Origin of the sequence: Stenotrophomonas sp. B2, assembly GCF_014947095.1 — a bacterium.
Classification (GTDB): domain Bacteria; phylum Pseudomonadota; class Gammaproteobacteria; order Xanthomonadales; family Xanthomonadaceae; genus Stenotrophomonas; species Stenotrophomonas maltophilia_P.
The window spans coordinates 1-57,089 of sequence record NZ_JADCQA010000004.1; the positions used below are offsets into that span (position 1 = coordinate 1).

Here is a 57,089-nt window from a genome sequence, read left to right on the forward strand (position 1 = left end):
AGGTGGCCAACCTCGCCTTCGCCAACGGTGGCGGCGCGTTCACCGTCAGCGCCGCGCCGATCGCCGACAGCGCTGTCGTGGCCGAGCTGGGGCTGTCCGCGTGGCTGACCCCGCGGCAGTCGCTGGAACTGGGCTACAGCGGCCAGTTCGGCAGCGAGAGCCGTGACCACGGCGCTACGGCGCGCTGGTCCGTGCGCTTCTGATCCACGTTCAACTTACCTGCTGAAGAGCATTGGGGCGGCCTGGGGCCGCCCCTTTTTTCTCCGGAGAATGCAGCCCGCGCGATCAGGCTGCCTTCATCGCGTGCTTCCGCGCACGCATCACGTTGTGGCACTCCTGCACTTCCGGCAGCAGCTGGGTCACTTCCTGGCGTACCGCCGGCGGCAGGCCCTCATCCTTCAGCGCATCCTTGAAAGCAGCCAGCAGGCGGTCTTCCGATTCTTCCAGCTCGGCCACGTAGCCATAGTTGGTGTCGCCGAACGCTGCGCGCACCTTGCCGTAGAACTGCTGCATCGAGCCGACCAGGGTGCCGTGTTCGGCGGGCTTGCCACCGGTGGCCGCAACCGCGCCACTGAGCGCGGACACGATGCGGCCCTTGACGCCGGCAATGCGGGTGAACAGTGCCGCCAGCTCGGCGTCCTTCACCTTCGTGGCCGCCTCTTCGTAGAACGACTTGCCGTCGCGTGCGATCTCGATCAGGTCGTTGAGACGATGTTCGATGGTGGACTGGGTGCTCATGTTCTGCTCCTGAAGTTCAGATTCGTTGGGAACGGACAACGGTGTGCGTTGCCTGCATCACTACCTTGGACAAAGGGCTGTGGCCCCGGGGTGAGCGTCGTTTGATGCATGCATCACGTCGCTCAACGCGGCCTGACCGCCGCTACCAGGGCACGAAAAGGATGATCCCGGTAATCACCAGCACGGCGGCCAGCACTCCCAGCAGCACCTTCCCTTGTCGCCAGCTCGGCGTCGGTTTTCCTGGCGTGTTCATCGTGTTTTCTCCTGTCGATGCGGACGCTGGCAGCCTGATGCATACGCCAGCGTCGGCACGTGCACGCCATGTGCATCGCGCGTGCACATGTGAGGGCCCTGCATGGACCATGCCGGTGGACAGCGATATCGCGCTCACCGCATGTACGCCGGGCATCAACGCCGGGCCCACTACGGTCATCCTTCCTTCCCGACTGGAGCCGCACATGGCCATCAAGACTGCCGAAGACCTGTTCATCCACGAACTTTCGGACATCTACAGCGCCGAGAAGCAGCTGACCAAAGCCCTGCCCCGCCTTGCCCGTGCGGCCGAGAATCCGGATCTCGCCGCCGCCTTCGAAACCCATCTGGAGGAAACCCAGGGCCAGATCGAGCGGATCGACCAGGTGGTCGAGACGCTGGGCATCCGTCTCAAGCGCATCAAGTGTGCAGCGATGGAAGGGCTGGTGGAGGAAGGCAAGGACGTCATCGACAGCATCGACAAGGGACCGGTGCGTGATGCCGCACTGATCGGTGGCGCCCAGAAAGTCGAGCACTACGAGATTGCGTCGTACGGCACCATCGCCGCACTGGCCAAGCAGCTGGGCTACAAGGACGCGCTCCCCCTGCTGCTGGAAACACTGGCCGAAGAAAAGTCGACCGACGAGAAGTTGACCCTGCTGGCCAAGGGGGGTGGCAACGCCAAGGCAGCACAGCCCGCCTGAGTTCCACTGCCATACGCCGCCAGGAACGGCGGCGGCAACAGGAGATCCCGATGCATCCGGATATCATCGGCTGGATGGCGACCCTTGTGCTGGTCGCCACCTTGCTCAGGCAGATGGTCAAGCAGTGGCGTTCACCACATCCCGAGACACTGTCACGATGGTTGTTCGCAGGCCAGATGGTGGCCTCGGCGCTGTTCACCCTCTACAGCCTGATGCTGGGCAGCAGCGTCTTCGTGGTGACCAATCTGCTTCTGTTGGCGACGGCTCTGCTTGGGCAGGTCTTGGCGCGGCATCGCCAGAGGCAGGCCCCCCTCCCTCCCCCCTGTTGATCACCGCTGGCGGATACCGGCCGGCCCGGGATGGCCGAACAGGACCTGATCGCGGGGACAGAAAAAGCTGCGTCGCCGGGTTCTGCCCAGATACTGCTTGCTGACGGGGCCGCCACATCGCGGACAGCTGCGTTTGGCATGCACCTGCCAGTGCCTCTTGAGCTCGTGGCGACGCTTCCATTCCAGGAACTCGTAGCTGTAGGTCCTGGCTTCGCGGATCAGTGATCCCAGCCTGCGCGGCGGCAGGTCACCCACACGCGTGGCCGGGTGTACGCCGACCCGGAACAGCACTTCGTTCTTGATGATGTTGCCAACGCCGGCAAAAACGTTCTGGTCCAGCAGTGCGTCGCACACCAGGACGTCAGGCATCGCTTTCAGGCGGCGGCGCGCGAGCCGGGGGTCCCACGCATCACTCATCACATCGGTGCGCCAGTCGTAGGCTTCTTCCAACGGGCCGTCGATGAGTTTGACCGAGCAGGCATAGAGGTTCAGTTCGCCGGCATCGAACCTCAGCGATACGCGCGGAGGCGAAGGCTTGCGCTCATCGATACGCCAGCTGCCGAACAGCATCAGATGGATCCGCAAGGTATGCGTGCCGAACTCCAGCAGGAAGTGCTTCCCCCAACTGCGCACGGATCGCACGCGCTGCCCTGCAAGCATGGACAGGTCAATCCGGCTGTTGCCCCCGACATGTCGCAGTATCTGGCCGGTGAACATCGCGGCGGCCTCGCGCAGCAGCACGATGGAAGGGCCTTCAGGCATGGCCGTGTTCTCCGAGCAGTGCCTGCAATCGCAGTGCATTGCTGACCGCATGGCCCTGCGCCGTGTTGTCCAGGATCATCCAGGCGCAATGGCCGGCACGCGCGCGGTCCCTGAGCAGCCCGGCCAGCCGTGCCAGTGTGGTCTCGTCATAAGCGCTGCGATAGATATCCGGCTGGCCGTGCCATCGCCAATAGCTCCAGCCGCGGGCCCCGCCCGGCTCGCCCGCCTGCGCGACCCGCGCCGGGTCCGCCGCCACGCGCGCGATGTCATGGAGCGCCAGCAGCGCATCCACCTCGGCACTGAACCAGGAGGGATGTCGAGGCTCGCACGCCACCTGCCTGCGCGTGCGCCGACGCAGATCGTGCAGAAACGGTTCGACGTGCTGCGGCTCGTACGCCAGGCTGGGAGGCAACTGCAACAGCAGCGCACCCAACCGGCTGCCGAGTTCTTCCACCGCAGCCAGGAACGGGTCGAGCAGCGGGCCGGCACCGCGCAGCCGCTGCTCGTGCGAGATGGAACGCGGCATCTTCACCGTGAAGCGGAAATCGTCCGGAACGGAAGCGGCCCAGCGCAGATAGGTCTGCGGCAGGTGCGGGCGATAGAACGAGGAGTTGATCTCGACCAGGGAAAGGCGCGTGGCGTAGCGCTGCAGCAGACTGTCACCTCCACCGAAGCTGGAGCGATCCGCCGCCGACAGGGACCATCCTGCGCAACCGATGCGTATCCGCGTTCCGGCAGCGTGCTGCCCCACCCCAACGCTCATGACCCGTCCCCGCCAGAAGGCGCGGCCTGCATCATCGGTCCGCCCTGACCGGTTCGCAGCAGAGGCGCCGTCAACAGCTGCAGCCTGTCCAGCGCGCTGGTCGGGATTCCGCTGATGGCCGTGCTGCGCACGAACCCGGTCCAGTCGGACAGCGCCACCCTCCCGAGTTCCGTGTGCTCCACCTGCAGCAAGCCCATCCGCCAGTGCGAGAACTGGCGGCGACCGATGCGACCGCGGTTGAGCTCGACCACACTGTGATGGCTGCCGCTGTCGAGGATGCGCCGCCACGCGGCGTCCACGCCCTGCTGTGGCCCCTCCAGATACTGCAGGAAGCGATGGCCATCGAACAGAAGCACGCCGGTGATGTCCGCTGCTTCATTGAATGCCACCGCGTCGTTGACGAGACCGCGCAGGCGCTCCGCGCTCAATGAGGCAACGGCTTCGCTCGCATAGGCAATCGCACGCAGAGGCATGGGGGCACCGACGGTTGCAATAGGCTCTACCTTAGTCTTCGCCGCCGAAGGTCCAGTGACTTCGGCGTGGAGGCTGCGTTCAAGTGTAGGGTCGACTCTGCACTCGAGGAGATGGCACGAGGTATACGGCAGCCCAACACGGGAGACATTCCAGGGCCGACCAGAACCGGAACCCGGGCAACAGCAATCGCGGTTTCGCTTCGTTGCAGTGGTGCTCCAGCCCCTCGCCCTGCCCGTTGCCGCCGATGCGCGCTCAGGCCTGCAGCACGGATGAGGGAGCCGCAGGCGGCATCGTGTACGTGCGCGCGGCAGCGGCCGGCCGACCCTCCGCAGCGGACAGCACCTGCATGACCCGATGCTCGGCTCGACGCTGCGTGACCTCCACGCCCACCACGTAGACGAAGCGGCCATCGAACTTGGCCTGTGCGCCGTCGAGGCCGTCTGCCAACAGCAGTGCCCGCTTCAGCGACTTCATCCAGGCGCGGGAGGGCACCCTGTCAAGTTCGACGACGACTGCCATGCCACCGCAGGCGAGCGGCATGCTTTCCACGCGCAGCACCTGGGGCGCAGACAGGGATCCGGAAGCGTTCATTGGGCGACTCCTCGTGCGGGGACGGCGGCAGTATCCACAGTGATCGCCAAGGCATCGTCAACGTTGCCGGCCCATCCGTGCACGCTGCCTGCACGGCACGCGCGGCTTCGCGTCGACACCACATCATCTCCGCATCGCCTTGATGGCCTGCGGCGGACACTGTCGTTCCCACGGCTCTATAGACCTACCTCATGCCTCGCACGACCGGCCAGCCTCCCTGCAATCTGCTTCTGGTGGAGGACCAGTTCGATCTGGCGGCACTCATGGAACAGGCACTTGAGGACAGTGGCGACCACGTCACCCATGCCTACAGCGTGTTTGATGCCCTCGGCCTGCTGGACCGTCAACGGTTCGATGGCGCGGTACTGGATGTGGAACTGCGCGATGGCGTGGTGTTTCCGGTAGCCGACCGCCTGGCCGAACTGAAGATTCCCTACCTGTTCGTCTCCGCGGTGTACGACCAGCTGGTACCTGCACGCCACCGGCTTGCCCCCTTCGTCGCCAAGCCGTTCCACATCGAGGGCCTGCAACGCGCTGTCCGTCAGACGCTCTGCAGCGATACGGCGGCGGGAGGCCAGCGCCGTGGATGTTCGCTGCGCTGAACACCGTCGAGCCGCCCATCGTCGAGCGATCCATGGCATGGCTGCTGGAACGCGAGCAGCCCTGGTATGGGCGATGGCACCTACGACACGCTCTTCGCACTGATGAATCCAGCCTAGCGCAGGCACGGAATGCAATGGAGGCCGCCGCCGGCAGACGCCGGCGGTGGCTTCAGCGCGCGCTGCGCCGGCAGGCCGCCTGCACCAGCATCAACTGCGCGACCAGGATCAGCATCGCGCATCCCGACAGCAACCACGGGTCGATGTACCACTGCGCGTTGAAGCTGAAGCTGCCTGAGGAAATGCGCTTCCAGCCGTTGAAGTGCTGCATCGCCGCCACCACGAACGCGAAGCCTCCCGCGGAGAAGGAGAGCCAGGGCACGACGATGCCGCCGGGCCGCGCGAACAGGGTCAGCACCCCCAGCACGCCGATGACCGTGCGCTGCACACGGCAATAGGGACAGACGTAGGCCAGCCCGCTCCACTCCACCGACCACGCCAGCAGGCTCACCAGCACAGCCACGGCGCCTGCGATGTACAGGGTCTTCGCTGGAATCGTCATGCCGCCATCGTCTGCCATCCTGTGCCTCCTTCGTCGCCGGACCCGCGCAGGGTAGCGTGAAACGCGCCGTAGGACCCCACCCCGCAGCCCTGTGCGCGGAATGCTCTCAACGCGGGCTTCACCTGCTCTGGAGTCCGATCGGCCCATCTCCTGTGCCCTCGCGCACGGCCACCCTGCCTGTCTCCGCCTGAGGATATCGACGTGAACCACTCATCGCCTCCCCTTGCCATCCTCGTTGCACGCGTACTGCTGATGCTGCTGTTCCTGGTCTCCGGCCTTGGCAAACTCGGCAACCTGGCCGGCACACAGAGCTACATGGAGACGATGGGCGTGCCCGGCATCCTGCTGTGGCCGACCATCGCTTTCGAGATCGTTACCGGCCTGTGCATCCTGCTGGGCTTCCAGACCCGTCTGGTCGCCGCGGTCCTGGCCGGTTTCAGCCTGGTGACCGCCTTCATCTTCCATCACCAGTTCAACGATCCCACCCAGCAGATCATGTTCCTGAAGAACATGGGCATCGCCGGTGGCTTCATTCTGCTGGCCTGCACCGGCGCCGGCCGCTACAGCATCGATGGTCGCCGGCGTCGCGGATGAGGGCACGCTCGTCCATCTGAGGCTGACGGGGGTGGCAGCGTGTCGTTTTTCACCGCTCCCCCGCCTTCGCGATCTGCGCCGGCGCCCGACACCGCGCCGGTTGCGGCCCCCTGCCTTGCCTGCATCGGCGGGCCTGTGATTACGTGGTGCTCCAGATCGGCAACGCGCAAGGTCCTGCATGAGCGACACGGTGGATACCTTCTGCCCCTGGATCATCGGCCGTCCCTGCCTGCCGGTCGGCGAATGGGCGGACTGGTCACAGGTGCTGGTGGCAGTGGTGATCGGCTTCGCTGCCATCTATGTGCCCTGGCAGATGTCCCGCGCGCAGACCCAGCGCCGCATCACCACCTCGCTGACACTGTGCGGCATCACCCTCTTCCAGTTCCTGCAGGCGGCGAAGCTGGCCACGGATCGATCCGGCGACACACAGCTGTATCGCTACCACCGCACCTGCGGCATGGACATGCTCAACTCGCTGCGTCAGATTCCAACGCACGAGCTGATCGACTGGGATGTGATCCACGCACGTATCCATCTGGAGATGCGCTGCGTGCAGCTGATCGAGTACGCCGACAACTGGCATATCGAGCAGGAGGGCTTCGCGCGCCTGCCCGACAGTACGCTGGAGGAACTGGCGCACCGCATCGGCCTGCTCCATGCAAGCCTGGATGAGGTGCGCGGCCTGCTGTTGCGCAGGCGGATGTTCTGGCCATGGCTCTCGCGCCGGGTCGTTGCCTTCGAGCGGCTGCCGACAGCGCCCGGGCCGGTCAGCCGGAGCGCATCAGCGATCCGATAAGGGTGGCCGATGCAAGGCCTCCCCAGGACAACAGCGCCACCGCGATCAACAGCACCTTTCGATACATCGCCTGCGCCTCGTTCCGGTAGGGGGCATCGCGGCTGTACGGCCTGGCCAGACCGAACAGCTCGCCGGTGACCGTCAGCGCCCCCAACAGCAACAGGGCCAGCATGCAGAAGCCGAATACCGTGCCCACGTCGCCCACACGTGCGCCGTCGGTTGCGGCACCGGAATGACCGGCCAGGGCTTCGAAGAACGTCCCGACCCAGCCGGCCAGCAGCCCAGCCAGGATCGCGACGAGCGCCAGGTGGCTGAGAAGATGCACCCAGAAGCGGACCGGCAGTTTCATCGCGTGTTGTCCTTCATCCAGTCACCGGCTGCCTTGGTCATTGCCTCCACTCTCCGGGTTGCGCTGCCATCGGCCGCGAAGATGCCTATGGCGGCGCCGATCACCGTACACGGCTTGATGCCGATCGCGCCTGATACCACCGACATGGCCATGGTTGCCTTGAACGACGCCCCCTGGTCGGAGAAGGCGCTGGCCGCGTCCGCCACAACCCCCGCCGCCTTGGCCAGCGCAGGATTGCTCGCACCGGCACGCGTGGTATCGCTCTTGGCATCCTCGCACGCCTGCTTCTCCGCAGCCTCGGCTCTGGCCTTCTGCATCGCATCGAAATCCTGCTTGGCGGCCTTGATTCCGTCCACCGTCATGTAGCCTCCGGCGGCGCCTGAAATGCACAGCACAACAGATGCCACTGTAGGCTCAAGCCCCAGCGGATCGGTGCGTTGGATTGGGTTTGCGGCAGCATAGGCGTAGGTGTTGAGGCCGCCTGCCAGGCCGATCGGATCGCTCTGGACATAGCGTGCAATGGACGCATCGTAATCGCGGAACCCGTTGTACCAGAGTCCACTTTCGGCATCGTAGTACTGCCCCGGGAAGCCGATGTTGAGGCCTCCAATATCATCCTGCTGCACACTTCGACCGTAGGCATAGTTGTAGGCCTTCCAGACGGTCGCCTGCTGCGGGCTGCTGACGAAATCGGGACGGCCCAGGTGGTCGGTATGGACGAAGTTGAGCTGGCCATTGCGCGAAAGACCCACCAGCTCACCGTTGAACCACAGGTAGTTGGTCCAGGTGTTGTTGCTGAGCTCGGCCAGCATCTGGTTCTGGTCGCTGTAGAAGTATCGGCTGGTAGCGGTGGCATTGGCCTTGGCCACACGCTGCCCCTGCGCATTGATCAGGTAATCGGTGACCTGTCCCGCGATGTTGGCACGGCTCATCCGGTTGAACGCGTTGTATTCATACGTGCTGACCCGGCTGCCTGCCGTCTCGCTGATGCGATTGCCCAGCGCGTCATACTGGTACTGCCGTGTCCCATCCTGGTTGGCGTAGCCCAGCACCCGGTTGCTTGCCGGGTCGATGGTGTACTGCGTCAACTGGTTCCCGGCCTGGTAGCGGTCATGGTTGCCACCGGCATCATAGGAAAGCTGGTTGTCGATTCCGAACCGCCTCAACTGGGTCAGCCTGCTGAGCGCGTCGTAACCGATCGTCTGGGTCAGGTCGGGCACTGCGGCATCGATGATTGCAGTCATCTCGCCGTCCGCGCTGTACTGATAATCCCAGTAGCTCAACCGGGCGCTGTTGGGGCCCCACACCGACATCGCGGTCAGTCGGCCATCGGCATCATGATTGTAACCGCGGGCCAGTCCATTGCCGTACGCCAGCCAGCCCGACGCGCCGGTCGCTTTCCAGCTGGCCTGGGCGATGACCGCACGCGAAACGCCGTCGATCGTTGCGGTCATCGACGCCAGTCGTCCGCCGGCGCCGTACGCGTAGTTGACGCGGTCAGCGTTGGGATAGGTGATCTGGTTCGGGCGCCCAATGCCGTCGTAGAGAAATTCCGTGCTGTGATCGGTCTGCTGGCCGGCAACAGTGATGAAGTCCCGCCGGATCCACAACTGCCCGCTTGGAACGTAGGCGAAGTGGGTCGCGGTGTCGGGGCCGGAGAGGCCGCACAGCATGCCCTTGCCCCAGGCACACCAGTCGTAGCTGAAGTCCTGCCGCTGGCCATCACTCTGCATCGATGCCAGTCGACCCAGTCCGTCGTAACCCATCGCCACGGTGCTGCCGTCGCTGCGGGTGGTCGACACCCGCAGCCCGACCGCATCGTACTGATGTAACGTAATGCCCGTATCCGGGCTGGCCTGCTTCCACAAGTTACCCAGTCCGTCGTACTCGTAGGTCGTCACCAGCCCCCGCGGGTCGCTGACCCGCGCAACGCGGCCACCCGGATCGTAGGAGACGTGGGTGGTGCCATTGGCCGGGTCCACTGCCTGCACCATCTGCCCAAGCGCGTCGTAGCTGAGTTGCCTCACGCGGTTCTGCGAATCCGTGATCTGGACAAGGCGGCCTTCGGCGTCGTAGGCATACCGGATGTTCTGTCCATTATTGCCGCGCTCGCCAATGAGCCGTCCCAGTTCGTCGTAGTCGTAGTTGACGCTGAACGTCACAGCGTTCAATCCCATCAGGGTCAGAGTGATCACAGACATCAGCGGACTCCTTCCTTAGCGTCCAACCAAATGGGCGGCGTGACCCGCATCGGCTCTTGGCAGTTGGGACCATTTGGACCATTGGGGCAATGCCAGTCCCCGTTTTCCACCACGATGGTGACGTAGGGACGGGGGCCCCACGCTGTTCCGCTCGTAGCCATCTGCGCGACATAGGAATAGCCGCCGATGCCTACGCCGTCGTGATAGGGCGCGATATCGAAGCTGAAAGTGGCGATCCCCCCTGGCGGAACAGGTGCCGACAATCCATGTGATTGCGTCGGGAAATCATGGCCCCAGGCGAGATAGGTGTTGCCATCCCAGGTGACATTGCCGGTGTTGCGCACCTGCGCTGTGAGGGTCACCCGGTCGCCGTTGTAGATGTGATACGAACTGGAGTTGAAGGTGATGAATTCGGCACTGCGCACAATCGATGGAACCGTGAATGCGCCCGAGCGGTTGATGGTCAGGTTGGCCTGGCCGACCGGCGAGATGCCGTGGATGTAGATCGGCTTGCCGCCATGGTTCTGGCGCAGCGCAGCGTCCAGCGGCAGCTTGAACCAATAAGCCGTACCTCTCGCTTGGCAAGCGTTGGCAACGTTGCCATCAGTGGGAAGGTTGGCAGTGCCGGCGATCGCGAATGCGCCGCCGCCGGCGGAACCGCCGACGTAGGCATGCACATCGATGGAACTATCCACACCCACCGAGCAGGCCCAGCCTTCTACCGCGTAGTTGCCGTTGCCGTCATGAGTGACGCCACCGATGTCTCCCACCACAGTCGCCTGCGGTACCGCGAACACGCCCGAATTGGCGAGCGCACGATTGTGGGCGCCGCCCTGTGGCGACAGGCCGTACAGGGTGATCGTGCGTCCGCCCAGCTGCTGTCGCTGGGCCAGTGACACCGGCAGCTGGAAGCGGTAAGCGCTGCCGCCCGCCTGGCAGGCAGAGGCGACACCCGGTTCACTGGCCAGGTTGGCCTGCGCAGCGGCCAGGAACTGACCTTCCGCGTAGCCATGGACCTCGATGGAGGCGTTGGATCCAGTACTGCAGGCCCAGCCACGCAGGAACCAGTTCCAGTTGCCGTCGTGGGTCAGTTCGTCAATCACGCCGGTAACCGTGCTGCCCAGTGGGAAGTCGGTGTGTGCCACCTCCTTGCGTGTGATGTTCGAGGCGGCGTCATAGCTGTAGCGCGTCCATGCGTAGGTGCCGTCGCCCAAGGGAACCACCTCCGCCAGGCGGCGCCGTGCTGCGTCGTACTCGTAGCGCTCGATCACTCCATCGGGCCGGGTGGCGCTGGCCAGATTGCCCGTCGCGTCATAGCCGAAGGTCGTCGTGGCCCAGCTGTCGCCGAAGCTGTCGCGCTGGCTGACCACGCGGCCACGCGCGTCGTAGCTGTACTCGCGAACCTGACCATTGACCTGGATGATGCGGGCCGGTTGGCCAAGCCCGTTGTAACCACTGAACGCGATGCTGTGTCCCAGCGCGTTGGTCACGCTGACCAGGTCGCCATTGGCGTCATAGACCGAGGTGACGTCATCCTGCGCCAACGGGCCATCCACCTTCATGGAGGCCTTCAGCCCATTCGGGTGATACGTGTAGGTCAGCGTGGTCGTACGGCTCTGCCCCGGGGCACCATGACTGGAGAGGTTCTTCTCTGTCACCGATGCAACATTGCCGCGCGCGTCGTAGGTGTAGCTGGTCTCCTTGTCGTTGGCGACCGACACCTTGGTCCGGCGATTGCGTGCCGTGTCCCATTCAAAGGTCGTAGTCCGCTGCACGGCTGTACCTACCGCATCAACACGCTTCAGCAGATAGCCCTGGGGGCTGTAGTCGAAGTCGGTCAGGTTGTCGGCGAAATCGTGGACCAGATCAGGATAACCATTGGCGTCGTAGCTGCTCTCCTTGTAGCTGGCTGCGCAGCGCGGTGAGGCGGCGCCGGTCACCGACACCGGGCGACCATCTTCGTAGGCGTGGGTTGTCCTGCGACCCAGTGGATTGGTTTCGATCGCCTTGATCTTGACAGGGCGCGCCTTGCCTTCAGGTGTCGAGGACAGCTGGATGCTGCCGATTCCCGTGCCGGCGCCCGTGCCTGCCATGGGAACACTGCCACCCGGCAAAGAGCGCGGCTGATAGCACATCATCCCGTTGCGCGTGTCCTCGCACCAGCCCCGCTCTGCCTCCACGAAGATGCCACCCGGCCGTGCCGGCGCGGGTGGCGGCAGCACCTGTTCCGTGCTTTCCACCACGTAGCTGATGGTGTGGCGTTCGACGCCACCGGCATGCTCGGAGAGAACCGCACGGCGATTCTCGTCGTAGGCAAAGGTGGAATAGCGCACACCATTGAAGGACTTTCCGGTGAAGCCGCCGGGATACCGCGCGTCCTCATAGTGATAGGTTATGGTGGTGGCTGGCGCGCCTGGCAGCGTGGTCGATGCCAGACGCCCCCGCCCAGTCCCGAACACGTTGGGTGTATAGGCGTACTGGAAGATGTTTCCGGCCGGATCGGTCACCTGCGTGACTTGGCTGCCGCTCCAGGTGAACTTCACCTGGCGGCCGGAAGAGTGCGTGACCGTCTGCAGGTACTTGTTGCTGTAGACGAAGTTCCAGGCGATCCCCTGCTCGTTGCGAAGCTGGGTGATGTAGCCCTCTGCGTTGTAGTTCTCCGCACCATTCTCATCGTTGTGAAGCGTGAAACTGCCGTCCGCATTCTTGACGATGTAGGCAATGGGCTGTGCCTTGTCCTCGTTCCAGTGGCCGCTGGCGGGATCGCGCTGGAACTTGATCCGGCGACCGTCCGGCCGTTGGTTCCAGAGAGTGTTCTGGCCATCAGAGAACGCCAGCGAGTAATCGAAGTTGCTCAGCCAGTGATTGCCGAAAAGGCCGGTCGCACTCCAGTGATGGTTGTAGCTGCGTCGCAGGAACAAGCCCATCTCACTGGCACTTGCGAAGTCCAGCTCGTGCTCGACCTTGTTGCCGGTGTACAGGACGATCGGATTGCCGGTCGTTCCATCGCACTGCTTCTCGCGGTCGTCGGTCTCCTGCTCCTTGGCGGTCTGGTTGGGGGCTGCACCGCCACCACCACCGCCGAGGAAGTCCCAGCGTCCGCCTCCTCCCCCCATGTCGAACAGATGCCACGGGATGATCTCGTTCTGTATGCGCTTGGCGCGCACTTGAACTGTGTCGATATCGGTGGGCTTTTCCGCCGCTTTCACCGAAGGCGCGACAGCCACGCCGGCGCAGAGGGAAACAAGGGGAAGAAACAACAGTACGTTGGAACGGGACCTGCCTGTCACGCGGAGCTTCATGCTCTCTCCAATTCCTGTATGCGGGCTGTTCAGCTGGGACTTTGGTACCTGAATGAGACGACCTTCCGCCCGGAGCCTAACAGCTGATTCAGGTAGATGGAAGTTTTGTGAAACGGCGGCCCATAGACGCGTGCAGCCTGGCGCCCGATACGACCGCCAAGCCCGTTGATCACACGGTGGGGACCGTACCCCCATCGATCCGATACTCCGTCCCTGCGATCGACGCAGAGCGCGGGGAGGCCAGGAAAGCGATCAGGTCGGCCACCTCCTGTGGCTTGGCAGGTCGACCCACCGGAATCCCGCCCAGCCAATCCATCACGATCTTCCTGCCACCTTCGTAATCCGTTCCGGCCTCTGCGGCCATCCTCGCCGCGAACGCCACGGACGCCTCGGTCTCGATCCAGCCCGGCGCAACGCTCAGTACGCGCACTCCCTTGGGTGTCACCTCTCTGGCAAGCGACTTGCTGTACGTGGTGAGAGCGCCCTTTGCCGCAGCGTACGCAGTGGTGGACTCCGGCAGCGGCAGCACGCGCTGGATGGAGCTGACATGGATCACCACGCCCGACCCCTGGTGCAGCATCGCAGGCAGCAGTGCACGGTCCAGGCGCACCGCGGACATGAGATTCAGGTTCAGCTCGGCGAACCAGTGCGCATCGCTAATGGCAGCGAAGCCACCACCGGGCGTGTTCGAGCCTCCGAGCACATTGATCACGATGTCCACACCTCCCCACTGCCGGAGGACGGCCTGCGCAAGGTGATCCGTGCCTTCCGCGGTCGACAGGTCGGCAGCGACGTAGGTGACGCCCTCGCGCGTCTGGGTGGGAACAGTACGCGCGGACGTCGTCACGCGCGCTCCGGCCTCCGTCAGGGTTTTCACAACGGCAGCCCCCAGTCCCAGCGTTCCTCCTGTGACCACTGCCCTCAGGTCCTTCAGTTGAAGGTCGAAGTTCATGCCGTGATCTCCAGCGATGCGATCCGGCCACGCTCCAGTCCAAAGCGGTACGTCAGAACCGTCGGGCTGCCGGGAAAGTCACCGGTGACGTCGGCCTGCACCCTGTGGATGTCGTCCTGCCGCTCGATGACAAACGGCACACTCGTCGCGTGGTACCGGGCCGTTGCCTCGGCCATGAACGCCTTGATGGCATCGATGCCCACGTAGGTATGTCCGTCGTCCTTCATCACCGCGTGTGCCGTGAAGCACTGCGTCAAGGCGTCCGGGTTCTGCTCTGCCGCGAAGTACGCCGCAATGGGCTCGGGAAGGGTCAAGGCGCTCACGTTTCTGTCTCCTCGGGTGGATGGCCCGTAGGATGCTCACCCAGGCTAATTTATTGAATATCCTAGAATCCGGATGGGCTCTTTAGAAACGAGTACATAATGCGCGGATCCGACTTTGCTGAACTCAGGGCCTTTGTTGCCGTCGTGGAGCGTCAGAGTTTTGCGCGAGCCGCAGAGCATCTTGGCCTGTCGCCTTCGGCGCTGAGCCAGACGATCCGCCAGCTCGAAGGTCGCATCGGCGCCCGCCTTCTGAATCGAACCACGCGCAGCGTCGCACCCTCGGCAACGGGCGAACTGCTCTACAGGCGCATCGCCCCGCTGTTCCGGGAGATGGCTGCTGCAGTGGCAGATGCCGGTGAGGCGACGGGGCGGATGAGCGGCACGCTTCGCATCAACACGCTGGGCATCGCGGCAAGGACGGTCATCGCCCCACGGCTTGCGCGCTTCCATCGCGCGCATCCTGATGTCGTGCTCGACATCGTGGTCGACGATGCGCTGGCCGATATCGTCCGGGGCCGCTTTGATGCAGGCATCCGCGTCGGCGGCCAGCTCGAAAAGGACATGGTGGCCGTCCGTCTTACTCCCGACATGAAGATGATGGCGGTGGCATCCCCCGACTACCTCTCACGTCGAGGCACCCCCACCTCGCCGGCCGAGCTGCACGAGCACGCGTGCATCAACTGGCGACTCGAGATGGATGGCAGGCACTATCGCTGGGAGTTCGAGAAGCAGGGGCATCGGCTCGATCTAGCCGTCGATGGCCCTGTCATCACCAATCACGCTGACGTCGGCATTGCTGCTGCGCTGGGTGGGCTCGGCATTGCCTATCACTTCGAGCAGGACGGCGTAGGCGAACTGCTGGCCCAGGGGCGGCTGGTCCGGGTCCTGTCGGACTGGTCGATCTCGCGCCCCGGGCTGTTCCTCTACTACCCGAGCCGGCAGCATCGACCCGCCCTGCTGGGCGCCTTCATCGACTGCCTTCTGGATCAAGGGCCATTCGAAGAAGGGAAGCAGACGGAGGTGCGGTTGCGCTGAGGATGGGGTGGGTCCACCCGCAAACGAACTGAAACAGTTCTGGATATCCGATCCACGTCGAGGCGACGGTCCGCTTCGCGCTGCAGGATCGGCCATGACGGGATCCGGCCGCCGCGCACGATGACGCACGCCCGGCGGCCTTCGCTTCAGGCCTTCGATGACGCCGGGGATTTCCGGCGACGCGCCTTGGGCACCATCTTCGTCGGTGGCGGGAGGCGTTCCACCTTGCCGGGGCGCACCGCATTTTCGTCGCCATGCAGCGTCAGCAGCGACTCCATGAGATGCTCGTCGCTGCTGGAGCAGACCCCAAGCAGCACCACCTCGTCACAGCCCTCGGCCGCGATGTAGGCGTGGCCCATGTTGGAATCGATGTAGACCGACTGCCCGGCCTCGAGCACGACCGGATCGTAGAATTCGGTATGCACTTCCATGCGGCCTTCGAGTACGTGGATGTACTCCTCGCCGGAGTGGTGTACCAGGGCACCGAATTCCTCGATGGTTTTCGCCCGCACACGGGTCAGTACCGGGATCATGCGCTTGCGGCGCAGCTCCGGGCAGAGATAGAAATAGTCATAGTTTGGCGTGGTGACCCGGATCGCGTCCTCAATGCGGCCGATGCTGCGGCGCGCGGTCACCGACGGCTCTACGGCATCGGCATCCTCGGCGAACAGCTCGGACATCCGCAATTGCAGCCGCTGCGCGAGCTGCAGGAGCTTGTCATAGCTGAGGGTCAGGCGATCGTGCTCGACCTTGGACAAGGTGGACAGCGGAATGCCGGAGTGTTCGCTCATCTGCTTGAGCGTCCAACCCTTGCGAGCGCGCAGCGACCGCAGCAGTCCGCCAATGGTGGGGTGTTGTGACGTCATTCTTGCGGTATCTCCTGGAACACCAGTACTTCTGCTGGAACCTCCCAGCCCGGGTCATGATCACCCTCGGGGATGTCCTTTGGAAAGAGCAGTTCCCTGCCCAGGCACCCTGGCCCGGGACTTTCGGCACGGGTTGACAATTCTCTGATTAGGATCATTATCGCCAAATCAGGATATATCCGCCACCGTGCGACGTGCCAGACGCACAGGAGGCCGTCCAGTCGCTTCAGTTCGGAGACCGTTCGATGCGTAAGATCCCTGTCCTCCTGTGCAGCGCGGTGCTGACCATGGTCGCTGCGCTGCCGCTGCAGGCCCAGCAGGCCATCGCTCCGCCCGTATCGGTGCCGCCGACAACGGCGCCCGTACCCACCGCGCCCTCCTTGCTGCCGGCCGCAGAGAACACGCCTTCCGCGCCGTCAGCAGGCGCGCCGGTCCTGACCCGCGAAGACGCCGAGGCCTGGCTGGACGGCATCATGCCCTATGCACTGGCCAACGGCGACATCGCCGGCGCCGTCGTGGTGGTGGTGAAGGATGGGCGGATCCTGGTGCAGAAAGGCTACGGATACGCCGACCTGGAGAAGCGCGCACCGGTTGATCCGGAAAACACGCTGTTCCGCCCCGGCTCTGTCTCCAAGCTGTTCACCTGGACGGCGGTGATGCAACTGGTCAGCCAGGGCAAGCTGGACCTGGACGCCGACATCAACACCTATCTTGATTTCAAGATACCGCAGCGTGACGGCAAGCCCATCACGCTGCGGCACGTGATGACCCATACCACCGGAATGGAAGAGCAGATCCGCGGGCTGATCACCTCCCGCCTGGACGAGGTGGTACCGCTCGGTGATGCACTCAAGAACTGGACACCCGAGCGCATCTACGCACCGGGCACCACACCGGCCTATTCGAACTACGCCACGGCACTGGCCGGCTACATCGTCGAGCGCGCCTCGGGCCAGCCGTTCTACGACTACATCGACGCGCAGATCTTCAAACCACTGGGCATGAAACACTCCAGCTTCCGCCAGCCATTGCCGGCAACGCTGCTGTCCGGCATGTCCAAGGGATATGAGCGCGCATCGTCCGGCGAGGCCAAGGAGTATGAATTCATCAGCCTGGCGCCCGCCGGCAGCCTGGCCGCCACGGGATCGGACATGGGCCGTTTCATGATCGCCCACCTGCAGGACGGTGCCTTTGGTGATGCGCGCATCCTCGATGCCGCCACTGCACAGCAGATGCACTCCACCGGTCAGGCGTCGATCGGACCGCTGAACCGGATGATGCTGGGTTTCTACGAGACCTCGGTCAATGGCCACCGTGCCATTTCGCATGGTGGCGATACCCAGTGGTTCCATAGCGACCTGCAGCTGTTCCTGGACGATGGCATCGGCCTGTTCGTATCGATGAACAGCGCCGGGCGCGACGGGGCAACCGGGCACATCCGCACTGCGCTGTCGCGCGGTTTCGCCGACCGTTACCTGCCCGGCAAGCCGGCCGCACCACAGGGCGTGTCGAAGGAGGAGGCCCTCCTGCACGCTTCACAGATGGCAGGCACGTACGTAAGCAGCCGCCGTGCGGACAGCAGCTTCGTGTCGCTTTCCAATCTTCTGGGACCAGTCAAGGTCATCGCCAACGACGATGGATCCCTTACCGTGAGCGCGGCGATCGGCTACGGTGGCGCGCCGAAGAAGTGGCGCGAGATCGCACCATACGTCTGGCAGGACACCACCAGCACCGATCGCCTGGCGGCAGACGTGGTGGAAGGAAAGGTCACGCGCTTCACCCTGGAACCGTACGCACCGATCATGGTTTTCCAGCGCCTGTCGAGCTGGCACGCCGCCTACCTGCCGCTGCTGATCGCCAGCCTGATCGTCGTGCTGCTGACCGTGGTCGCCTGGCCGGTGTCGGCACTGGTCCGTCGTTACTATGGCGTGCCCTACCGGCTGAGCGGCGTGGACGCACGCGCCCATCGCCTGGTGCGGATCGGTGCGCTGCTCTCGCTGCTGGCCACCAGCGCCGCGCTGGCGCTCGTGGCGAGCATGCTGAGCGCCCTGGAAATGACCTCGCCAAGAAGCGACGTCATGATCAATGCGATGCGCCTGTTCGCCACCGTTGCCCTGCCCGTCGGCGCAGCGTTCGCGGTCTGGAATGCCTGGCATGTCCTGCGCAGTCAGCGCAGATGGTTGGCCAAGCTGTGGGCCGTGCTGCTGGCACTGGCCTGCCTGTTCCTGCTCTGGCTCGGCTTCGCGCCGCAGGTCCTCGGTTGCGGCGCGAACGCCTGAGCCCCCCGGCCGGCGGGGCCGCCGCCGCCCGCCCCCCCCCCTCCTTCCTTCTGCACGAGGCAGTGGTGGCCCTTCGACTTGAGCTGCACAACGAACCGTTGCCGATGTCGGCACCGTTCCGCATCGCCGGACATGTCTTCGAGGCAATGCCGGCCACCGTGGCGACCCTGTACGACGCGGACTTCATCGGCCGCGGCGAGGCTGCCGGCGTCTACTACAACGACGACCAGCCGGACACGATGAAAGCCACGCTGGAAGCACTGCGTCCACGCATCGAAGCCGGCATCGACCGCGATGCGCTGCGCCAGCTGCTGCCCGCAGGTGGCGCGCGCAATGCATTGGATGCCGCGCTGTGGGAACTGGAGGCACAGCGCAGCGGGCTGCCGGTATGGCAGCTGGCCGGCCTGGATGGTGTGCGCCCGCTGTTGACGACCTTCACGGTGGGCGCTGATACACCGGAGGTCATGGCCGAGCGCGCAGCCGCCTATGCGCAGGCACGCGCGCTGAAACTCAAACTGACAGGCGACCCCGAACTGGACACAGCTCGCGTGCGCGCCGTACGCGCACGCTGTCCGACGCCGTGGATCGGGGTCGACGCCAACCAGGGCTACACCGCGGCCACGCTGCCGTTGCTGCTGCCGGCACTGGTCCAGGCGCACATCTCGCTGCTGGAACAGCCCTGTCGGCGCGGGCACGAATCCGACCTGGACGGCATCGAACGCCCACTGCCCTTCGCCGCCGATGAAAGCATCCTTGACCTGGCCGAACTGGAAGCGTTGCACCATCGTTTCAACGTCATCAACATCAAACTCGACAAATGTGGCGGGCTGACCGAAGGCCTGATGATGGCCCGTCGCGCGCGTGAGCTGGGCAAGCAGGTGATGGTCGGGAACATGTGCGGGACCAGCCTCGCGGCGGCACCGGCCTTCGTGCTCGGGCAGTTCTGCGACATCGTCGATCTGGACGGCCCCACCTTCCTGGTGAAGGATCGCACGCCTTCGGTACGTTACGTGGATGGTTTCATCGATTGCGGCGACGAGGTATGGGGGCCGCGGACCCACCCATGAGCATGCCGGCCGATCTCCATGGCAAGACCTGGTTCGGCCAGCCGCGCGGACTGACGATCCTGTTCCTGACCAACATGTGGGAGCTGTTCTCCTACTATGGCATGCGCACGATGCTGGTCTATTACATGACCAAGCAGCTGCTCTTCGCACAGGAAAAAGCATCTTTCGTCTACGGCCTGTACACGGCGATGGCGTACTTCACGCCGATCATCGGCGGGATCATCGCTGATCGTCATCTCGGCAAGCGCAACGCGGTCATCCTGGGCGGCAGCATCATGGCCTTCGGCCATTTCCTGATGGCGTTCGATTCAATGTTCTACCCCGCGCTGGCGACGATCGCGCTGGGTAATGGCCTGTTCCTGCCCAGTCTACCCAGCCAGATCAACGACCTGTACGCCAGCGACGATCCCCGCCGTGGGCGGGCCTACAACGTCTATTATGTCGGCCTCAACATCGGTGGCCTGCTGGCCCCGCTGGTGTGCGGCACCCTGGGCGAACTGTACGGTTGGCATTATGGCTTCGGCGCCGCCGGCATCGGCATGTTCATCGGGCTGCTGATCTACGTGGCCGGTCGCCGTTACCTGCCACCGGAGCCCCCCCGCCGCACGCGGGTGATCACCGATGCCGGGCCCACCCGCAGCGACCCGCGGATCTGGTGGTTGCTGCTGGGCGTTGGACTGGCCGCGACGATTTTCCGTGGCGCCTACGAGCAGATCGGCAACACGCTGCCGTTGTGGATCGACAGCCGCGTTGACCGTGTGGTCGGAGGCTTCCTGGTACCGATGACGTGGTTCCAGTCGCTCAATCCGCTGCTGGTGATCGCGATCACCCCCGTACTGCTGGCCCAGTGGCGACGTCGTGCAGACCAGGGCCGTGAATCCTCCCCGGCCCGTCGCATGGCCATCGGTGCCTTGATCGTCGCCGTCGCCTACGTGCTGCTTGCCGGGCTCGCTGCGGGTGCCGGCCAGATGCTGGTCAACGGACTCTGGCTGGTGGCCTTCTTCATGATCCTGACGCTGGGTGAGCTGTACATCCTGCCGACCGGGCTGGGGCTGTTCGCCCGGCTCGCGCCACCGCGCCTGGGCGCGACCACCGTTGCCTCCTGGTTCCTCGCCGTCTTCAGCGGCAGCCTGCTGGCGGGACTGGTGGGCACGCTGTGGTCGAGGACCAGCCACGCCGGCTTCTTCCTGCTGCTTGCCGGGCTGGCCGCGGTTGCCGCGCTGATCCTGTGGCGGCTGGATCGGCCGATACGTTCGTTGTCATCATGATGGAGAAAGCACCATGCCGCGATTCACGCCGACCCTGCTCGCCTTCACCCTCGCCCTCGCCGCCTGTACCACGGCCCGCAGCGCCGATGCGCTCCCGCGCTACGACCTGGTAATCCGCAACGGCGTGGTCTACGACGGCAGCGGCAGTTCGCCCCAGCGCGTGGACGTGGCAGTGCGGGATGGTCGCATCGTGGAGCTGTTGCCCGCCGGCAAGGCGGCGCTCGCCGGGAAGGAGATCGACGCCGGCGGCAAGGCAGTCGCCCCGGGTTTCATCAACGTGCTGAGCTGGGCGACGGAGTCGCTCATCGTTGATGGACGCGGTGTCAGTGATACCAAGCAGGGGGTGACGCTGGAGATCTTCGGCGAAGGCTGGTCGATGGGACCGGTCAACGAACGCATGAAGGCCGATGCCCTCAAGCAGCAGGCCGATATCCGATACGACATCCCCTGGACCACCCTCGGTGGCTACCTGGAACATCTGCAGCAGCGGGGCGTCACACCCAATGTCGCGTCGTTCATCGGCACTGCGACGGTCCGCATCCATGAGCTCGGCGAGGACGACGTCAAGCCAACCCCCGAGCAGCTTTCCCGCATGCAGGACGTGGTTCGCCAGGCGATGCGCGAAGGAGCGCTGGGCGTAGGCAGTTCGTTGATCTACCCGCCGGGCAGGTTCGCCGAAACCGACGAACTGATCGCGCTGGCCAAGGCCGCTGCCGAATCCGGTGGCGGATACATCTCCCATATGCGCAGCGAAGCCGATCGCCTGCTCGAAGGCATCGATGAGGTCGTGGCCATCGCACGTGCAACCGGCCAGCATGCCGAGATCTACCACCTGAAGGCAGCCGGCGAGAAGAACTGGCCGAAGATGCAGCAGGCGATCGATCGCATCGAGGCAGCGCGCAAGGAAGGACTCAAGCTGAGTGCGGACATGTACGTCTACACCGCAGGCGGGACATGGCTTGCGGCGAGCATGCCACCGTGGCTGCAGGCCGGTGGCCACGACGCGATGATCCGGCGGCTCAAGGATCCCGCCACGCGCGCGCGGCTGATCGCCGAAATGCGCGATCCGAACGTGCCCTGGGAAAACCTGCGCATGCTCGCCGCATCGGATGCACGATTGGTTCCAATCGAATTCAAGAGCGAAGCACTGAAGCCCCTGGCCGGAAAGTCACTGGCAGCGATCGCGCGTGAACGCGGGACATCCGTTGAAGAAACAGCGATGGACCTGATCGTCGAGGACGACCACCGCATCGGCACCGCCTACTTCCTGATGAGCGAGGACAACATCGAGCTGGGGTTGAAGCAGCCGTGGGTGAGCCTGGGTTCGGATGCCGAGTCCGCCGCGCCGGAAGGTGTTTTCCTGAAATCCAGCACGCATCCGCGCGCCTACGGCAACGTGGCGCGTTTCCTCGGCCACTACGTCCGCGACCGCAAGCTGATGCCGCTGGAAGAGGGCATCCACCGACTTACCGGCCTGCCGGCCAGCAACTGGAAGCTGACTGATCGGGGTTGCCTGCGCGCGGGCTGTCATGCCGACATCGTGATCTTCGATCCCGGCACCATCACCGATCACGCGACCTACGAAAAACCCCAGCAGTACGCGACCGGCGTCAGCGATGTCTTCGTCAACGGCGTACAGGTGCTGCGCGAAGGCGAGCATACCGGCGCCACGCCGGGCCAGGTGGTCCGAGGGCCGGGCTGGACGCCAGCCACGCGCTGACCGCTTCACACATGATTTTTCCGAATGTATTGACAATTCTCTGATTAGGATCATTATCCCGGATCAGGACAGATCGCGTGCGAAGGGCGACACGTCGACGCCAGACCATCACTGATTCAACCTTGCCCGGGAGAGCAGGCATGATCCAGTTCCAGTCCGCACGGCCGTGGTACCGCACCCACCTTTCCCTTTCGATCGCTGGCGCGCTGGCCTGTTGCAGTGCTTCGGCACTCGCACAGGACGGCACGAACGCGGCGAACGCAGGTGCCCAGCGCACCGATGCCCAGCAGCTCGATACCGTGGTGGTCACTGCCAACAAGCGCGAAGAGAATGTGCGTGAAGTGGGCGCCTCGATCAGCGTGATCGGTGAACGCCAGTTGGAAAACACCGGCGCGGTCTCGCTGTCAGACTATGCCGCCTATATTCCCGGCCTGCAGGTGCAGAACGACGGCACCCCTGGCCTGACCCGCGTGTCCCTGCGCGGCATCTCCGCGCTGTCGTCCGGCGCGACGGTGGCCACCTACATCGACGACGTGCCCGTCGGCTCCAGCGGGATCTACCAGGGCGCCAGTGCGCTGATGCTCGACCTGATGCCCTACGACATCAGCCGCGTCGAAGTACTGCGCGGTCCGCAGGGCACCCTGTACGGCGCAGGCGCCATTGGTGGCCTGCTGAAGTACGTGACCCGCGCGCCGGAAGTAGTGGGTGAAGAAACCCGTGTGGGTTTCGGCCTGCGCTCCGTGCAGGGCGGCGGCCAAGCCTGGAACGCGCGCCTGGGCGCCAGCCTGCCGCTGAAGGACGAGCGGCTCGGCCTGCGCATGAGCTTCGCCCGCAACGGTCTTGCCGGCTTCACCGACAACGTCATCGACGGCCGCAAGGACATCAACACCGGCGACCAGATCGGTGCCCGTACTGCGCTGGCCTGGGATGGTGATGCATTCGATCTCGGACTGTCGGTGCTGCACCAGCGTATCCGCAGTGATGATCGCGCCGGTGTGGCGCTCGATCCGGAAACACTGACGCCGCTGTTCGGCGAACAGAAGGACACCGTCTGGCAGCCGCGTCCCTTCTCCAAGGACCTGACGCTGGTGTCGCTGAGCATGGACTGGGACCTGGGCTGGGGCAATCTCGTATCGGCAACCGGCTGGTCGCAGACCAAGACCATGGACCAGATCGACGCGACGACACAGTTCGGTGAAGTGGCCGACCTGTTGCTGGGCCTGCCCGCGCCGGGAAGTTCCAGCCTGCGCTACGGTTACGACATGGACAAGATCACCCAGGAGTTCCGCTTGCTGTCCAAGGATGGTGGAACATTGGAATGGATGGTCGGTGGCTTCTACACCAAGGAAGACAGCAAGCAGGATCAGGTGGCCAGTCTCGCCGAGCGGGATGGCACGCCGCTGCCGCCGCCCTACGATGCGCAGTTCGGCACCCTGGCGGTCATTGGCCTGCCCAGCACCTACAAGGAATACGCGGTGTTCGCCAATGGCTCCTGGCGCATCAGCGATCGCTTCAAGCTGGACCTCGGCGTCCGCCAGGCGCGCAATGACCAGTGGTACAGCCAGCGGGTATCGGAAGGCATCCTTGCACCGATCGGTGTAACCACCGGAACCTCCAGCGAGAATGTGTTCACCTGGAGCGTGAGCCCGCAGTTCAAGCTCTCCGACGACATCATGCTGTATGCCCGCGTCGCCACCGGCTACCAGCCCGGTGGCCCCAACGTGGCGATGGTCGGCATTCCGCCGCAGGTGGATTCGTCGATGCTCGACAGCTATGAGGTCGGCATCAAATCGCAGTTCGCCGATCGCCGCGTCACGTTCGATCTTTCCGTCTTCCGCATCGACTGGGACGACATCCAGGTTTCCTCTTCGTTCAACGGCATCAGCGGCCTGGTCAATGGTGGCCAGGCCACCAGCGAAGGCGTTGAGCTTTCTTCGCAGTTCAGTGTCACCGATGCATTGACGCTCGGGCTCAACGGTGCCTACACCAACTCACGGCTGAAGAACGATTTTGACCCTACCGTGATTCCGCAGGATGGGTTTGATTTCATCCAGTGGACCGGCCTGGCCGACGATCGCATGCCGTATTCCCCGCGACTGTCCTGGACGGCGACCGCCGAATACGCGTTTTCCACCGCCAACGGCTACAACGGCCAGATCGGCGGCGCGTTCCGCTGGACCGGTGAGCGCTTCAATGGCACCACCGAACGGCAGCGCTTCACTGCCCCCGGTGATCCAGATACCCAGGTGATGCCGGACGTCATCACCTCGCCGCTGAAGCTCGGCAGTAACCATTCCCTCGACCTGTATGCCGGCATCGGCCGTGGCAGCTGGGAACTGCGTGCTTACGTCAACAACGTGACCGGGGAGGACGGCTGGCTGACGCTGGCACGCGTCGCCGGTGCGCTGTCGCGGGTCAACTCGCACGTGGCCGCAGTCCCCGTACAACCGCGGACGTACGGCATGGAGCTGGACTTCCGGTTCTGAGCCTGGCCTGCATCGCTTCACTGCCGCCGTTCATCCTCCCACCCCCTTCGGGACCCGCGCATGCAGACCGCCGTTTCGAGCTTGCACGAAGCCGCAGCGCTTCCGCAGCCCTACCTGTTGTTCCTCGGCGACACCCGGGAGCCGAACTATGCGAAGACCGCCTACGGCCTTCGCGACTGGGCACGCGAGCGCTGCGTGGGTGAGTTCGCGTGCGAGGATGTCGGCGTCAGCGCCGGCCTGCCCTTCCTCACCCCCGAGCATGCCCGCATGGCGGGCGCCCGGGCGATGGTGATCGGCGTCGCCAACCCCGGCGGACATATCCCCAACGCGTGGATTCCGTTGCTGTTGCAGGCACTGGAAGCTGGCCTGGACCTGATCGGCGGCATGCACATGCGGCTGTCGGACATCGATACCCTTCGCAACGCGGCACGCGCGCTCGGCCGTCGGCTGATCGACGTCCGTGAGCCACCACGCAACCTGCCCATCGCCAGCGGCATCCGTCGCACGGGCAAACGCCTGCTCACTGTCGGCACCGATTGCGCGCTCGGCAAGAAATACACGGCGCTGACGCTGGCCCGCGCGTTCCAGGTCCGCGGGGTTGATGCGGATTTCCGCGCCAGTGGTCAGACGGGCATCCTGATCGCCGGCGCCGGCATTCCGATGGACGCGGTCATCGCGGATTTCGCCGCCGGCGCAGCTGAAATGCTGTCTCCCGATGCGGACCCCTGCCATTGGGACGTGATCGAAGGCCAGGGATCGCTCTCACATCCCGCCTACGCCGGCGTATCACTGGCCCTGCTGCATGGCAGCCAGCCGGACGTGGTGGTGGTCTGCCACGAGCATGGACGCGACCATGTGCTGGGCTATCCCCACTATGCGCTCCCCTCGCTGGAAGACACGGTCGAGCTGGCCCTGACCCTGGGATCGCGCACCAACCCGGACATCCGTTGCGCCGGCATCAGCCTCAATACCGCGAAACTGGAGGCGGACGCCGCGTACCGCGCCATCAATGCGCTTTCCGACCGCCTCGGCATGCCCGTGGCCGATCCCGTGCGGGGTGGGGAATCATTCGATGCCCTGGTAAGCGCCTGCCTGGCCAAGCAGGCAGAATGAGCCGATGACCAACGCCGCGACGCGATTCCAACGTTGGATACTTCCCGGTCTTGCCTTCAAGGCCGCGGTGATCGGCGGCGGATACGCGACGGGCCGCGAGTTGGCGGAATACTTCATTCCCAGCGGCCCCCAGGGCGGCATGCTGGCGATCCTGGTAGCGATGGCCTGCTGGAGCCTCGTCTGCGCACTGACCTTCGCGCTGGCGCACGCCACCCGCAGTTTCGACTACCGCAGCTTCTTTGAAATGCTGCTGGGGCCGTTCGCTTTCCTGTTCGAGCTGGCGTACGGCATCTTCATGGTGCTCATCCTGGCGGTGTTCGGAGCAGCGGCAGGGGAAATCTTTTCGGCGTTGCTGGGTTGGCCGACACTGGCCGGCACGCTGCTGCTGATGGTGACCATCGGATTCTTCGTCACCTTCGGCAACGATACCGTGGAGGCCCTGTTCAAATGGGTCTCCGTACTGCTGTATGGCACCTATGCCGCCTTCCTGGTGCTGGTGCTGGCCCGCTTCGGCGATGCGGCGTTCACCACGCTGTCGGTACCGCAACCGACCACCGGCTGGCTCCAGGGCGGCTTGACCTATGCGGGTTACAACATCGTCGGCGCGGTGATCATACTGCCGCTGGCCAGGCACTTCCTCAGCCGTCGCGATGCCGTGGTGGCCGGCGTGCTGTCCGGCCCGCTGGCGATGCTCCCGGGGCTGTTCTTCTTCCTGTGCATGCTGGCGTGGTATCCGCAGATCGGAACCGTCGCGCTGCCTTCGGACTTCATCCTGCGCCAGTTGAACCTGCCGGTATTCCATGTGCTGTTCCAGCTGATGATCTTCAGCGCTCTGCTGGAAAGCGGAACGGCCGTCGTGCATGCCTGCAACGAACGCATCGCCCGTACGTTCGCAGGAGGTGATGGTGCGGGACTGGGCAAGCCCGCACGGTCGATGATCGCCGGCGTGCTGCTGGTCGGCTCCATTTTCATCGCTGATCGCGTGGGCCTCGTGGCGCTGATCGCGCAGGGCTACCGGGGACTGGCCTACATGTTCCTGTTCCTCTACATCCTGCCGCTGCTGACCGTTGGCAGCTGGCGCCTGTTGCAACGTGCTGCGCGCCGCATGGCGCCTACCGCCCATTCCTGATCGGAGATCGCGCATGACCCGCACGTCCAGAACATGGAAGACAATGATCTCCTGCGCGCTTTTCTGCGTGGCGGCACTGGCCAACGCACAGTCCTCGCTGCCGGCGGACTTTGATGCCCGTGTTCTGCAGGCGATGAAATCCCGCGAGGTACCGGGCATGGCGATCTCCATCGTCAAGGACGGGCAGATCGTGCAGGCCCGGGGATATGGCGTACGCCGCCTGGGAGGCAGCGAGCCGGTCGATGGCGATACGATCTTTCCCACCGGCTCGACCGGCAAGGCCGTTACCGCTGCCGCGCTGGCGATTCTGGTGGATGAGGGCAAGCTGGGATGGGACGACAAGGTGATCGACCACCTGCCGGACTTCCGCATGTACGACCCGTGGGTCACCCGCGAAATGACCGTGGCGGACCTGCTGCTGCACCGCAGTGGCCTGGGACTGGGCGCAGGCGACCTCCTGTTCATTCCGCGCACGTCCCGCACGCGCATGGAGATCGTGAGAGCACTGCGCCATCTCAAGCCCGCCACCAGTTTCCGCAGTGGGTATGCGTACGACAACATCCTGTACATCGTAGCCGGTGAACTGGTAAGCCAGGTCAGCGGGCAGTCCTGGGAAACCTTCGTGGCCAACCGGATCTTCAAGCCGTTGGGCATGACAACCGCCGTCAGCGACGAGGCCAACCGGTTCGCCACTGCCAATCGGGTACAACCGCATGCACGCCTGGACGCACGGCTGCGCGGCCTGGGAAAACAGCAGATGCTGCCTGAGCGGGAAGGTCTGGGCCAGGTGGGCGCTCCCGCCGGCGGCCTGTCGTGGAGCGCAAAGGATTTTGCCCGCTGGATGCAGGTGCAGTTGGGTCAGGGCGCGCTGCCCGATGGTGGCACGCGCCTGTACAGCGAGGCCTCCGCACGCGCGATGTGGACACCGCAGGTGCCGACCCCCATCAGCCCCTATCCGGCTCCGATCAGCGACATCACCCCGCAGTTTTCCGGCTACAGCTACGGGTGGTACGTGCAGGACTATCGCGGTGTGAAGGTGATACAGCACGGCGGCGCGGTGTTCGGTGTGATCACGTTCGTCGTGCTGGTACCCGACCGGAAGCTCGGTATCGCCCTGCAGATGAACGCCGAGGACGTGGACGTGCTCCGTGGCCTCGGTTACGAGCTGATGGATCATTATCTCGGCTTTGAGCGGCGCGATTGGGTGGGCGCCTTTTCGAGCTGGTACCAGGATCGCCTGACCGGCGGATTGAAGGCACTCAAAGACATGGCGCCGACCGCACGCACCGCTTCGCGTCCATCGCTACCGGCACGCGGCTACGTGGGTCGCTACGCGGATGCGTGGTATGGCGAAGCGACCGTCGCCGAACAGGGGGGAACGCTCCGCATGGATTTCACCCGCACCCCCAACATGGTGGGTACGCTGCGGCATTGGCAGTACGACACGTTCCGCGTCGACTGGGATGACACGGCGCTCGAACCCGCGTTCGTGACCTTTGCGTTGAACGCGGAAGGACACGTGGCGAACATCACGATGAAAGCGGCGTCACCGCTTGCGGACTTCAGTTACGACTACCAGGACCTCAGGTTCGAGCCGGCCGGGAGATAGGTTTCCTGGCCGCTCCAGGGGCGGCGGTTGCTGCCCTGCGCTCTCACCGGGTCCTTCACGTTGATCCAGGCCACGGCCGGCAACTGGCTGAACTGACTACTACACTGTTGAAGCCCTCTCGCTATTGCGTCACAGTTCGTCACTTCCCATGGAGCTGCCGCATGCACGGAACGACTCAACACCTCAGGATCGCAGCAGCCGGAATCACCCTTATGCTGCTGGCAGCCTGCACCTCTGTTGGCGACATGCGCAGTACCGGACCTGTAGCCACTTTTTCGTCCAATCAGGATCCCTTAGCCGCTGCCACTTGTGTCCGTGACGCATGGGGAGAGGTGAGCATTGGAGGATCACGATGGCAGTATGTGCTTGAGCCCCGTTCCGATGGCTACTCCGTGTCGAACTCCAATGGCGGCGTCCCGGCGGAGTTTGTTGAGGTCGCCCCCCGAACTGGAGGGGGAAGCGATATCAAGTTCTACAGCAAGTTCCTGAAGCGCCGACAGGCTCGATACATCGAGGCCGTCACCCAATGTGGTGTCCGCTCACAGTAATCCCAGTTCTTGGTTCTCGCGAAGGTCACACCCTTTGCCGGGATGTGCCACGCGCTGATTCAACTTGCATGTGCTTCGGCCTCCAGCTTAGTGTCGGCCGAAGTTCTGCGTGGCCACAGCGCTGCCTTGATTCGCGCCAGCTCCGCGGCCCCGGCCTCGCCGAGATTCAGCCCAGCCACACTGGGCGCCGACGCAGCGCGCCTCAGTGATTCTGTATAGCTGCGAAGGCCGGGAGGTCGATCGGTTGTCTTGGGAGCTGTTGCCGTTCTGGGCCAAGGCCAAGGCAATGCAGGGCTCATCCAACGGATCCAGGGGAAAGACCTTCCTTCGTCCGCTTGGCGAGCAACTCCATTCCAATGGCACCGAAGGTGTTTGCGGCGCACTCTCCTTGCACTGCGTTATCGACCCTTGCCACCTGAGCAGGGTTGGCTCCGCCGCGCAGCAGCGCACGTAGACGGTCACGTTCGGCGCGAGCAGCTTTCAGCGACATTGAGGGGTACTCGTCGAGGGCGACGATGCTGGCCCTACCGGCTTACCTATAGCGGTAGGGCCAAGCCTTCGACCCCGTCGGACGCACGTCGATGCATAGCCCATTCGAGTCAGCGATCCGGTAGGCCGCTGCCTTGGGCTTCAGTGTGCGAACTTTAGTGTCGGTGAGCATGTGAGTCATCTGCTGGTGAGTCAGGGTCGGCAACTACATATCCTCGACTCACAGCCTGACTCACTCATTTGCGGATGCAGGTGGATGGGAACGGACGCCGATGGACGGTCAAGCGCCGTAAAAAAGCTTGATTTAACACTATCGGACATCCCCGGACTTCACTGGACGTCAATGTGGTGGGCCCACCAGGATTCGAACCTGGAACCAAAGGATTATGAGTCCTCTGCTCTAACCGTTGAGCTATAGGCCCGTGCAACGTGAAAGTGTAGTTGAGTCAGGCCTTCTCTCGCCACCGACCGGCCGCAGAAGCGTGCCTCAGCCGAAACGATTCCCCATGGCCCGGACCCGAGCCGCATTCTGTCCGGCCACTTCCAGCAGCACCTTGGAGCGCAGCAGGCCAGACGCTGCAACCCGCTCCCAGAAATCTACCGCGAGCGGAGCCGCCCATTGCAGATGATCCAACTGGCCTGCGCGCCGTGGTGCGACCGGGGGAAGCGGCGTTGTCGCCCGCAGAACGCCCGTTCGCGAGGGGGCCAGGGACATCGGCAGCATGTCGTAGGCAGGGGCAAGCGGCAACGCCCCCCGATCCAGCAGATGGAAGCCGACGTTGCCCTGATGCATATCGGTATTGCCGATCAATTGCCCAAAGGCGTGCAGCCGCGACAGGGCGGTCGCGGTCTCCTGATGGATCCACCGCTGCGCCCGCAACTGCTCACCCGCCTGTCCCCAATCCATGGTTACGTCACCCACATATGCGGAGGACAGGGCCAACAGCGACACGAATCCACGCCGTCCCAAGGTGCCCGGCGAGCGATCAAACCGCTTCACCTCCAGGAAGGTGTGGCTGTCGGTCTGGATGAGCGACGATTCTGCTGCAGACACACCCGCCTCGCGCAGAACCTCAAGCGCCAGATGCTCGCAGGCCAACAGGTCTGCCCACCGCTCGGCAGCCTCCCCCGCGCCCGGCAGGGCGAACTTCACCAGCGCGGCATAGCGGCCGCCATCGTGCTCGACCGTCGTGGTGAACTTGGGCTGTTCGCCGCCGGGCGAGGAACCCACATCTTCGCCTTCCAGCGCAGCAGTTGCCCATTCGGGATAGCGCTGCTGTCGATCCTCGCTGCGCACGCGGTCCGGCGGTGTGTCCATCGCCGCAAGAGCAGATGCAACCGCGTCGCCGCCCAGCAGCAGATCGCCGACGTCGGTGCCACCTGCGCGCACCAGCGCCTGAAGGGTGTCGCCAAGCTGCCAGCGGTTGATGTCCTCGGGGAGGCCAAGCTCCCGTCCGCGTCGGTGGGCGAACGTTCTTCCCAGGAATCCCTGTGGCCTCAGGTCATCCAGATACCAGGGCAGGCCCGGGAAGCAACCCATGATGTCGCCCTCGGGCGGGCGGACAAGATTTGGACGATCCCCTTGCGTCTGAACGTAGAAGGTGTCGCCGCGCAGTGCCACGACCTGCCCCAGCTCTTCCAGACGTCCATCTTCGCGCATGCGGAAGAGAGGCCATTCGCTGCCGGCGGGGGTGTCCTGGCGCTGGGCGTAGGCAGTCGCCCGGGTGCGGCCCAGCCGCACGACCGCGCCTCCCGCGTCGGCGACCAACCGTCCCAGGGTCGGGCGAGTGATCCCAAGGCCCGCCAGAAGATCGGCCGCCGGCACCACCTGCCCGGGGGGCAGGCGCTCCAGCAGGTCGTTGACCAGGTGAGTGCGGGGACGGGCCATGCGCCGATATCGTTACGAGTTAATTTACGTATTCTTGCCACATGATGAAGTGATGTGCAAGGCACAGGTCAAAGCAACCCGTTGATTCTCATAGGGCCACGCCGTTTCACCACCTGAATTAGATTACGAATTAAGTTACGAAAAAAGAAAACCCCGCCGAAGCGGGGTTTTCCAGTTCACGACACAACCGCTGGAATCAATCGATATCCAGGAAGCTGCGCAGCTGTTCCGAGCGGCTCGGGTGACGCAGCTTGCGCAGCGCCTTTGCTTCGATCTGGCGGATGCGCTCGCGGGTCACGTCGAACTGCTTGCCGACCTCTTCCAGCGTGTGGTCGGTGTTCATGTCGATGCCGAAGCGCATGCGCAGCACCTTGGCTTCCCTCGGGGTGAGGCCGGCCAGCACGTCACGCACGGTTTCAGACAGATTGATGTTGGTGGTGTTCTCGATCGGGGACTCCACATTGGTGTCCTCGATGAAGTCGCCCAGATGGGAATCCTCGTCGTCGCCGATCGGGGTTTCCATCGAGATCGGCTCCTTGGCGATCTTCATCACCTTGCGGATCTTGTCTTCCGGCATGTCCATTTCCTTGGCCAGCTCCTCCGGCGTGGCCTCGCGGCCGTACTGCTGGAGCATCTGGCGGGAAATGCGGTTCAACTTGTTGATCGTCTCGATCATGTGCACCGGAATACGGATGGTGCGCGCCTGGTCGGCGATCGAGCGGGTAATGGCCTGGCGGATCCACCAGGTCGCATACGTGGAGAACTTGTAGCCGCGGCGGTACTCGAACTTGTCCACGGCCTTCATCAGGCCGATGTTGCCTTCCTGGATCAGGTCGAGGAACTGCAGGCCGCGGTTGGTGTACTTCTTGGCGATCGAGATCACCAGGCGCAGGTTGGCCTCGACCATCTCCTTCTTGGCCTTGCGCGCCTTGGCTTCACCGTAGGCCATGGCACGGCTGATTTCCTTCAGCTCTTCCAGGTCCAGCTGGGTCAGCTTCTCGATGTCGATCGTGGCCTGCTGTTCGGCAATGATCTGGTCCTTCACCTCACGCAGCGCCGACGACCACTTCTGCTTGCGCTTCAGTGCGTCTTCCACCCACTCCAGGTTGGTCTGGTTGCCTTCCCAGGAGCGGATGAAATCCTTGCGCGGCATGCGCGCGGTGACGGTGGCCAGGTTCAGCACGCGGCGCTCATGGCTCTTGATCTCGGCCATGGTGTCGCGCAGCTGCTTGGTCAGCACGTCGGTCAGCGGCAGCGGCAGCTTCAGGGTGACGAACACGGCCGACATCTCTTCGCGCAGGCGCGGCAGGTTCTTCTTGTCGCCCTTGCCGGCGGCCTTCTTGAAGGCATTGAAGGCATCGCTCAGCGCCTGCATGCGCGCGGCGACTTCCTCCGGGTCCGGACCGGTCGGTGCGGCTTCCTCATCGGCGCCGTCGACATCATCGTCCTCGTCCTCGTCGGCTTCGGCGTCGGCATCGTCGCTGTCATCGGCGGCGGCCGCCGGCGGAGCCGGCTCTTCGTCGGTCAGGTCGTTGAAGCCGACGATCACTTCGGCCAGGCGCTTCTTGCCTTCCTTGTGGGCTTCGTAATCGGACAGCAGCGATTCGACCGACACCGGGAACTGGCCCAGTGCGGCCTGCACCTGGCCCAGGCCTTCTTCGATGCGCTTGGCGATGGCGATTTCGCCTTCGCGGGTCAGCAGCTCGACGGTACCCATTTCGCGCATGTACATGCGCACCGGGTCGGTGGTACGGCCACCTTCGGTGTCGAGCGCGCTCAGCGCGGCAGCAGCTTCTTCGGCCGCGGTGTCGTCGACTTCGCGGTTGCCGGTGTTGCCGTCGTTGAGGAGGAGAGTCTCCACATCCGGCGCAACTTCATGGACATCAATGCCCATGCCGTTGATCATGCCGATGATGTCTTCGATCTGTTCCGGATCGACCATGTCGTCCGGCAGATGGTCATTGACTTCGGCGTAGGTCAGGTAGCCCTGTTCCAGGCCCTTGCTGATCAGTTGCTTGATTTCGGATTGGGCAGGACGTTCGTTGGCCATGTAGTGCTCGCGCCACCGGCTGGATAGGAAATAGGGAACGTAGCATTATACCAGCCCGGGGCCCCGCCTGCCGGGCGGTGGTCCCGGCGGCTTCAGGGCCTGAGAAGGAAGGTCACGGGACCATCATTGACCAGGCTGACGATCATATGGGCACCAAAGCGGCCCGTTTCCACCCCTGGCGCGTGATTTTCACGGCAGATGTCGACAAATCGATTGAACCCGCGTTCAGCCTCGGCCGGTGGTGCCGCAGTGGTGAAGCTGGGGCGCATGCCCGACCGGGTGTCGGCCGCCAGGGTGAACTGGCTGACCAGCAGCAGGCCGCCGCCGGTATCGCGCAGCGAGCGGTTCATCTTCCCGGCTTCATCGGCAAACACCCGGTAGCCCAGCAGGCGCTCGGCCATGCGCTGCAGCTGCGGCTCGGTGTCGCCCGGCTCCATCCCCACCAGGGCCAGCAGGCCTGGGCCGATCTGGCCGACGGCCTCGCCATCGACGTGGACGGCGGCCTGGCTGACGCGTTGGATCAGGACGAGCATCTGTGGGTTTCCGGTCAGGGGGCCGGCCACGATAGCAGCGCCCTTGGCTAAACTTGCGTGGATGAACCCGCAACGCAAAGCCCGGCTGGCCTATCGCGCCACCACCCTGTTCACGCGCCTGCCCTGGCCACTGCTGCGCGGCGTCGCGCAGGCCCTGGCCTGGGCCTGGATCCGTCTCAACGCCCGTGAGAGTCGCGTCACCCGCCGCAACCTGGAGCTGGCCTACCCGGATCTGGACCCCGTTGCGCGCGAGCGCCTGCATCGCGATCTGCTGCGCTCCACCGCCCTGCAGGCCATCGAGACCCTGCGCCTGTGGAGCCGCCCGCCGGCCGAGAACCTGCGCCTGCACCTGAAGCAGCGTCACGGTGAAGCGCTGTATGACGCGGCGCTGGCCAGCGGCAGGGGCGTGATCGTGGCCGCGCCGCACTTCGGTAACTGGGAGCTGCTGAACCAGTGGCTGGCCTCGCGCGGACAGATCGCCATCGTCTACAAGCCGCCGGAGGATGAAGCCAGCGACGCGTTCCTGCAGCTGGTGCGGGGTGGCCAGAACGTGCAGCAGGTGCGCGCCGAGGGCCCGGCGGTACGCCAGTTGTTCAAGGTACTCAAGGATGGTGGCGCCACCGGCATCCTGCCGGACCAGCAGCCGAAGGCCGGTGACGGCGTGTTCGTTCCGTTCTTCGGTGTGCCGGCGCTGACCATGACCCTGGTCAACCGCCTGGCCGAACGCACCGGCGCCATCGTCCTGTATGGCTGGTGCGAGCGCATCGGGCCGGACATGGAATTCGCCCTGCACGTCGAGCCGGCCGACCCCGCAGTGGCCGACCCGGACCCGCAGACTGCGGCCACCGCCCTCAACGCCGGGATCGAACGCATCGCCCGCCGCGATCCGGCGCAGTACCAGTGGACCTACAAGCGCTATACGCTGCGGCCACCGGGCAGCGGCGAGGATGATCCCTACGCGACCGAGGAACACCCGCACTGAGTCCCACCGTGCCGCCCTGCGACCGGCGGCCGCAGCACGTTGAATACGACGCCGGCGCCCCCATAGAGACTGCGATGTCCGCCTCCCCCGGTCCTGCCATGCCTGCTGCCTCCTCCCTGTTCGGCGACCCGGCCGCGATCCGCTGCGAGCGCGCGGTCGCGGAACTGCGCGCCGGTCGCCCGATCCTGCTTCACGACGGCCAGGGCCAACGCCTGGCCGTGATCGCGCTGGACAGCGCCACCGCCAGCAGCTTTGCCGCCTTTGCCAGCGCAGCGCGCGAGCGTCATTACCTGTTCCTGACGGCGACCCGCGCCCGCGTGCTGGGGGTGGAGGCACCTGACGGTGTGCGCCTGCCGCTGGCTGGTATCGCCTTCGACGCCCTGCCGACGCTGGGCTACCTGCGCGAGCCCGGGCCGATGCCGGCTCACTGGACCGCAGGCGATGCCTTCGATGCCGGCGCGGTTGAACTGGCCCGCCTGGGCCTGCTGCTGCCGGCCATGGTCGCGGTGCGCCTGGATGCGGGTGATGCGACCTTCGACGGCGCCGCCGACGTTGCCCTGTGCGACCTGGCCGAAGGTGCGGCGCACGCCGCCCACGACTATGAGCTGGTCGCCCGTTCGCCGGTACCGCTGCGCGATGTCGGCATGACCACTTTCGCGGTGTTCCGCGGCGGCGTTGCACAACGCGACCAGGTGGCGATCATCGTCGGCGACCCGGACCTGTCTGCCGTGGTGCCGGTACGCGTGCACTCCTCGTGCCTGACCGGCGACCTGTTCGGTTCGCTCAAGTGCGACTGCGGGGACCAGCTGCGACGCGGTCTGCGCAAACTGAAGGAACTGGGCGGCGGCGTGCTGCTGTATCTGGACCAGGAAGGCCGGGGAACGGGCATCGCTGCAAAGATGCGCGCCTATGGCTACCAGCACGACGGGCTGGACACGATCGACGCTGATGCACAACTGGGCTTCGGCGCCGATGAGCGACGCTATGGCAGCGCCGTGGCGATGCTGCGCGGCCTGGGCATCAGCCGCGTGGCCCTGCTCAGCAACAATCCGACCAAGGCACAGCGCCTGCGCAATGCCGGCATCGAAGTGCTGGACTGCATTCCGGTCACTGGCGAGATCACGGCCGAGAACGAACACTACCTGCGCACCAAGGCCGACCGTGCCGGCCATCTGCTCGATGTCGATGCACTGATCCAGGCGGCGCAGTAGCGCGCCCGACCTGCTACCGTCTGCGCGGTGCGGCTGCGGCCGCCCCGCCTGCCCTGCCGCCCGACGGAGCCCGTGTGACCGACCAGCCTCTTTCTGCTGTGCCCATCAACGACTGGCAGCCGCTGCCGGTCCGCGCCGCACGCCTGGCCGCGCTGGAAGGCGCATTCGGTGGACTGTTCGTGCCAGGCGCACCGCTGGCAGCCGCGTGGTGGTTCTTCGATATGCCTGCCGGGCTGTGGGGTGCAGCGTCGGGCCTGCTGGTCGGCGCCCTGTTCGGCGCGTGGCTGGGCCATCGCCGCCTGACCCGCACACGCTGGCGCCTGGACGCACAGGGCCTGGGCCTGCGCAGGGACCTGATGTGGCAGACCGAAACGCAGGTACCGGTCTCGCGCGTGCAGCACCTGGATCTGCGCCGTGGTCCGCTGGAGCGGCGTGCCGGCCTGGCGACGCTGATCGTGCACACCGCAGGCACCCGCCTCAGTGCCGTGACTGTCAGCGGCCTGGATGATGCCGACGCCGAACGCCTGCGCGACACCCTGGCCCACCAGCTCGATCAGGACGCCGACGCCCTGTGAGCCAGCCACCGCCCCTGCCGCCCCCGCTGCCACGCGGCGGCGACGAACAGCGCCTGCACCCCTGGTCATGGCTGTTCGTGCTGCTGATGCAGCTGCGGCACTACTTCCTGCCGCTGGTCGCGCTGCTGGTGTTCGGCCAGCGCGGCGACCGCGACCCGCTGTGGGCGCAGCTGATGCCGCTGCTGGCCATCGCCGCGCTGGTGGTGGTCTCGGTGCTGCAGTACCTGAGCTACCGCTACCGCATCGGCAGTGATGCGATCACCGTGCGCAGCGGGCTGCTTGCGCGCAACCGCCGGGAAATTCCCTTCGCCCGCATCCACAACGTGGAAGTGCGGCAGAACCCGTTGCACCGGCTGTTCGGCGTGGCCGAGCTGCGCCTGGAGTCGGCCGGCGGCGTGCGCCCGGAGGCAGAGATGCGGGTGCTGCGGTTGGACCAGGCATTGGCACTGGAGCAGCTGGTGAAGCAGCGCGGAAAGGCGCCTGGCAACGCACCGGCTGCCACCGCCGACCCGACCGATGAAGTGCTGCTGCGCATGTCCACTGCCGAAGTGATCCGGCTTGGCCTGCTGTCCAACCGCGGCTGGGTGCTGTTCGCCGCCGCCATCGGTGCGCTGCTGCAGGTGATCCCGCGCCGTTCGCTGGACGGCGTGATCTCCAGCGGAGGACGCGAGGCGTTCGGCTACGCCAGCCAGCTGCACGAGGGCCTTGCCGGCCTGCTGATCCTGGCCGCGCTGGTGCTGGTCGCAGGCTGGCTGCTGATGCGCCTGCTGTCGGTGGTGCTGGCCCTGCTGCGCTATGCCGGCTTCACCCTGACCGAGCAGGAACACCGGCTGACGGTCGCGGCAGGCCTGCTCAGCCGCACGCGCAGCAGCGTGGCGCGCCGGCGCATCCAGGCCTGGACCCTGCGTGAAGGCACCCTGCAACGCTGGTTCGGGCGGCGCCAGCTGCAGATCGACAGCGCTGCCGGCGGCCCCACCCGCGAGGAAGATCGGGCGCTGCGCGAACTCGCGCCGCTGGCACCGGCCGCCGACTGCGATCATCTGGTGCAGCGCCTGCTGCCTCAGCTGCAGTGGCCGCCCGCGCACTGGCAGCCGGTGCCGCAGCGCGGCTGGTGGCGGTTGTGCCTGGGCAGCGTACTGCTGGTGCCGTTGCTGGCCGCCGCGATGTACTGGCGCTGGGGAACACCCGGCCTGCTGGTGCTGGGCTGGCTGCCGGTCGCGCTGTGGGTCGCCCATCGGCAGATGGCGCGCATGGGCTGGCATCTGGATGATCGCTACGTCGCGGTGCGCGGCGGATGGTGGAGGCGCTGGTGGCGCTGGGCGGAACTGGACAAGCTGCAGGGCCTGCGCCTGCAGCGCTCACCGCTGGACAGGCTGCTGGGCACGGCCAGCCTGCAGTTGGACACCGCAGGCGCGCATGGTGATGTGGCCCTGGCGCTGCATTACCTGCCGCACGCACAGGCACGGGCGCTGATGTCGCAGCTGGCCGCCGCGCTGCCGCGCCGCAAGCTGCGCTGGTGACCCGTTGCCGCCCTTCCACGCCTGGCGTGGATCCACTGTAGAGCCGAGCCCATGCTCGGCTTGCCACAGCCGAGCGTGGGCTCGGCTCTACATCCCCCGATCACCGCTGTGATGGCCCCCAGTAGCCCAGATCCCTGCGGATCTGCAGGTCACGCATCCAGCTGCCGAAGGGTTTGCGGCGCAGCGGGCCCATCTCGCCGGACAGGAAATCCTCGGTTGCGGCAATCACCCGCTCACTGGAGCGGCCGTCACGGTACGGATGGATCGCGTCGGCATAGCGCACGATCTCCGCGTGCAGGGCGGCATCCGGGTGCAGCGCGCGCTGCAGCATGACGGGCAGCTGCGCCGGCACGTCGAAATCGATCATGTGCGGTTTCGGGACGCGGTTGCGGAAGGTCACCACCGGCTTGTGCTGGACGATGAACTCCGAAACGATCGAAGACGTATCGGACACCAGCACATCAGCGGCGCGCTGTGCGGCCATGACCTGCTCCGGTTCGATGAAGCGGGCATTGGCGCCGGCCAGCGCACGGTAACGCTCGAACAGCTCCGGCGGGCACTTCGGGTGCAGGGTCAGCAGCCAGTAGCGTTCCCCGGCCGCGATGTCGGCAGCGATCTGCGCATGCAGATGCGGGGCGGCGCTGAGCCGCTCGGTGAAGGTCGAGCCGAACAGGATCACCGGGCGACCGCCCGCCGCTGCGCGCAGCGCGGCGCTTTCGCCACCATCGTCGCGGAACAGCGGGTCCAGTTTCGGCCAGCCGGTCTCGGCCACCGCGAAGTGACCCTGCAGGGCGGCGATGTCGCGGAACGGCGCGGTGGTGGCCGGGCCCTGGGTGCAGTACAGGTCGAACATCCCGCGTACCCGGAAATGGCCCCGTGCGCTGTCGCGCTTCTCCACGTTGAAGCCATGGAACAGCTGCACCTTGGCACCGGACAGGAACGTCGGCACCCAGTTGGCCGCGCTGTACACCGCGCGCGGGCGCATCGCCAGGGCCTGCTTCAGGCCGATCACGGGCACGCCCGGCAACTGGCTGCCGGCGGCGCCACCTTCGAACCAGGCAGCCACCTCCTGCCCGGACGCGTGCAAGGCCTGCGCCAACGGGGCGAGAATAGGCAGCGCATAGCGCTCCGTCGCAAACAACAGGTACCCGGCCATCATGTCCTCCACGACCGCTCCCATCGAACGGCCTCGCATCTCGGCGTGCATTATCGCGTTCAACGAGGCCGGCCGCATCGGCGACTGCCTGGCCTCGCTGGCCTTCTGCGACGAGATCATCGTGGTGGACTCGTATTCCAGCGACGCCACCGTGGCCATCGCCGAGGCTGCCGGTGCCCGCGTGCTGCAGCGGCCGTTCGATGGCTTCCGCAGCCAGAAGGCGTTCTGCGTCGAGCAGGCAGCACATGACTGGGTGGTGTGCCTGGATGCCGACGAGCGCATCAGCCCGGAACTGCGCGCCTCCATCGAACAGGCCCGCGAGGGGGGATTCAGCGGCCACGCGGGCTACCGCTTCGCCCGCCTTTCAGAGTATTTCGGCCGCTTCCTGCGCCACGGCAACGCCTATCCGGACCGGGTGATGCGCCTGTTCGACCGCCGCCGCGGCGGCTGGCGCGGCACCCGTGAGATCCACGAGGCCGCCAGCGTCGATGGCAGCGTCGGCACCCTGCGCGGTGACCTCATCCACTACCCCTACCGCTCGCTGCAGCAGCAACTGGCCAAGACCGAGAAGTACGCGCGGATGATGGCCGAGCACGAGTTCGCACGCGGCAAGCGCGCCACCCTGGGCAAGCTGGTGCTGGCACCGGCCTGGCGCTTCTGGCGGGGATTCATTTTCCGCGGCGGTTTCCGCGATGGTTGGCACGGCCTGGTCTATGCCTACGTGCGTGCCAACTACGTGCGGCAGAAGACCATCATGCTGTGGATGCTCGGCAACGGTCAGGCGGTGGCCGACCCGCCGCAGCCCTGATCCGCCGGGCATGGCCGGCGCGACCGCTCCCGTGCACCTGCGTGCGCCGGGCATGGCGGTGCAGGGGTAGCGCCGGGCCATGCCCGGCGGCGGGGCGTCAACCCGCGTTGGCCCCGCGGTGGCGGGCACCTTCCAGGATCGACAACCCGGCCAGCAGGCCGACGATGGTGACGTAGAAGCTGGCCGTCATCTGGTGCGCGAACATCGACTGGGTCAGCCCGCACAGCACGTACGTGGTCACGATCATGATCCCGGCCGCGGCAGGCCCGCGGAACGTACTGCGCCCGCTGCGCCGATGCAGGCGCACGAACACCCACAGCGGAACGCCATACACCGCCAGCAGCAGCAGCAGGCCGGGCATGCCCTGGGTGGCGGCCCATTCGGCCACGTCGTTATGGGCATGGCCAAGGTGGCAGCGCTGTTCGTCCGGGTTCTCGCGGCAGACCGGCACACGCTGCATCGCGTCATCGAAGTGGCCGATTCCGACACCGACCAGCGGGTGGTCCAGGAAGGTATCCCAGGCAACCTGCAGACGCTCCACGCGGGCACCGGCGGAAGAGTCGCTGTCGCCCTGCTCCATGCGCTGCATGTCGCTGTGCAGCTCGCTCAGCCGCACCTGGTGACGCAGCTCGGGCACCGACAGCAGCAGGGTGGCGCCAATCGCCAACATGCCTGCCAGCACCGACAGGCGGGCGGTGCCGGTCCGCCAGCGCAGGCTCAGCGCCAGCACCACCAGCAGAGCCAGCAACGCCGCGAACACGCCACGGCTGCCGGTCAACACGATGGTTCCACAGCCGGCCGCCATGCCGACGATCACCAGCGACCAGCGTCGCGAAGGTCGGCAGAACACCAGCAGCACCATCAGCACCATCACGATGTCGGCCAGCACGATGGCATTGGTGAACAGCTCCGCACGCGGAGCCCCCTGCAGTACCTGCCACAGCGACATCGCGAAGGTGACCAGCAGCCCGGCCAGCGCGCCACGCCAGAGCCAGCGCAGGTCCGGGCGCAACGCGCAGACCCACAGGGCGATCCAGGGGATCACCACGAAGCGCGAGCGGTTGTCGACATCGCGCAGCCCCTGCTCGAACAGCAGCACCGACAGCAGGCCCAGCGCCAGCACCGCGAGCATCAGCCAGGTCAGCACCTTCACCGGCTGCCCGCCCATGTGCCGGGCGCGCCACAGCAGTTCCGGCGCCAGCAGCGTGCTGGCCAGCAGCGACAGGCCATACGGAAGCAGGTTGATCGGCACGGTAAGCACCAGCGCCGGAAGGCAGAACAGACCGATCTGCGCCAGCCAGTGCGCCGTGCGCTGCCGACCGCCGACGGGGGCACCCGGCAGGTCGCCGGCCGCGGGGTTCAGGTTGTCCGGTGGAGCTGGCACGTCGGAAGTTTCGCTGCGGGTGTGCGGGAAGAACGGGGGCGGCCACAACGGCCACTCCCAGTGTGCTGTTTTACTGCCTTTGTCGCCTGTTGGGCAGTCTGGACAAGCGTGGACACAGGTCGTTATCCCCGTTCCTGCAAACGCCGTTCACGTTCGCGCTCGCGATCGCTGGCCTGGCAGGGCGCGACCACCGCCTCCGCCGGCACCAGCCACCAGCGGCGACGATTGGCCACGCCCGCCGGTTCGGCCCGGTCGCGGTCCACGCACGGCAACAGGGCGTCCTCCTGCACCAGCAGCCAGCGCCGCGCCGGCACCAGTCGCTGCCAGCGCGTCGCCGCCTGCAGTTGTTCATCCCAGGGGGTGTTGAAGCCGAACGTGGCCGCCGGTCGATCGGCCATCAGCAGGTTCTGTTCCTTCCAGGCCACCAGGCCCAACTCGGCCTGCGGGCCGATGCGCTCCCCCACATGGCGCATCAGGCCCCGCGCCGAACCCGAATCGTTCAACAGCGGGTAGCCCACCAGGCTGTACAGCACCCACACCGTGGCCAGGGTCGACACCATGGCCAGATGACGCCGGCCACGGCCAGACAGCAACAGGCTGGCCACACCGCAGGCGCCCATCGCCAGCGCCGCCCAGGCCAACGCATCCATCACGCCCGGTGCCAGACCACGTTCGTGCTCCAGCCTCGACTCAAATCCCGGCTCGCCCAGCAATGCCAGTGCGCCTGCCAGCAGCGTGCCGAGCGCCAGGGCCAGCGTGAACAGCCCCAGCAGTGCCTGCACGTCGCGACGGCGCAGAAGGCCGGGCAGCAGCGGCGCCAGGGCCAGGCAGAACATCGGCAGCGCAGGGAGAATGTACACATCGCGCTTGCCCTCGGGAATCGAGAAGAACAGCACGATCAGCAACCACCACCCCAGCAGAAGCAGGTAGCGCGCGTCGCGTCGCTGCAACCGGCGGCGCCAGGCCGGAATCGCCCACGGCAGTGCCAGGAACGCGGGAATCCACATCGACGGCATGATCGCCAGGAAGTACCACCACGGCTGGTGGTGGTCCCAGGACTGGGCATAACGCCCTGCGGTCTGCTGGAACAGGATGTCGTCCATGTAGGCGCGGTACTCATCCAGCCCGGTCGCCAGCGCCGCCAGCACCATCGGCAGCAGCCACAGCGCCACCGCCAGCAGGAACGCCAGCGGCGCCAGCCAGAAGCGCAGGTCGCGCGCATGCAGGCGCACACCGTTCCACCGCAGGGCCGAGCCGATCACGGCTGGAACGAGCATCAGCAGGGCGATCACGCCCACGCCCTTGGTGATGACGCCGATCCCGGCGAAGAACCAGCCCAGCCACCACCAGCGCCATGCCGGGCCCAGCAGCAGGTGGCGCAGCAGCCCGTAATTGGCCAGGGTGATGAACAGCACCACCAGCGGATCGATCTGTGCCTTCTTCGCCTGGAAGGTGAACTGCAGTGCGAACAGTAGTGCCCAGCCTGCGTACAGGCCGACGCGTCGCGTCCACAGCCGACCACCGAGATCGACCACGCACCACAACGTGCCCAGCGCGGCGATCAGCGAGGGCAGCAGGAACGCCAGCCGCCAATCGCCGATCAGGTGATAGAGCGTGGCCTGCCACCACATCAGCATCGGCGGCTTGTCCGAGTACAGCTCCAGGCCGCGATGCGGGAACAACCAGTGACCGCTGTCCACCATCTGCTTGGCGACGAGCGCGAAGCGCGGCTCATCCGACGGCCAGGGATCGCGCAGGCCGAGTCCAGCCCCCAGCACCAGCAGGGCCATCACCACGAACAACCACGTCTCTCGCGACGCGCGGGTTTTCAGCATGAGGACTTGAACGGCAGCGGATTCACACTGCTTTTAGCAGACGCGCGTAGAAGAATCCGTCAGCATCGCTGTCACCGGGCAGTCGTTGGCGTGCAATGCCTTCGCAATCCAGCCCGAACGCCTCGTCCAACGGCTGCGCCACCGCATCCGGGTGCCACTTCAGGAACGCGCGGATCTGCTCGATGTTCTCCGCACGCAGGATCGAGCACGTGGCATACAGCAGGACGCCACCGGGGCGCAGCATCGACCAGCATGCCTCCAGCAGCCGGGCCTGAACGCCGACCAGCGCATCGATGTCCTCGGCGCGGCGGTGGAACATCACATCCGGCTGGCGGCGGATCACGCCCGTGGCCGAACAGGGCGCATCGAGCAGGATCGCATCGAACGGCGTGCCATCCCACCACGCGCCAGGATCGCTGGCGTCTGCCGCCAGGGTCTGTGCGCCCTCACCGACACCCGTGCGCGCGTACGTGTCACGGGCACGCGCCAGGCGACGGGCGTCGATGTCCAGCGCCAGCAGGCGCAGGCTGGGATCACGCTCCAGCAGGTGCGCCGACTTGCCGCCCGGTGCGGCGCAGGCATCCAGTACCCGCGCCCCGGCGGCCGGCGCCAGCGCATCGGCCGCGCACTGCGCCGACAGATCCTGCACCGAGAGCGCGCCCTCGGCGAAGCCGGGCAGCTGGTTGACAGCGACCGGCGTCGCCAGCCGCAACGCGTCCGCACTGAGCGGACTCGGCTCGGCGACGATACCGGCCTCGGCCAGCACGGCCAGGACTTTCTCGCGGCCACCGTGCTGGCGGTTGGCGCGCAGCCACAGCGGCGCAGGCTGCAGGCTGGCGCTGAAGATCGCCTCGGCCTGCGCCGGCCAGTCGCGCTCGATGGCCTCGGCCAGCCAGGACGGAAATGCATCGCGGGCCGGCTGTTCCGGGAATCCCTCACGCTGGGCGCGGCGCAGGATGGCATTGACCAGGCCCGCCTGGCGCTCACGGCCCAGCGCACGCGCTGCGTCGACGGTGGCCGACAGGGCCGCGTGCGCCGGCAGTTCCAGTACGTCCAGCTGGGCGAAGCCGACCATCAGCAGCGTGCGCAGGTCTGCATCGCGCGCCGAGAGCGGCTTCTGCATCCACGCCTGCAATGCCGCGTCATAGGTACTGCGACGGCGCAGCACGGCAAAACACAGCGCTTCCAGCAACGCCCGATCACGGCTGTCGGCCAGCTTCGGCAGGGCCCACGCCAGTTCCGCCTTCAGCGAACGGCCACGGGTGAACACCTGGGCCAGCACGCGTGCGGCCAGCATGCGGGTGGCTGCACCCGGCGCCGCCCTGGCGATGGAGAAGTCATTCTGTTTCGTCACCGCTTACGCTCCCACGCGCAGGTCGCGACGGGCGTTGAGGTAATCGGCGGCAGTGATCGCCTTGCCACCTTCGCGCTGCAGCACGCGCAGGCGCAGCGCGCCCTGGCCGCAGGCAATGTCGATGCCTTCGCGGCCGGCAGCAAGTACCGTTCCCGGTGCCTGGCCGTGCTCCATCGCCTGCGCCACGGCGCCATGGATGCGCACGCGCTCGCCGGCCAGCGTTGCTTCGGCGACAGGCCACGGGTTGAACGCGCGTACGGTCCGCGCCAGCACCGCTGCATCCTGCGTCCAGTCCAGCTTCGCCTCGGCCTTGTCCAGCTTGTGTGCGTAGGTCACGCCCTGCTCCGGCTGCGGCCGCGCGATCGGCTTGATGCCGGCGCGCAGCAGTCCCAGGCCATCGGACAACACCTGCGCACCCAGCTCGGCCAGCTTGTCGTGCAGCTGGCCGCCGGTATCGGTGGCCGCGATCGGCAGCGCCTGGTGCAGCAGCACCGGGCCGGTATCCAGTCCGGCTTCCATCTGCATCAGGCACACGCCCGTGGTCTCGTCACCTGCCTGGATCGCGCGCTGGATCGGCGCCGCACCGCGCCATCGCGGCAGCAGCGAAGCGTGCACGTTCCAGCACCCGTAGGTCGGGATGGCCAGCACGGCCTTGGGCAGGATCAGGCCGTAAGCCACCACCACCATCAGGTCCGGCTTCAGGTCACGCAGCTGCTGCTGGGCCGCTTCGTCCTTCAGCGATTCGGGCTGGTACACCGGAATGCCGCGGGCCACCGCCTCGAGCTTCACCGGCGAGGGGGCCAGGCCGCGACCACGGCCTGACGGACGGTCAGGCTGGGTGTAGACGGCCACGACCTCGTGGTGGCGCGCCGCTGCGCGCAGCGATGACACCGCGAATTCCGGCGTACCGGCAAAGACAATCCTCATGGCTACCCCACTTGCAGGATGGATTCGTGCAGGAAAGAAAACGGCGCCGTCGGCCGGCGCCGTACAGCCCACGCGCTGCGCGCGGGCACGGGCCACCCCTGCGGGCGGCCCGGAGCGGCGATCACGCCACGTGCTTGCGCTGCTTGGCCAGCTTCTTGCGGACCATCTCGCGCTTGAGCGGCGACAGGTAATCGATGAACAGCTTGCCGTCCAGGTGATCCATCTCGTGCTGGATGCAGGTGGCCAGCACTTCACCGGCCTCCATCTGCTGTTCCTGGCCATTGCGGTCAAGGAACTTCACGGTGATGGTGTCGGCACGGGTCACGTCGGCGAAGATGCCCGGCACCGACAGGCACCCTTCCTGGTACACCCGGCCCCCGTCCTTGGCGACGATCTCCGGGTTGATGAACACCAGCGGCTGGTTCTTCTCTTCGCTGACATCGATGACCATGAAGCGCTTGTGCACGTCCACCTGGGTAGCGGCCAGGCCGATGCCCGGCGCGTCGTACATGGTCTGGAACATGTTGTCGACCAGTTCCTGGAAGGCCGGCGTGGTCACTTCGGCGGCGTCGATCAACGCGGCCTTGGTACGCAGGCGCGGATCGGGGAACTCAAGAATCGGGAGGAGGGCCATGGCAGTTTCCGGATAGGGGGCCGGCACGCCGGCATACGTCGCAGATTCTAGCTGCAACGCTTGCCTTGCGCCCCGGTTTCTGGACTATAGTGCGCGGACCTGTTGGGGAATCAGGGCTTCACACCTATGTTGCTTCGTTTTCGTACGGTCGTCGCCGCGGCGATGCTGACCGTGGCTGCCTATGCTACCGCCGTGGAAGTGAATGGCGGGCACCCGGATACCTATGTGGTCCGAAAAGGGGACACGCTGTGGGATATCGCCGCGCGTTTCCTGCAGAAGCCCTGGCTGTGGCCGGAGATCTGGCAGGCCAACCCGCAGATCGCCAATCCGCACCTGATCTATCCGGGTGACGTGCTGAGCCTGGCCTACCTGGACCGTGTGACGGCCCAGCCCGGGCCCCGCCAGGAGGCCCCGATCGATGCCATTCCGCTGGCCCAGGTCGAGCCGTTCCTGAAGCAGCTGAGCGTGGTCGACCGCATCGACCACCTGCCCTACGTGGCGGGCCTGGAAGAAGACCGCCTGCGCGCCAGCAGTGGCGAAGCCGTGTACGTGCGCCTGGCCGATGCCCAGGTCGGGCAGCGCTGGGCCGTGGTCCGCCCGACCGTGCGCTATGGCGTGCCCAAGCCCACCGAGGACCTGACCGCCAATGGCGAGGTCACCCCCGGCAGCGGCAACCTGTGGCGGGCCTACAACGCGCCGACGCGACGTGCGCACCAGATGCTGGGCTACGAGCTGATGCAGGTCGGCACGGGCACCATCACCCAGGTTGCCGGCGGCAAGGTCGAGGCGTCCACCCTGGTGCTGGACAAGAACAGCGGCGGGCGTGAAGTCCGCGCCGGCGACCGGCTGGTGCCGGTCGAGGCAAGGCCCTACGACCTGCAGTTCGTCCCGCATGTGCCGGCGGCGGGCGTCGAGGGCGTGGACGTGCGCGTGCTCGCGGTGACCGACATGTTCAGCGTTGGCGGGCCACGCGATGTGATCGCCATTTCGGCGGGCCGCGCGCAGGGCGTGGACAACGGCACCGTGTTCTCGCTGTGGCGGCCGGGCCGCCACGTCGCGCACCGGATGAAGTACCCGGGGTCCTCGCGCATGGATGATTCGCTCAGTACCGGCGCCGGCCGGGTCTCGCTGCCCGACGAGTACGCCGCGCATGCGATGGTGTTCCGCACCTTCGACAACGTCAGCTATGCGCTGGTGATGCAGGGCGTGAAGCCTGTACGGGTGGGCTACAGCGCGCTGCATCCGGACACGAAGTAGGGTTGCCGGGAACATCCCTGACAGCCGCACGCGAAGGCGCCCTAGGGCGCCTTTGTTGTCTGCGGTCGATAGTGGGGGGATGACCAAGCAGGCAGATGAGGCGCTGGTGCGCCTGGTGATGGCGGGAGGCGCGCTGGCGCCGCGGCGGGCACTGCTGCAGGGCGCGGGCAGCGCCGAAGCGGCCCTTGCGCTGGGCGTGGCCGGCTGGCGCGCCCATGGCTGCACCCCGGAGCAGTGCGCGGCACTGGAACGCCCCGATGCGCAGCGGTCGAAAGCCGCCCTGCACTGGCTGCAGGACGACCACCATCACCTGCTGGCCGTTACCGACCCGGCCTTCCCGCCCCTGCTGCCGGAGGTCCCCAACCCGCCGCTGGCGCTGTTCGTGGCCGGCGACCCCGGCCTGGCCTGGCGCCCGGCGGTGGCGGTGGTTGGCAGCCGCTCACCCACACCGGCCGGTCGGGCACTGGCGGCGCGTTTTGCCGGCAGCTTCGCCGAAGCCGGACTGGCGGTCGCCAGTGGGCTGGCGGCCGGTATCGATGCGGCCGCCCACCTTGCGGTGCTGGACGCCGGCGGCAGTACCGTTGCCGTCATCGGAACGGGCCCCGACCGTGCCTATCCGGACCACCATGCGCCACTGCAGGCCCGGATCGGCGCCGAGGGTGCCGTGCTCAGCGAGTACCTGCCCGGTACGGCTGCCCGTCCCGGCCACTTTCCGGCGCGCAACCGGCTGGTGGCCGGGCTGGCCCTGGCCACCGTGGTGATCGAGGCGGCGCACCGCTCCGGCGCCCTGATCACGGCGCGCCTGGCCGCCGAGGCCGGTCGCGAGGTATGCGCCGTGCCCGGCTCGGTGCTCAATCCGCGGGCAGCCGGCTGCCATCGCCTGATCCGCGAGGGAGCCGCCCTGGTGGAACGGCCCGAGGACGTGCTGGAGCTGCTGGCCCCGGCCCTGCGCCAGCACCTGCCGGCCTTGCAATCGCGGCTGGCCACCCCCACTGAACAGGCAGTGCCAGCCGACCTGCCGGCACGCTGGGTCGGCGACCCTGACTACCAGCGGTTGTGGCGGGCCCTGGACCTTGACCCAATCAGTATGGATTCACTGATCACGCGCTGTGGATTGACGGCGCCGCAGGTGTCCTCCATGCTGCTGGCCATGGAACTTGCGGGAATCGTGGTCTGCGTACACGGCCGCTACTGTCGAACTCCCTAGTTTCTTCACCTCCACAGCGTCGCGCGACGCAGGCCGAGGGGCAATGAAAGAGAGCATCCTGGATGTACTGCTGTACCTGTTTGAACACTATTTCAGCGAAGATGCGGACCTGATCCGTGACCGCGATTCGCTCCAGAACGGCCTGATCCAGGCCGGATTCAGCCCTACCGAGATCAACAAGGCATTCGACTGGCTCGATGCCCTGGCGGCACAGCGTCCGAGTGTGGCCCAGGCGCGGGTCGATGGCCCGGTGCGCATCTATCACGGGCCCGAGCTGGACAAGCTGGACGTGGAATGCCGCGGTTTCCTGCTGTACCTGGAGCAGCACGGCATCCTCGATGCCGACCAGCGCGAGCTGGTGCTGGACCGGGCGATGGCGTTGGACCAGGACGAACTGGACCTGGACGATCTGAAATGGGTCGTGCTGATGGTGCTGTTCAACCAGCCCGGCGCCGAGGCGGCTTACGCCTGGATGGAAACGCAGATGTTCATGGACGAGCCAGAACCCCTGCACTGACCGTACACTTGGGGCATAGCGCATTCAGGAGCGTGCCCCGTGAGCGAGTGGTTCCATGCAGAAGGCAACCGGCAGCAAGGCCCGCTGCCGGCAGAACAGCTTGTCGAGCTGTTCCGCAACAATCAGATCAGCCTGGACACCCTGGTGTGGCGCGATGGGCTGCCGCAATGGCAGCCATTGCGCAGCGTGGTGGATGAGCTCGGCCTGATCGTACCGGCCGTCGATGCCGCCCGCGACGAACCCGGGCTGCAGCCCCCTGCCCCGCAGCCTCCGGTACTGCCGGCGGCAACCCCCTATGCCCACAGTGCGCCCGCGGCCGCGTTGCCGCCACCGAAGAAGGGCCTGTCCGGCTGCGCCCTGACCGCCATCATCGGCGGGGCACTGCTGCTGGTGGTGGTACCCATCGTGGCGATCCTGGCGGCCATCGCGCTGCCTGCCTACAACGACTACACCCTGCGCTCCAAGGTCGCCACGTCGCTGACCGCACTGCAGCCGCTGAAGGACCAGGTGCAGCATTTCGCCGATGAGGAAGGACGCTGCCCGGGTGCCAACGATGCCGGTTTCCCGGCGCCGGGGGACTTCTCCGCCGCAGCCCTGTCAGCGGTCCACATCGGCCGCTTCAACAACGGTCATTGCGGTATCGAAGCCACGCTGGCCGCGCCCGGCAAGACCATCGATGGCGATCTGCTGTGGCTGGAATACGACCGCGACAGCGGCCGCTGGGAATGCAGCGGCGAAAGCAACGACAAGTATCTGCCGCAGCAGTGCCGCGGCTGAGCCATCGGCACTACACCCCAAGCAAGGACGACCCAGGAGGGACACACAATGACTGAGTGGTATTTCGCCGAAGGACAGCAACGCCAGGGACCGCTGCCGGTCGAGGACATCCGCCAGCGCTTCCAGCGCGGCCAGCTGACACTGGATACGCTGGTCTGGCGCGAGGGCATGGCGCAATGGGCCGCGCTGCGGCAGGTGGTCGACGAGCTCGGCCTGCAGACCCTGGCCAGCGCCACCATGGCCGCTGACAGTGGCGGCTTCGACCTGCGCAGCGACTATCAGGCCATCGACAACGGCACGGCGCCGCTGCCCGGTAGCGGCGCGCTCAGCAGTTCGCCCTACAGCGCACCGGGCACCGCGGCCATGGCCGGCCACGCGCAGCCGGTGATGGGCGGCGAAGTGGTCTATGCCGGCTTCTGGAAGCGCGTGGCTGCCTATGTGATCGACTACTTCGTGCTGCTCATCCCCGGCACGATCATCGGCGTCATTTCCGCCCTGGCACTGGGTGCGGGCATGGGGGCCGCCGGCAGCGGCGAGTCGGCCATCGAGATCATGGGCCAGCTGGTCAGCGGCCTGCTCAACCTGGTGATCTCCATGGTGTACTACACCTGGTTCCACGCCTCGCGCGGCGGTGCCACCCTGGGCAAGATGGCCGTCGGCATCAAGGTCGTGCGCAGCAACGGTGACCGGCTGACCGTGGGACGTGCCTTCGGACGCTACTGGGCCGCCGTGCTGAGCGGCCTGATCCTGTGCATCGGCTACCTGATGGCCGCGTTCACCGAGCGCAAGCAGGGCCTGCACGACATGATGTGCGACACCCTGGTGGTGGACCGCTGGGCCTTCACCGACCAGCCGCAGCTGCAACGCCGCGAGCTGGGCGTGGTCACCATCGCCATCCTGGTCATCACCGCCCTGCTGGCCCTGGCCGGCCTGGTCCTGATGGTGGCGGCCATCGGATTCATCGCCAAGATGGCCTCCTGACCGGCCATCCTCACGCCTGGGCGCTTGACATGGAGCGTCCGGGCGTGATTCCTCTAATAAGGAAACCTGAACGCCCGGCACCCAACCGGGCGTTCAGTTTATGGATTTGCCCGTGGCCGCTTCACTAATGCGGCCGTTTGCTCCACCCTAGCGGCCCCTCCCCTGCGGCTCGCCCCACAGACACTGCTGCCATGCCCAAGCACCTGCTCATCGTCGAATCGCCGGCCAAGGCCAAGACGATCAACAAATACCTCGGCAAGGACTACACCGTCCTGGCCTCGTATGGGCACGTGCGCGATCTGATCCCGAAGGAAGGCGCGGTCGATCCGGACAACGGGTTCGCCATGCACTACGACGTGATCGACAAGAACGAAAAGCACGTCGATGCGATCGCCAAGGCGGCCAAGGGCGCCGATGACATCCTGCTGGCGACCGACCCGGACCGCGAAGGCGAGGCGATCAGCTGGCACATCGCCGAGATCCTGAAGGAGCGCGGGCTGGTCAAGGACAAGCCGATGCAGCGCGTGGTCTTCACCGAGATCACCCCGCGCGCCATCAAGGAAGCGATCAACCAGCCGCGGGCCATCGCCAGCGATCTGGTGGACGCCCAGCAGGCACGCCGTGCGCTGGACTACCTGGTCGGCTTCAACCTGTCGCCGGTGCTGTGGCGCAAGGTCCAGCGCGGCCTGTCCGCCGGCCGCGTGCAGAGCCCGGCACTGCGCATGATCGTCGAGCGCGAGGAAGAGATCGAAGCCTTCATCGCGCGCGAATACTGGTCCATCGCTGCCGAATGCGCGCACCCGTCGCAGCACTTCAATGCCAAGCTGGTGAAGCTGGACGGACAGAAGTTCGAACAGTTCACCATCACCGACGGCGATACCGCCGAGGCTGCGCGCCTGCGCATCCAGCAGGCGGCGCAGGGCTCGCTGCACGTCACCGACGTGGCCAGCAAGGAGCGCAAGCGCCGCCCGGCGCCGCCGTTCACCACCTCCACCCTGCAGCAGGAAGCCTCGCGCAAGCTCGGCTTCACCACCCGCAAGACCATGCAGGTGGCGCAGAAGCTGTACGAAGGCGTGGCGATCGGCGATGAAGGCACGGTCGGCCTGATCTCCTACATGCGTACCGACTCGGTCAACCTGTCGCAGGATGCGCTGGCGGAAATCCGCGACGTGATCGCCCGCGATTACGGCATCGGTTCGCTGCCGGACCAGCCCAACACCTACCAGACCAAGTCCAAGAACGCCCAGGAAGCGCACGAAGCGGTGCGACCGACCTCGGCGCTGCGCACGCCGGCGCAGGTGTCGCGGTTCCTGACCGACGACGAGCGCAGGCTGTACGAACTGATCTGGAAGCGCGCGGTAGCGTGCCAGATGATTCCGGCCACGCTCAACACCGTCAGCGTCGACCTGTCGGCCGGCAGCGAACACGTCTTCCGTGCCAGTGGCACCACCGTGGTCGTGCCCGGCTTCCTGGCCGTGTACGAGGAAGGCAAGGACAGCAAGAGCGCCGAAGACGAGGACGAAGGCCGCAAGCTGCCGGCGATGAAGCCTGGCGACCGCGTGCCGCTGGAACGCATCCTGGCCGAGCAGCACTTCACCCAGCCGCCGCCCCGCTTCACCGAGGCGGCACTGGTCAAAGCGCTGGAAGAGTACGGGATCGGTCGTCCCTCGACCTACGCCTCGATCATCCAGACCCTGCTGTTCCGCAAGTACGTGGAGATGGAAGGTCGCAGCTTCCGTCCGTCCGACGTCGGTCGTGCAGTGTCCAAGTTCCTGTCCAGCCACTTCACCCAGTACGTGGACTACGACTTCACCGCCAGGCTTGAAGACGAGCTGGACGCCGTCTCGCGCGGCGAGGAAGAGTGGATCCCGCTGATGTCACGCTTCTGGGAGCCGTTCAAGGAGCTGGTCGAGGACAAGAAGGAATCGGTCGATCGTGCCGAAGCCAGTGGTGCGCGCGAGCTTGGCACCGACCCGAAGACCGGCAAGCCGGTCAGCGTGCGCCTGGGTCGCTTCGGGCCGTACGCCGCCATCGGCAGCACCGCCGAAGATGCCGAGGAGAAGCCGAAGTTCGCTTCGCTGCGCCCGGGCCAGTCGATGCACACCATCACCCTGGAAGACGCGCTGGAGCTGTTCCTGATGCCGCGCGCGCTGGGTGAGGACAAGGGCGAACCGGTCAGCGTCGGCATTGGTCGCTTCGGCCCGTTCGCCAAGCGTGGCAGCACCTATGCCTCGCTGAAGAAGGAAGACGACCCGTACACCATCGACCTGGCCCGCGCCGTCTTCCTGATCGAAGAGAAGGAAGAGATCGCGCGCAACCGGATCATCAAGGAATTCGAAGGCAGCGACATCCAGGTGCTGAATGGCCGCTTCGGCCCGTACATCAGCGACGGCAGGATGAACGGCAAGATTCCCAAGGACCGCGAGCCCGCCTCGCTGACGCTGGCCGAAGTGCAGCAGCTGATGGAAGAAACCGGCAAGCCGGTGCGCAAGGGCTTCGGCGCGAAAAAGGCCGCTGCCAAGAAGGCACCGGCGAAGAAGGCAGCGGTGAAGAAGGCAGCGGTGAAGAAGGAAGCCGCGCCGAAGAAGGCAGTGGCCAAGAAGGCACCGGCCAAGAAGGCGGCCGCGAAAAAGGCGCCGGCAAAGAAGGTCGCCGCCAAGAAGGCACCGGCGAAGAAAGCGGCCAAGAAGGTCGTCAAGAAGGCCTGATGTGGGACAGCGCCCGGCCATGGGCCGGGCGCAGGCAGTGCAGTACCTGGTCCGCCGCCGCCTCGATGGCGCCGGTCCACCCCATCTGCACGCGGTGGGAGGATAATGAAGGCCCATGCCGGGCCGGTCGCCACCATGAAAGAACTCACCCTGGATTCTGCCGTCACCCTGCTGCGCTCCGGCGGCGTGATCGCCTATCCCACCGAAGCGGTCTGGGGCCTGGGATGCGACCCGTCGCACGAAGCGGCGGTGCACACGGTGCTGCGGCTGAAGCAGCGGCCGATCGAGAAAGGCATGATCCTGGTGGCCGCCGAGCTGGCGCAGCTGGAAGGCTGGGTACGCCTGCAGGCGTTGCCCGACGAGCGTCAGCGTGCAGTGCTGGCCAGCTGGCCCGGCGCCAACACCTGGATTCTTCCTGCCGGATCACGCGCGCCAGGCTGGATCACCGGCGAACACAGCGGCATCGCGGTGCGCATCAGCGCCCACCCGCTGGTGGCGGCACTGTGCCACGCGTGGGGCGGGCCGCTGGTCTCCACCAGCGCCAACCTGGCCGGCGAGCCACCGGCACGCAGCCGCGAGGAACTGGATCCGCGCCTGCTGCGCCTGCTGGACGGCATCCTGGACGGCCCGACCGGCGGCCTGGCCCAGCCGACGCCGATCCGCGATGCGCTCAGCGGCAACGTCCTGCGATCCTGAGCCGCCCTGTGGACGCGCGGATTGCGCCGCGCCGCCGGATCCCGCACGCTGCCTCCATGAGCCCGCTGCGCGCCGCCCTCTGCCTGAGCCTGCTGCTGCCATTGACCGCCACCGCCGGCGACGATGTGCGTGTCTACCGCTGTGTCGGCAGCAATGGCGCCGTGGCACTGCAGGACACGCCGTGCAGCAGCGGCCGCCAGGAAGTGCGCGACCTGCAGCGGCCGCGTGATCCGGCGCCGCAGGTGGTGCGCAGCGACGCCGCGCCCGCAACCAGCACGCCGCCGGCCGTGATCGAGCGCGAGGTCCGGCACGTCTACGTCCAGCCTCCGCAACCGATGTACGAATGCGTTACCGCCGACGGCGAGCGTTACACCAGCGACAGCAACGAAGGCAATCCACGCTGGGTCCCGCTGTGGACCACGGTCTGGTCGCCGCGCGGCCATTTCGGGCCAGGCCATCCCGGGCCTCGCCCGGCCACGGGCGCATCGGCCGGAGGTCCGCCGATCTACCGGCCACCTGCGGTCGGCGTCGGCGTGCAGGTGCCGGCAGGCAACATCCTGGTCCGCGACACCTGCCATGCGCTGCCGCCGCAGGAAGTCTGTTCGCGCCTGCGCGATCGCCGCTGGGAGCTGGACCGCCGCTACAACAGCGCGCTGCAGAGCGAGCGCACCGCGATCAGCAACGAACAGCGCGGTATCGATGCGCGCCTGTCGCGCGACTGCGGGCGTTGAGCCCCTGCCCGTGTAGGCTGCACGCATGAGAAAAGCACTCTGGCTGGTTCTGGCGCTGCTGCCCGCAAACGCGTTCGCCGAGGACATGGTGATCTACCGCTGCACATTCAGCAGCAGCGACGTTCCTACCCTGCAGCGCACGCCCTGCCCCGAAGGCAGCACGCAGCAGATCCAGCGGGTACCGGAGCCATCAGCGACTCCGGCACCGCGCGTGGAGCCGCCCGCCGGCCAGGAAATGGAGCTCGCCCCGTCGTCAGCGCCGCCGCCGGCAGCGGCGGACACGCCGCGCGGGCTCGACCAGGCGCGCACCATCATGGAAGCGGGCATGGTTGAACCCGCTGGCGGCGGCGACGCCATTCTGGACAGCGCAGCGCTGCCGCTGCGGACGGACCCGGCAAGCCGCAGCGACACCGCGCCACGGGCACCGCTGCCGCCGATCTTCCAGTGCAGCAGCGAGGAAGGAAGCCGCTACCTGCACGAGTACGAGGCGGCGCCACCGCACTGCGTGCTGCTCGACGTACAGGGTCTTGGCGGTGTCACCCCGGCCAATGCCGCCAGCTGCGAAGTGGTACGCGACCGCTGCGAGGAGGTTCCCGAGATCCAGCGCTGCGGCAGCTGGCAGCAGCGCCTGCGCGACGCCCGGGGGCGTGAGCGCTTCGCCGCGCCGGAGAACCTCGACGCCGCGCGCAGCGAGCGCGAGCGTCTGCAGGCCGTGCTCGAGGCCAGCGACTGCCCGGTACCGGGGTGAGGACCTGCCGGCGTGGCGCGGGCCCAACGCGGTGACGGTCAGAACCCGTAGCGCAGGAAGCCGCCGTCCACGGCGATGCATTCGCCGGTGACATAACTCGCCGCCGGCAGGCACAGGAAGCCCACGGCCGCGGCGACTTCCTCCGGCTCACCGATGCGGCGCATCGGCGTGCGATCGATGACTTCCTCGTAGTAGTCAGGGTCGGACAACGGCCCGGAGGTGCGGCGCGTGCGGATGTACCACGGCGCCACCGCGTTCACGCGGATGCCGTCCTCGGCCCATTCCACGGCCAGGTTGCGGGTCATCTGATGCATCGCCGCCTTGCTCATGCCGTACACCACGCCACTGCGCACATGGGTCAGGCCGGAGACGCTGCCGACGTTGACGATGGCCGACGACGCGTGACGTGCCAGCAGCGGATGCGCATAGCGCGACAGTTCAAACGCCGAGAACAGATTGGTCTCGAAGATGCCGCGCCACTCGTCCTCGGTATAGTCGATGGCGGCGCGGGTGATGTTGCCACCCGCATTGTTGACCAGCACGTGCAGGCCATCGGCATGGTCCTCGACCCAGTCCAGGATCTGCCGGCGATCCTCGTCGTCGGAGACGTCGGCGGCAAGCGCGCGCACCTGCTGGTCGGGATAGGCGTCGGCCAGCTCGTCGCGCGCGGTTTCCAGCGCGTCGATGTCGCGCCCGACAATCATCAGGTC

51 protein-coding genes, 1 tRNA gene and 2 pseudogenes (1 of these 54 running past the window's edge) are annotated in these 57,089 nt (G+C 66.1%); 30 read left to right on the forward strand and 24 right to left on the reverse strand.

The window, feature by feature from the left end:
• On the forward strand, positions 1-203 hold a 203-nt coding region (locus IMX13_RS05170; protein WP_193395947.1), incomplete at its 5' end, for a hypothetical protein.
• 82 nt (positions 204-285) lie between these two features.
• On the opposite strand, the gene IMX13_RS05175 is transcribed toward IMX13_RS05170, so the two are convergent.
• Positions 286-738: a PA2169 family four-helix-bundle protein gene (locus tag IMX13_RS05175; protein ID WP_053517176.1), complete on the reverse strand. Its 453-nt coding sequence runs from the start codon at positions 736-738 to the stop codon at positions 286-288.
• Between the two features lie 458 nt (positions 739-1,196).
• Between IMX13_RS05175 and IMX13_RS05180 the strand changes: the two genes are divergently transcribed.
• Both IMX13_RS05180 and IMX13_RS05185 read left to right on the forward strand, forming a co-directional pair.
• Positions 1,197-1,694: a ferritin-like domain-containing protein gene (locus IMX13_RS05180; protein ID WP_193395948.1), complete on the forward strand. Its 498-nt coding sequence runs from the start codon at positions 1,197-1,199 to the stop codon at positions 1,692-1,694.
• Between the two features lie 50 nt (positions 1,695-1,744).
• The gene (locus IMX13_RS05185) at positions 1,745-2,023 is read left to right on the forward strand and encodes a hypothetical protein (RefSeq protein WP_053517173.1); all 279 of its coding nucleotides are present in this window, start codon (positions 1,745-1,747) and stop codon (positions 2,021-2,023) included.
• Here the strand turns inward: IMX13_RS05185 and IMX13_RS05190 are convergent, their stop codons facing one another.
• The 4 genes from IMX13_RS05190 to IMX13_RS05205 form a co-directional block, all read right to left on the reverse strand.
• Positions 2,024-2,785: a DNA-formamidopyrimidine glycosylase family protein gene (locus IMX13_RS05190; RefSeq protein WP_193395949.1), complete on the reverse strand. Its 762-nt coding sequence runs from the start codon at positions 2,783-2,785 to the stop codon at positions 2,024-2,026.
• Positions 2,778-3,548, reverse strand: a complete 771-nt coding sequence (locus IMX13_RS05195; RefSeq protein WP_193395950.1) for a DUF72 domain-containing protein — start codon at positions 3,546-3,548, stop codon at positions 2,778-2,780. The genes IMX13_RS05190 and IMX13_RS05195 overlap by 8 nt, the downstream gene beginning before the upstream one ends.
• The gene (locus tag IMX13_RS05200) at positions 3,545-4,021 is read right to left on the reverse strand and encodes a BLUF domain-containing protein (RefSeq protein WP_193395951.1); all 477 of its coding nucleotides are present in this window, start codon (positions 4,019-4,021) and stop codon (positions 3,545-3,547) included. The genes IMX13_RS05195 and IMX13_RS05200 overlap by 4 nt, the downstream gene beginning before the upstream one ends.
• 253 nt (positions 4,022-4,274) lie before the next feature.
• Complete coding sequence (locus IMX13_RS05205; protein WP_227255307.1) at positions 4,275-4,613, reverse strand: hypothetical protein; 339 nt, start codon at positions 4,611-4,613, stop codon at positions 4,275-4,277.
• A 191-nt stretch (positions 4,614-4,804) separates the two neighbouring features.
• On the opposite strand from IMX13_RS05205, the gene IMX13_RS05210 reads away from it, so the two are divergent.
• Positions 4,805-5,215, forward strand: a complete 411-nt coding sequence (locus IMX13_RS05210) for a response regulator (RefSeq protein WP_193395952.1) — start codon at positions 4,805-4,807, stop codon at positions 5,213-5,215.
• Positions 5,197-5,283 (forward strand): annotated as a pseudogene (locus IMX13_RS18845) (glutathione S-transferase family protein); the annotation flags it as partial. The gene IMX13_RS05210 and the pseudogene IMX13_RS18845, both read left to right, overlap by 19 nt.
• A gap of 101 nt (positions 5,284-5,384) precedes the next feature.
• Here the strand turns inward: IMX13_RS18845 and IMX13_RS05215 are convergent.
• Positions 5,385-5,792: a hypothetical protein gene (locus IMX13_RS05215; RefSeq protein ID WP_065174466.1), complete on the reverse strand. Its 408-nt coding sequence runs from the start codon at positions 5,790-5,792 to the stop codon at positions 5,385-5,387.
• 183 nt (positions 5,793-5,975) lie between these two features.
• Between IMX13_RS05215 and IMX13_RS05220 the strand changes: the two genes are divergently transcribed.
• Positions 5,976-6,368, forward strand: a complete 393-nt coding sequence (locus IMX13_RS05220) for a DoxX family protein (protein ID WP_111186238.1) — start codon at positions 5,976-5,978, stop codon at positions 6,366-6,368.
• Positions 6,369-6,546: 178 nt separating this feature from the next.
• On the forward strand, positions 6,547-7,164 hold the full coding sequence (locus IMX13_RS05225; RefSeq protein ID WP_154582332.1) for a hypothetical protein: 618 nt from the start codon (positions 6,547-6,549) through the stop codon (positions 7,162-7,164).
• On the opposite strand, the gene IMX13_RS05230 is transcribed toward IMX13_RS05225, so the two are convergent.
• From IMX13_RS05230 to IMX13_RS05250, 5 genes are all read right to left on the reverse strand, one after another.
• Positions 7,136-7,513, reverse strand: a complete 378-nt coding sequence (locus IMX13_RS05230) for a hypothetical protein (RefSeq protein WP_164151281.1) — start codon at positions 7,511-7,513, stop codon at positions 7,136-7,138. The genes IMX13_RS05225 and IMX13_RS05230 overlap by 29 nt on opposite strands.
• On the reverse strand, positions 7,510-9,714 hold the full coding sequence (locus IMX13_RS05235) for an RHS repeat-associated core domain-containing protein (protein WP_128987744.1): 2,205 nt from the start codon (positions 9,712-9,714) through the stop codon (positions 7,510-7,512). Before IMX13_RS05235 ends, IMX13_RS05230 begins: the two co-directional genes overlap by 4 nt.
• Positions 9,714-12,941, reverse strand: a complete 3,228-nt coding sequence (locus IMX13_RS05240) for a DUF6531 domain-containing protein (RefSeq protein ID WP_319637170.1) — start codon at positions 12,939-12,941, stop codon at positions 9,714-9,716. Before IMX13_RS05240 ends, IMX13_RS05235 begins: the two co-directional genes overlap by 1 nt.
• 244 nt (positions 12,942-13,185) lie before the next feature.
• Entirely contained in the window at positions 13,186-13,968 is a 783-nt protein-coding gene (locus IMX13_RS05245; RefSeq protein ID WP_065181600.1) for an SDR family oxidoreductase, read from the reverse strand.
• A complete protein-coding gene (locus IMX13_RS05250) occupies positions 13,965-14,291 on the reverse strand; it encodes a nuclear transport factor 2 family protein (RefSeq protein ID WP_193395953.1) in 327 nt (108 codons plus the stop codon). Before IMX13_RS05250 ends, IMX13_RS05245 begins: the two co-directional genes overlap by 4 nt.
• 99 nt (positions 14,292-14,390) lie before the next feature.
• Between IMX13_RS05250 and IMX13_RS05255 the strand changes: the two genes are divergently transcribed.
• Positions 14,391-15,326: a LysR family transcriptional regulator gene (locus tag IMX13_RS05255; RefSeq protein ID WP_193395954.1), complete on the forward strand. Its 936-nt coding sequence runs from the start codon at positions 14,391-14,393 to the stop codon at positions 15,324-15,326.
• Between the two features lie 146 nt (positions 15,327-15,472).
• Here IMX13_RS05255 and IMX13_RS05260 read toward each other — a convergent pair whose 3' ends face one another.
• On the reverse strand, positions 15,473-16,192 hold the full coding sequence (locus tag IMX13_RS05260; protein ID WP_164151289.1) for an XRE family transcriptional regulator: 720 nt from the start codon (positions 16,190-16,192) through the stop codon (positions 15,473-15,475).
• 245 nt (positions 16,193-16,437) lie between these two features.
• On the opposite strand from IMX13_RS05260, the gene IMX13_RS05265 reads away from it, so the two are divergent.
• The 8 genes from IMX13_RS05265 (at position 16,438) to IMX13_RS05300 (ending at position 28,863) form a co-directional block, all read left to right on the forward strand.
• Positions 16,438-18,471: a serine hydrolase domain-containing protein gene (locus IMX13_RS05265; protein WP_193395955.1), complete on the forward strand. Its 2,034-nt coding sequence runs from the start codon at positions 16,438-16,440 to the stop codon at positions 18,469-18,471.
• A gap of 65 nt (positions 18,472-18,536) precedes the next feature.
• On the forward strand, positions 18,537-19,538 hold the full coding sequence (locus IMX13_RS05270; RefSeq protein WP_239519772.1) for a dipeptide epimerase: 1,002 nt from the start codon (positions 18,537-18,539) through the stop codon (positions 19,536-19,538).
• Positions 19,535-20,806: a peptide MFS transporter gene (locus IMX13_RS05275; RefSeq protein ID WP_227255308.1), complete on the forward strand. Its 1,272-nt coding sequence runs from the start codon at positions 19,535-19,537 to the stop codon at positions 20,804-20,806. The genes IMX13_RS05270 and IMX13_RS05275 overlap by 4 nt, the downstream gene beginning before the upstream one ends.
• Positions 20,807-20,819: 13 nt before the next feature.
• On the forward strand, positions 20,820-22,526 hold the full coding sequence (locus IMX13_RS05280; protein ID WP_193395956.1) for a D-aminoacylase: 1,707 nt from the start codon (positions 20,820-20,822) through the stop codon (positions 22,524-22,526).
• 140 nt (positions 22,527-22,666) lie between these two features.
• Positions 22,667-25,012, forward strand: a complete 2,346-nt coding sequence (locus IMX13_RS05285) for a TonB-dependent receptor (RefSeq protein WP_193395957.1) — start codon at positions 22,667-22,669, stop codon at positions 25,010-25,012.
• Positions 25,013-25,072: 60 nt separating this feature from the next.
• A complete protein-coding gene (locus IMX13_RS05290; RefSeq protein ID WP_193395958.1) occupies positions 25,073-26,125 on the forward strand; it encodes a DUF1611 domain-containing protein in 1,053 nt (350 codons plus the stop codon).
• A 4-nt stretch (positions 26,126-26,129) separates the two neighbouring features.
• On the forward strand, positions 26,130-27,254 hold the full coding sequence (locus IMX13_RS05295) for a hypothetical protein (RefSeq protein ID WP_193395959.1): 1,125 nt from the start codon (positions 26,130-26,132) through the stop codon (positions 27,252-27,254).
• Between the two features lie 13 nt (positions 27,255-27,267).
• Positions 27,268-28,863: a serine hydrolase gene (locus tag IMX13_RS05300; RefSeq protein ID WP_227255309.1), complete on the forward strand. Its 1,596-nt coding sequence runs from the start codon at positions 27,268-27,270 to the stop codon at positions 28,861-28,863.
• A gap of 843 nt (positions 28,864-29,706) precedes the next feature.
• Here the strand turns inward: IMX13_RS05300 and IMX13_RS19040 are convergent.
• The 5 genes and pseudogenes from IMX13_RS19040 to dtd all read right to left on the reverse strand — a co-directional run bounded on the left by IMX13_RS19040 (position 29,707) and on the right by dtd (position 34,371).
• Positions 29,707-30,081, reverse strand: a pseudogene (locus tag IMX13_RS19040) (Arm DNA-binding domain-containing protein).
• 165 nt (positions 30,082-30,246) lie between these two features.
• Positions 30,247-30,322 (reverse strand) — tRNA-Ile (locus tag IMX13_RS05310).
• A 65-nt stretch (positions 30,323-30,387) separates the two neighbouring features.
• Positions 30,388-31,788, reverse strand: a complete 1,401-nt coding sequence (yjjJ, locus tag IMX13_RS05315; protein ID WP_193395960.1) for a type II toxin-antitoxin system HipA family toxin YjjJ — start codon at positions 31,786-31,788, stop codon at positions 30,388-30,390.
• A gap of 196 nt (positions 31,789-31,984) precedes the next feature.
• Positions 31,985-33,838: an RNA polymerase sigma factor RpoD gene (gene rpoD / locus IMX13_RS05320; protein ID WP_053517130.1), complete on the reverse strand. Its 1,854-nt coding sequence runs from the start codon at positions 33,836-33,838 to the stop codon at positions 31,985-31,987.
• Between the two features lie 92 nt (positions 33,839-33,930).
• Positions 33,931-34,371, reverse strand: a complete 441-nt coding sequence (gene dtd / locus IMX13_RS05325) for a D-aminoacyl-tRNA deacylase (protein ID WP_053517128.1) — start codon at positions 34,369-34,371, stop codon at positions 33,931-33,933.
• Positions 34,372-34,432: 61 nt separating this feature from the next.
• Here dtd and IMX13_RS05330 point away from each other — a divergent pair, with 61 nt between their 5' ends.
• From IMX13_RS05330 to IMX13_RS05345, 4 genes are all read left to right on the forward strand, one after another.
• On the forward strand, positions 34,433-35,353 hold the full coding sequence (locus IMX13_RS05330; protein WP_065174456.1) for a lauroyl acyltransferase: 921 nt from the start codon (positions 34,433-34,435) through the stop codon (positions 35,351-35,353).
• A 74-nt stretch (positions 35,354-35,427) separates the two neighbouring features.
• Positions 35,428-36,564, forward strand: a complete 1,137-nt coding sequence (gene ribA / locus IMX13_RS05335) for a GTP cyclohydrolase II RibA (RefSeq protein WP_193395961.1) — start codon at positions 35,428-35,430, stop codon at positions 36,562-36,564.
• 74 nt (positions 36,565-36,638) lie between these two features.
• Complete coding sequence (locus IMX13_RS05340; RefSeq protein WP_193395962.1) at positions 36,639-37,139, forward strand: PH domain-containing protein; 501 nt, start codon at positions 36,639-36,641, stop codon at positions 37,137-37,139.
• A complete protein-coding gene (locus tag IMX13_RS05345) occupies positions 37,136-38,659 on the forward strand; it encodes a PH domain-containing protein (RefSeq protein WP_319637171.1) in 1,524 nt (507 codons plus the stop codon). Before IMX13_RS05340 ends, IMX13_RS05345 begins: the two co-directional genes overlap by 4 nt.
• Positions 38,660-38,759: 100 nt before the next feature.
• Here IMX13_RS05345 and IMX13_RS05350 read toward each other — a convergent pair whose 3' ends face one another.
• Positions 38,760-39,818 carry a CDP-glycerol glycerophosphotransferase family protein gene (locus IMX13_RS05350; protein WP_193396064.1) on the reverse strand — a complete coding sequence of 353 codons (1,059 nt, stop codon included), beginning with the start codon at positions 39,816-39,818 and terminating at the stop codon, positions 38,760-38,762.
• On the opposite strand from IMX13_RS05350, the gene IMX13_RS05355 reads away from it, so the two are divergent.
• On the forward strand, positions 39,817-40,623 hold the full coding sequence (locus IMX13_RS05355) for a glycosyltransferase family 2 protein (protein ID WP_053517120.1): 807 nt from the start codon (positions 39,817-39,819) through the stop codon (positions 40,621-40,623). The two genes, IMX13_RS05350 and IMX13_RS05355, sit on opposite strands and share 2 nt — an antisense overlap.
• 97 nt (positions 40,624-40,720) lie before the next feature.
• On the opposite strand, the gene IMX13_RS05360 is transcribed toward IMX13_RS05355, so the two are convergent.
• From IMX13_RS05360 to def, 5 genes are all read right to left on the reverse strand, one after another.
• Positions 40,721-41,965, reverse strand: a complete 1,245-nt coding sequence (locus tag IMX13_RS05360) for an O-antigen ligase (protein ID WP_227255323.1) — start codon at positions 41,963-41,965, stop codon at positions 40,721-40,723.
• Positions 41,966-42,129: 164 nt separating this feature from the next.
• Entirely contained in the window at positions 42,130-43,842 is a 1,713-nt protein-coding gene (locus tag IMX13_RS05365; RefSeq protein WP_193395963.1) for a glycosyltransferase family 39 protein, read from the reverse strand.
• Between the two features lie 22 nt (positions 43,843-43,864).
• Complete coding sequence (gene rsmB, locus IMX13_RS05370; RefSeq protein WP_053517118.1) at positions 43,865-45,196, reverse strand: 16S rRNA (cytosine(967)-C(5))-methyltransferase RsmB; 1,332 nt, start codon at positions 45,194-45,196, stop codon at positions 43,865-43,867.
• Positions 45,197-45,199: 3 nt separating this feature from the next.
• A complete protein-coding gene (gene fmt, locus IMX13_RS05375) occupies positions 45,200-46,123 on the reverse strand; it encodes a methionyl-tRNA formyltransferase (protein ID WP_065174450.1) in 924 nt (307 codons plus the stop codon).
• A 121-nt stretch (positions 46,124-46,244) separates the two neighbouring features.
• The gene (gene def / locus IMX13_RS05380; protein ID WP_053517114.1) at positions 46,245-46,757 is read right to left on the reverse strand and encodes a peptide deformylase; all 513 of its coding nucleotides are present in this window, start codon (positions 46,755-46,757) and stop codon (positions 46,245-46,247) included.
• Between the two features lie 126 nt (positions 46,758-46,883).
• Here def and IMX13_RS05385 point away from each other — a divergent pair, with 126 nt between their 5' ends.
• From IMX13_RS05385 to IMX13_RS05425, 9 genes are all read left to right on the forward strand, one after another.
• Positions 46,884-48,014: a LysM peptidoglycan-binding domain-containing protein gene (locus IMX13_RS05385; RefSeq protein ID WP_053517112.1), complete on the forward strand. Its 1,131-nt coding sequence runs from the start codon at positions 46,884-46,886 to the stop codon at positions 48,012-48,014.
• Between the two features lie 79 nt (positions 48,015-48,093).
• Positions 48,094-49,221: a DNA-processing protein DprA gene (gene dprA, locus IMX13_RS05390; RefSeq protein ID WP_193395964.1), complete on the forward strand. Its 1,128-nt coding sequence runs from the start codon at positions 48,094-48,096 to the stop codon at positions 49,219-49,221.
• 43 nt (positions 49,222-49,264) lie between these two features.
• Positions 49,265-49,738 carry a DUF494 family protein gene (locus IMX13_RS05395; RefSeq protein WP_053517108.1) on the forward strand — a complete coding sequence of 158 codons (474 nt, stop codon included), beginning with the start codon at positions 49,265-49,267 and terminating at the stop codon, positions 49,736-49,738.
• 39 nt (positions 49,739-49,777) lie between these two features.
• The gene (locus IMX13_RS19020) at positions 49,778-50,515 is read left to right on the forward strand and encodes a pilin (RefSeq protein ID WP_193395965.1); all 738 of its coding nucleotides are present in this window, start codon (positions 49,778-49,780) and stop codon (positions 50,513-50,515) included.
• Between the two features lie 48 nt (positions 50,516-50,563).
• Positions 50,564-51,496, forward strand: a complete 933-nt coding sequence (locus tag IMX13_RS05405; protein ID WP_193395966.1) for an RDD family protein — start codon at positions 50,564-50,566, stop codon at positions 51,494-51,496.
• A gap of 191 nt (positions 51,497-51,687) precedes the next feature.
• On the forward strand, positions 51,688-54,204 hold the full coding sequence (locus IMX13_RS05410; protein WP_193395967.1) for a DNA topoisomerase I: 2,517 nt from the start codon (positions 51,688-51,690) through the stop codon (positions 54,202-54,204).
• 105 nt (positions 54,205-54,309) lie between these two features.
• Entirely contained in the window at positions 54,310-54,900 is a 591-nt protein-coding gene (locus tag IMX13_RS05415; protein WP_080375246.1) for a Sua5/YciO/YrdC/YwlC family protein, read from the forward strand.
• 56 nt (positions 54,901-54,956) lie between these two features.
• Positions 54,957-55,631, forward strand: coding sequence for a DUF4124 domain-containing protein (locus IMX13_RS05420; protein WP_128987731.1), 675 nt, complete (start codon positions 54,957-54,959; stop codon positions 55,629-55,631).
• A gap of 25 nt (positions 55,632-55,656) precedes the next feature.
• Positions 55,657-56,379 (forward strand): hypothetical protein, encoded by a 723-nt coding sequence (locus IMX13_RS05425; protein WP_111186263.1) that lies wholly within the window; start codon positions 55,657-55,659, stop codon positions 56,377-56,379.
• Between the two features lie 38 nt (positions 56,380-56,417).
• Here the strand turns inward: IMX13_RS05425 and IMX13_RS05430 are convergent, their stop codons facing one another.
• Positions 56,418-57,089, reverse strand: the 3' portion of a protein-coding gene (locus tag IMX13_RS05430; RefSeq protein ID WP_065181584.1) for an SDR family oxidoreductase. 105 nt of this gene lie beyond the right edge of the window; only the last 672 of its 777 coding nucleotides appear in the window; its start codon lies beyond the right edge, outside the window; its stop codon occupies positions 56,418-56,420.

Excerpts from the sequence above, each read along its gene's own strand:
- IMX13_RS05175 (WP_053517176.1), bottom strand. The coding sequence starts at position 738 with ATGAGCACCCAGTCCACCATCGAACATCGTCTCAACGACCTGATCGAG.
- IMX13_RS05180 (WP_193395948.1), top strand. The coding sequence starts at position 1,197 with ATGGCCATCAAGACTGCCGAAGACCTGTTCATCCACGAACTTTCGGAC.
- IMX13_RS05185 (WP_053517173.1), top strand. The coding sequence starts at position 1,745 with ATGCATCCGGATATCATCGGCTGGATGGCGACCCTTGTGCTGGTCGCC.
- IMX13_RS05190 (WP_193395949.1), bottom strand. The coding sequence starts at position 2,785 with ATGCCTGAAGGCCCTTCCATCGTGCTGCTGCGCGAGGCCGCCGCGATG.
- IMX13_RS05195 (WP_193395950.1), bottom strand. The coding sequence starts at position 3,548 with ATGAGCGTTGGGGTGGGGCAGCACGCTGCCGGAACGCGGATACGCATC.
- IMX13_RS05200 (WP_193395951.1), bottom strand. The coding sequence starts at position 4,021 with ATGCCTCTGCGTGCGATTGCCTATGCGAGCGAAGCCGTTGCCTCATTG.
- IMX13_RS05205 (WP_227255307.1), bottom strand. The coding sequence starts at position 4,613 with ATGAACGCTTCCGGATCCCTGTCTGCGCCCCAGGTGCTGCGCGTGGAA.
- IMX13_RS05210 (WP_193395952.1), top strand. The coding sequence starts at position 4,805 with ATGCCTCGCACGACCGGCCAGCCTCCCTGCAATCTGCTTCTGGTGGAG.
- IMX13_RS05215 (WP_065174466.1), bottom strand. The coding sequence starts at position 5,792 with ATGGCAGACGATGGCGGCATGACGATTCCAGCGAAGACCCTGTACATC.
- IMX13_RS05225 (WP_154582332.1), top strand. The coding sequence starts at position 6,547 with ATGAGCGACACGGTGGATACCTTCTGCCCCTGGATCATCGGCCGTCCC.
- IMX13_RS05230 (WP_164151281.1), bottom strand. The coding sequence starts at position 7,513 with ATGAAACTGCCGGTCCGCTTCTGGGTGCATCTTCTCAGCCACCTGGCG.
- IMX13_RS05235 (WP_128987744.1), bottom strand. The coding sequence starts at position 9,714 with ATGTCTGTGATCACTCTGACCCTGATGGGATTGAACGCTGTGACGTTC.
- IMX13_RS05245 (WP_065181600.1), bottom strand. The coding sequence starts at position 13,968 with ATGAACTTCGACCTTCAACTGAAGGACCTGAGGGCAGTGGTCACAGGA.
- IMX13_RS05255 (WP_193395954.1), top strand. The coding sequence starts at position 14,391 with ATGCGCGGATCCGACTTTGCTGAACTCAGGGCCTTTGTTGCCGTCGTG.
- IMX13_RS05260 (WP_164151289.1), bottom strand. The coding sequence starts at position 16,192 with ATGACGTCACAACACCCCACCATTGGCGGACTGCTGCGGTCGCTGCGC.
- IMX13_RS05265 (WP_193395955.1), top strand. The coding sequence starts at position 16,438 with ATGCGTAAGATCCCTGTCCTCCTGTGCAGCGCGGTGCTGACCATGGTC.
- IMX13_RS05275 (WP_227255308.1), top strand. The coding sequence starts at position 19,535 with ATGAGCATGCCGGCCGATCTCCATGGCAAGACCTGGTTCGGCCAGCCG.
- IMX13_RS05280 (WP_193395956.1), top strand. The coding sequence starts at position 20,820 with ATGCCGCGATTCACGCCGACCCTGCTCGCCTTCACCCTCGCCCTCGCC.
- IMX13_RS05285 (WP_193395957.1), top strand. The coding sequence starts at position 22,667 with ATGATCCAGTTCCAGTCCGCACGGCCGTGGTACCGCACCCACCTTTCC.
- IMX13_RS05290 (WP_193395958.1), top strand. The coding sequence starts at position 25,073 with ATGCAGACCGCCGTTTCGAGCTTGCACGAAGCCGCAGCGCTTCCGCAG.
- IMX13_RS05295 (WP_193395959.1), top strand. The coding sequence starts at position 26,130 with ATGACCAACGCCGCGACGCGATTCCAACGTTGGATACTTCCCGGTCTT.
- IMX13_RS05300 (WP_227255309.1), top strand. The coding sequence starts at position 27,268 with ATGACCCGCACGTCCAGAACATGGAAGACAATGATCTCCTGCGCGCTT.
- yjjJ (WP_193395960.1), bottom strand. The coding sequence starts at position 31,788 with ATGGCCCGTCCCCGCACTCACCTGGTCAACGACCTGCTGGAGCGCCTG.
- rpoD (WP_053517130.1), bottom strand. The coding sequence starts at position 33,838 with ATGGCCAACGAACGTCCTGCCCAATCCGAAATCAAGCAACTGATCAGC.
- dtd (WP_053517128.1), bottom strand. The coding sequence starts at position 34,371 with ATGCTCGTCCTGATCCAACGCGTCAGCCAGGCCGCCGTCCACGTCGAT.
- IMX13_RS05330 (WP_065174456.1), top strand. The coding sequence starts at position 34,433 with ATGAACCCGCAACGCAAAGCCCGGCTGGCCTATCGCGCCACCACCCTG.
- ribA (WP_193395961.1), top strand. The coding sequence starts at position 35,428 with ATGTCCGCCTCCCCCGGTCCTGCCATGCCTGCTGCCTCCTCCCTGTTC.
- IMX13_RS05355 (WP_053517120.1), top strand. The coding sequence starts at position 39,817 with ATGTCCTCCACGACCGCTCCCATCGAACGGCCTCGCATCTCGGCGTGC.
- IMX13_RS05350 (WP_193396064.1), bottom strand. The coding sequence starts at position 39,818 with ATGATGGCCGGGTACCTGTTGTTTGCGACGGAGCGCTATGCGCTGCCT.
- IMX13_RS05365 (WP_193395963.1), bottom strand. The coding sequence starts at position 43,842 with ATGCTGAAAACCCGCGCGTCGCGAGAGACGTGGTTGTTCGTGGTGATG.
- fmt (WP_065174450.1), bottom strand. The coding sequence starts at position 46,123 with ATGAGGATTGTCTTTGCCGGTACGCCGGAATTCGCGGTGTCATCGCTG.
- def (WP_053517114.1), bottom strand. The coding sequence starts at position 46,757 with ATGGCCCTCCTCCCGATTCTTGAGTTCCCCGATCCGCGCCTGCGTACC.
- IMX13_RS05385 (WP_053517112.1), top strand. The coding sequence starts at position 46,884 with ATGTTGCTTCGTTTTCGTACGGTCGTCGCCGCGGCGATGCTGACCGTG.
- dprA (WP_193395964.1), top strand. The coding sequence starts at position 48,094 with ATGACCAAGCAGGCAGATGAGGCGCTGGTGCGCCTGGTGATGGCGGGA.
- IMX13_RS05395 (WP_053517108.1), top strand. The coding sequence starts at position 49,265 with ATGAAAGAGAGCATCCTGGATGTACTGCTGTACCTGTTTGAACACTAT.
- IMX13_RS05405 (WP_193395966.1), top strand. The coding sequence starts at position 50,564 with ATGACTGAGTGGTATTTCGCCGAAGGACAGCAACGCCAGGGACCGCTG.
- IMX13_RS05410 (WP_193395967.1), top strand. The coding sequence starts at position 51,688 with ATGCCCAAGCACCTGCTCATCGTCGAATCGCCGGCCAAGGCCAAGACG.
- IMX13_RS05415 (WP_080375246.1), top strand. The coding sequence starts at position 54,310 with ATGAAGGCCCATGCCGGGCCGGTCGCCACCATGAAAGAACTCACCCTG.
- IMX13_RS05420 (WP_128987731.1), top strand. The coding sequence starts at position 54,957 with ATGAGCCCGCTGCGCGCCGCCCTCTGCCTGAGCCTGCTGCTGCCATTG.
- IMX13_RS05425 (WP_111186263.1), top strand. The coding sequence starts at position 55,657 with ATGAGAAAAGCACTCTGGCTGGTTCTGGCGCTGCTGCCCGCAAACGCG.